The following is a 41,107-nucleotide window of genomic DNA, read 5'->3' on the forward strand; positions in this document are numbered from 1 at the left end:
GCCGGTCCCCCCGGGCCGTCAGCGCGCGTCCAGACGGCGTTCGAGCCGCTCGGCCCGTCAGTGTGCGCCGAGATGACGTTCCAGCCGCTCGGCCACCCCCGGGCACCGCTCCCGGGTGATGTCCAGGAAGGCCGCCAGCACGGGGGAGCGGTCGTGGGCGCGGAACGACATCACCAGCTCCGGCAGTTCCACTCGCGGACTCACCTCGCACACCCGGACGTCCGGCCGCGCCGCCACCCGCAGACACGCCGGGCCGAGCCCCACCCCGACCCCGCACGAGGCCAGCCCGATGATGGTGTGCGCGTCCCATGCCTCCGTGACCCCACCGGCCCGCGCGGGCACGTCGGCGCCCTCGCCCAGCAGCCCGGCCAGCCAGGCGGCGACCGTCGGCTCCTCCTCCGCGGGCGCGACGATCAGATGCTGCCCCTTGAGCTGCTCGAGGCTCACCTTGGCCTGCCCGGCGAAGGGATGGGCGGCCCCTACGACCGCCACCAGATGGTCCCGGCCGACCGTGACCGACACCAGATCCTCGGCACCGGCGCCCCGGGGCGCACCGCGCCCGATGGCGAGGTCCAGCTCGCCCGCGAGCAGTGCCGCCGCGGACCGGCGGGTGGACATCTCCTGCAGCCCCAGCCGCACCTCGGGGCGGTCGCGGATGAACGTGCCCAGCACGGACGGCAGCAGCTCCAGCAGCGCCGAGCCGATGAAGCCGAGCCGCAGCCGCCCCGTCTCGCCCCGGGCGGCCCGGCCCGCGTCGGACACGGCGGCCGACATCTCGGCCAGCGCCCGGCGCGCCCTGGCCAGGAACGCCTCGCCCGCGGCGGTCGGGAACACCCCGCGCGCCGTACGGTCGAAGAGCCGCGCGCCCAGCTCCCGCTCCAGCGCGGCGATCTGCTGGGACAGCGGGGGCTGGGCGATCCCGAGGGCGGCCGCCGCCCGTCCGAAGTGCTGATGCTCGGCCAGCGCCAGGGCGTAGCGCAGATGACGTGACTCCATCGGTCCGAGGATAACCGAGGCGATATCCAGGAAATATCGGCGGTGGGGTTGTCAGATATGAGGGTGGATAACGCCTGGCCGTGCCGGTGGACTGTCCCCATGAGTGCCACGAGCCCCAGAACCCCTCTCACCGATTCCCACCCCGGCCCGGATTCGCCAGGCACCGTGTTCGTGCTGGTCCACGGCGCCTGGCACGCCTCCTGGCAGTGGGCGTCCACCCAGCGCGCCCTGGCCCGGCTCGGCGCGGCGAGCCTCGCCGTCGATCTCCCGGGGCACGGCTTCGAGGCACCGCTGCCCTCGGGCCTCCTCCTCCCCGGCCAGCCGGGCCTGGCGACCGAGAAGTCGGCGCTGGCCGGGGTGACCCTGGAGGAGTGCGCGGAGGCCGTCGTCACCGCGCTGCGATCGGTCCGCCGGTATCCGAAGGTCGCCCTGGTCTCGCACAGCGCCGGTGGCGCCCCCGCGTCCCTGGCCGCGGAGCGGGCGCCTGAGCTCGTCGACGAGCTGATCCATCTGTCGTCCTTCGTCCCCGCCGGGCGCCCGCGCTTCGCCGACTATCTGACGTCCCCCGAGCAGACCGCGACCGCGCGGGGGCAGGGGCTGATGCTGGGCGATCCGGAGGCCATCGGCGCGTTCCGGATCAATCCGTGCTCCGCCGATCCGGCGTATGTGGAGGAGCTGCGGCTGGCCTTCTACGACGACGTCCCCGCCGAGTCCTTCGCCCGCTGGTACCAGGCCCTGAGCCCGGATCTGCCCTTCGCGGTGCCGACCACCCCGATCACCCTGACCCGGGAGCGGTGGGGCCGGATCCCGCGCACCTTCATCCGGTGCGCCGAGGACTGGGCGTGCACCCCCGCGATGCAGGATCTGATGATCGCGGAGGCCGACGCGGCCATGCCGGATCAACCCTTCACCGTGCGGCCGCTGCCGGGCAGTCACTCGCCGTTCGCGGCCCGCCCCGAGGAGCTCGCCACCGCGCTCACCGGCGGCCGCTGACCCACTCACCGGCGGTCGGCAACCACTCACCGGCGGCCGCTGACCAGTTCACTGGCGGCCGCTGACCAGCCGGTTCCCCCGGGGCCGCTGACCAGCCGGTTCCCCCGGGGCGGCCGCCGTCCCACCCCGGGCCCGCTCAGTCCGCGTCCTGCCCGTACCACGCTCGCAGTTCCTGCTTCATCGACCGCTGGAACGCGATCACCAGCGCCTCCACCACCAGCGGCTGCATATGGGCCGACAGCGACTTCTTCGCCTGCATCCGCTCCGGTCCGCTCCCGGACTCGTGATCGCGCTCGGGCCCCCACACCTCGTCCCGGAACAGCCGGCTGAGCTCCCGCGCCGCGGATCGGGTGTGCTCCAGGACGACCGCGTGGGCCGTGCGTATCGTCTCCAGCTCGATCGGCACCTCCAGCAGCCGCAGCCCCAGATGGAGCACCTTGGGGTCGATCCGGAACCGATCCGGATCGTCGGTGCGCTCCAGCGCGTCCAGCGCGTCCAGCCGGTCGATGTCCTCCTCGGTGAGCTCCCGCCCGGCCCGCCGGTCCAGCTGCTCGCGGGTCGCCTCCTCGGGAGCGTCCGGGCTCCAGGAGGCGACCAGGGCGCGGTGGATCGCCAGATCGTTCTCGCTCAGATTCGGTGGCAATTGGCTCAGATAGCGCTCGATGGCGGACAGGGTCATGCCGTGGCGCTGCAACTGTTCGATCAGCGCGAGCCGGGAGAGGTGCTCGGCGCCGTAGTGGCCGACCCGGCGCGGGCCGATCGCGGGCGGTGGAAGGAGCCCGCGGGTGCTGTAGAAGCGCACGGTGCGCACGGTCACCCCGGCGCGGGCCGCCAGCTCGTCGACGGTGAGGGTGGGTTCCTCGGTGCCGGGGGTGGTCATCGGTCGTGCCTCGCTTCCGCGTCGTCCTGCTCCGCTGTGCTGCTGCCCGATCGGGTTCATCAGTATTGCTGTCGCATCATCGCTGTGAAACCTCCCATCGCCACACGGTGAACACCGAGATTGGTAGGACCTGTTGACGCTCTCTTTACCGATGAATAGCGTGCGACGCCGTTCAGCTGTGTTGGTTTTCTTCCGAATCTGTGAGGCGGGGTCGGATTGAGCTCGGAACGCGGCAGGTATCGAATACGGCGATTGATCGGGGTGGTGCTGGCCATGACCACCGCCGTCGGCCTCGGTCTCACGGCCGCGGACACGGCCGTCGGGAGGTCGCCGGACGCGGGCAAGTTCCCCGCCGATGTGCACACCTACCTCGAGGACCCGGAGCGCACCGGCGAGGGCCAGGAGCCCCCGCACACCCGGCTGCGGCCGGACGGGCCCGACCGCGCGCAGTGGGAGCGCACCCTGGACGGATCCTGGCGGTTCGCCCTGGCCGACCGGCCTGAGGACGCCCCGGGCGGCTTCTGGAAGGACGGCTACGACGCCTCCGCGTGGCAGCGCGTCCAGGTCCCGCACACCTGGCAGACCGACGACCTCGACCATCCGGTGTTCCGCAACGTCCAGAGCGAGATGGCGCCCGACGATCCACCCAAGGTGCCCCGTGACACCAACCCGACCGGGGCGTACATCCGGGACATCACGGTGCCCCGGAACTGGGACGGGCGGCGGCAGGTGATCCGCTTCGACGGGGTCACCTCCGGCTGGTTCCTGTGGATCAACGGCCACTACGTCGGCTACGACCAGGGCGGCTATGTGCCCGCCGAGTTCGATGTGACCGACTATCTGCGTCCCGGCGCCACCAACCGGATCGCCGTCCAGGTGCACCGCTGGAGCGCGGGATCGTATCTGGAGGACTACGACCAGTGGCGCTACGCGGGCATCTTCCGCTCCGTATCGCTGTACTCCACGCCGACGACCCGAATGGAGGACGCGTACGTCACCACCGATCTCGACGCCTCCTACCGGGACGCCACCCTGCGCACCGAAGTGGACATCGCGCGTACCGGAGGCGACAAGAGCGGCCCCCATCAGGTCACCGGTGTGCTCTACGACCCCAAGGGACGTGAGGTACGGCGGCTGACGGCCGAGGAGAAGGCCGGGAAGGCGGAGCTGACCGGGCAGATAGCCAACCCCGCCAAGTGGTCCGACGAGACGCCGAACCTCTATGCGCTGGTGCTCACCCTGCGCGATCCGGAGGGCAACGCGATCCAGACCGTGCGCCAGAGCGTCGGATTCCGTGAGATCGAGGTCATGAACAAGCAGCTCACGCTCAACGGCAAGCGCATCCTGATCCGTGGCGTCAACCGCGCCGAGACCGCCCCGGCCACCGGACGCCATGCCACCCGCGCCCGGATGGAGCAGGACATCCGGCTGATGAAGCGGCTGAACGTCAACGCGATCCGCACCTCGCACTACCCCTCGGACCCGTACCTCTATGAGCTCGCCGACCGCGAGGGCATCCTGATCGACGACGAGATGGAGGTCGAGACCCACAGCCACGAGAACTGTCCGGACGACTGCCTGGCCGAGCGCCCCGAATGGCAGAAGGCGTTCCTCGAGCGCCACCAGGGCATGGTGGAGCGCGACAAGAACCACCCCAGCGTGATCATGTGGGACACCGGGAACGAGGCCGGGCTGGGCAAGGCGCACTACGCGATGGCGGAGTGGACTCGGGCGAACGAGCCCACCCGCCCGCTCTACCACCAGTCCAACAGCCCGGACGGCGACGCTCCCTACGCGGACATCGCCGGACCCCGCTATCCGACCCCGGCCTCCCTCGAAGCCAAGGCCAAGACCTTCACCAAGCCCATCGTGATGGGCGAGTACGCCCACGCCATGGGCAACAGCCTCGGCAACTTCCGCGAGTTCTGGGAGGTGATGCGCCCCTACCCCAGCGCCCAGGGCGGCTTCATCTGGGACTGGGCCGAGCAGAACATCCGCCGGCCGCTGATCACCACCCCCGACTCCTCCGGCCATGACATCGCCGCCTCCCTGTCCGGCAAGCCCAAGGTGGTCGACGGCTACGGCGGCAAGGGCAAGGCGCTGTATCTGTCCGGTCTTGACGACTTCGTCGAGACCTACCGCGATCCGAAGCTCGACCTCACCGGCACCGCCGTCACCCTCGACGCCCGCGTCAAACCGGCCAAGCCCTGGACCGGGGACTTCACCATCGTCAGCAAGGGCGACCAGTACGTCCTGCGGATGAAGGACGAGGACACCCTCGAATTCACCATCACCAGCGGCGGCAAGCCCCGTACCGTCACCGCTCCCGTGCCGGACGGCTGGACCGGCGCCTGGCACCGGGTCACCGGCACCTACGACGGCAGCGCGCTGCGCCTCTATGCCGACGGTAAGGAGCTCGCCAAGACCGAGTGGAGCGGGCACATCGACTACACCGGCTTCGACCTCGGCGTCGGCCGGAACAACGACACCATGGAGGACGGCTGGACCGGCCGGACCGCCAAGGGCACCATCGACCAGGTCCGGGTCTATGACACGGCACTCGGTGCGGAGCGGCTCGCCGCAGGCCAGGACCCCGAGCGCGACGCCCTGATCGCCCTGAACTTCGACGACTTCACCCGTAAGGGCAGCTATCTCTCCTACGGGCTCTATGAATCCGGTGTGGACGGTCTGGTCACCGCCGACCGCGACCCGGAGCCGGAGACCGCCCAGCTGGCCTGGGTGCAGGCCCCGATCCGCATCACCGACCCGGGCGGCGAGGGCGCCCGCACCGGCAAGGTGAAGGTCACCAATGAACGCGCCTTCACCGGCACCGACGACCTCCGGCTGCGCTGGACGGTGACCGAGGGCGCGCGGACCGTCGCGAGCGGCACCCGCGCCCTGGACGTCGGGCCCGGCGAGAGCGCGGTGGTCCAGCTCCCGGCCCCGCCCGCCAACCCCGGTGGCTTTGAGCGCCATCTGACCGTACGGGCCGTCACCGCGCACTCCACCGACTGGGCCAAGGCCGGGCATGTGGTCTCCTTCGGCCAGTTCGCGGTCGGCGGCGAAAAGGTGCCCGAGCCGGCCCCCGCCCCGGCCGCCGAAAGCCCCGCCAAGGCCGTCGAGAGCGGCGAGGCGGTGCGAGTCAGCGGCGAGGGTTTCCGCTACACCTTCGGCAAGAAGGAGGGCACGCTCACCTCGATGCGCGTGGCGGGCCGCGAACTGCTCCGCTCCGGCCCCGAACTGGACGCCTGGCGCGCCCCGATCAGCAATGAGCGCTCCGACTGGGGCACCGCCGAGGGCAAGCGCTGGCGCTCCCTGGGTCTTGACCGGCTGCGCACCACCGTCGACGGGGTCGAGGTGACCCCCGGCGACGACGGCACGGTCACCGTCACCGTCCGCTCCACGGCCGCCGCGCCCGATGTGACCGGCGCGTCCTTCGGCCAGACCGTGGCCTACCGGGTCGACGGCGCGGGCCAGGTCCGGATCCAGCACCAGGTCGAGGCGCGCGGTGACTTCCGCACCCTGCCCTATCTGCCCAGGATCGGCCTCAAGCTGAAGGTCCCCGAGCGGTACGGAACGTTCCGCTGGTACGGGCGCGGACCGGTGGAGAACCTCAACGACCGTAAGGACGGCACCCCCATGGGCGTCTGGTCCTCCTCGGTCGAGGACCAGTACGTGGAGTATCTGAAGCCCCAGGACCACGGCAATCACGACGATGTGCGCTGGGCGTCCCTCACCGACCGCGGCGGCGCCGGACTGCTGGTCTCCGGCGATCTGGAGGCGGGCGCCAGCGCGTACGACGAGCTCGACCGCGCCGCCTACCCGCACTTCCTGAAGCGCAACGAAGGCTGGAACACCCTGCACGCCGACCACGCGGCCACCGGCGTGGGCGACACCCCCAACCCGGTGCGCGACCAGTACCGGGTGAAGGCCGACGGCGCCTACGACTACACGCTCACCCTGCGCCCGCTCGACGGCGGCGCGAGCGCGCACACTGGAACAGGAGGGAAGTAACCGCACCACTGATGGACCCATGAGCACGCAGAGCCCCCGTCACACCGCCGAAGGCCACGATCCGCCCCCTGTGGGCGGCATCCTGTGGGCCGTGGCGGGGGAGCTGCGCAGTGTGCTCGCCCTGCCGGCCGCGACGACCATGCAGGTGGCGCATCCAGCCGTCGGGGCGGGCGTGGACCAGCACTCCGTCTTCCGCACCGACCCCTGGGGGCGCGGGGAGCGCTCGCTGCGGTCGGTGCAGCTGTGGGTGTACGGCGGCGCGGAGGCCGAGGCGGAGGGCCACCGGCTGCGCAGACTCCACGCGTCCATACAGGGCGTGGACGAGCACGGCCGCCCCTACCGGGCGCTGGACCCACCCGTCTACGCGTGGGTGCACGCCACCGGCTATCCGGTCTATCTGCGCGCCCAGCGCTATCTGGGCACCCGCCCCTTCACCGCGGCCGAGGAGCGGCAGCTGTACGGGGAATGGCTCCGGATCGGGCAGGTGCTGGGCATCGACGAGCGCGAGATGCCGGGATCCGTCGAGGAGTTCTGGCCCTACTACCGCGCGATGGTGCGGGAACGGCTGGAGCCGACCGTCGTCGCCCGTGAACTGGCCGCGCCCGACGCGGCCGTGCCTCCGCCGGACGCGCTGCCGCTCCATCTGCTGTGGCCGCTGCTGCGCCCGCTGTTCACCCGCCTCCGCGCGTTCCTCACCGTCGGGCTCATGCCGCCGGACGCGCGGGAGGCGATCGGGCTGGAGTGGACGCGGGGGCAGGAGCGGCGGCTGCGGTGGTTCGGGAGGGCCGCACGGGTGGTGGTCCCGCTGCTGCCCGAGCGGCTGCGCTATCTCCCCATGGCCCGCGTGGCCCGCCGCCGCGCCCGCGCCGGACGGCCGTGATCAATGGCTTTCCGTGGCGTGGCGCATGGCGTGGCACCTGGCCTGGTGCCGTCGTAATGAGGCTGTGACCAGGGAATATGTCACACATGGGGCCATGGTGGCGTCATCGATGGCGCACGTGATGCCATAAAGTCTCGACGTGGTGCCAAAGGTGTGCCATGATGATGCCATGGACCTCACCCGGTACGTCGACAATCTCCGCCATGAGCTCGCGGTGGCCGCGGACGCGGGCGGCGACGAAGCCCGCGCCCTGGCCGAGCGGCTCACCACGCCCCTGGAGTCGGCCGTCCGGCTCACCCTGCTCAACGCCCTGTCCGCCGCCATGGACGAGGTGACCCGTGAGCTCGCGCCCGGCTCGGTCGATGTGCGGCTGCGCGGGCTCGACCCCGAGTTCGTGGTGACACCCCCGCCGCTCGCGGTGGCGTACGAGGAGGCCGAGGAGCCGGAGGAGCTGCCGGGTGGTGCCGCCCAGGCGCCCATACCGCCGGTCCCCGCCGAGGCCGACGAGGGTGGCACGGCGCGCATCAACCTCCGCCTCCCCACCCATCTCAAGACCCGGGTCGAGGAGGCCGCCGGAGCCGAGGGGCTTTCGGTCAACGCCTGGCTGGTCCGGGCCGTCGCCGCCGCGCTCGAGCCCGCCGAGCGGGCCCGCCCGGCCGCGGCCGCTCATGGCCGCCCCAAGGGCCGGCAGAGCTACAAGGGCTGGGTCCGCTGACTCCGCAGCAGTAGCGCACCACATTCCATCTCACCCGCGCGACCAGCGGGAACGCGTACCACCGCCATGAGGACGGGACAGCCATGCCTGCTTTCGACACACCCGAACCGCTCTCCGTGAGCCTGGAATTCGACATGGGCGCCGCCCGGATCACCGCCGGAAAGCGCCTGGACACGGTCGTCGAGGTCCGGCCGCACGACGCCGCCGAGGAGGCCGACATCCGGGCCGCCGAGCAGACCAAGGTCAGCTGCTCGGGCGGCACCCTGTTGGTCAAGGGGCCCAAGAAGCGCGGCCTGTTCGGCAAGCCCGGCTCGATCGAGGTGACCATCGAGCTCCCGGCGGGCTCGGACCTCGAGGTCACTTCCCCGATGGCGGACCTCCTCTGCGAGGGCCGTCTCGGGGACTGCCGGGTCAAGACCTCGCTCGGCGACATCCAGGTCGACGAGGCGGCGACCGCCCATCTCAGGACCTCGCACGGCGATGTCCGCCTGTCCCGCGCCACGGGAGAAGCCGATGTCGTCGGCTCCGGCCGGGTCGAGATAGGCACGGTCGGGGGCGCGGCCACGGTCAAGAACGGCAACGGGGACACCGTCGTCGGCGAGGTCGCCGGCGAGCTGCGGGCCACCTCCTCCAATGGGCTCATCTCCGTCGGCGTCGCGCATGCGGGAGTGGACGCCAAGTCGGCCAACGGCAGCATCCGGATCGACGAGGCGGTGCGCGGGCAGATCGTGCTCCAGGCCGCCACGGGCGATGTCGAAGTCGGCGTCCGCGAGTCCACCGCCGCCTGGCTCGACGTCCACACCAGGTTCGGCACCGTGCACACCTCCCTCGGACCGGCCGAGGGCCCCGAAGCCTCCGAGGAGACGGTCGAGATCCGCGCCCGCACCGCGTTCGGCGACATCGTGATCCGCCGCGCCTGACGGCCCTCCCGCACCCGGTGACTCACAGCCCATGACAGCCCATGACAGCCCATGGAAGAGACAGGACCGCCATGACCGCGTCTTCCACCTCCACCCTTCCGGCGGCGATCACGGCCACCGGACTGACCAAGTCCTACGGTGACAAGCCGGTGCTCAAGGACATCGACCTGAGCATCCCAGAGGGCACCGTCTTCGCCATGCTCGGGCCCAACGGCGCGGGCAAGACCACCACCGTGCAGATCCTCTCCACGCTGATATCCGCCGACTCCGGCCAGGCGCGGGTCGCGGGGCACGATCTGGTCCGCGACGCCGATGCCGTGCGCGCCGCGATCGGCGTCACCGGGCAGTTCTCGGCCGTGGACAATCTGCTGACCGCCGAGGAGAACCTGCTCCTCATGGCGGATCTGCACCATCTGGACCGCCGTGAGGGACGGCGGCGCGCCGCCGAACTGCTGCGCCGCTTCGATCTCACCGAGGCCGCCCGCAAGCCCGTCGTCACCTTCTCGGGCGGTATGCGCCGCAAGCTCGACCTGGCGATGACCCTGGTCGGCGATCCGCGCATCATCTTCCTCGACGAGCCCACCACCGGGCTCGATCCGCGCAGCCGCCGCACCATGTGGGAGATCATCCGCGGCCTGGTCGCCGACGAGGGCGTCACCATCTTCCTGACCACGCAGTATCTGGAGGAGGCCGATCAACTCGCCGACCGCATCGCCGTCCTGGACCATGGCACGCTGGTCGCCGAGGGCACCGCGGAGGAGCTGAAGCGCCGGATCCCCGGTGGCCATATCCGCCTCCGATTCGCCGATGCGGCCGGACTCGACGCGGCCACCGATCTCTTCGGCGTCGCCGCACCCGACCGCGAAGCGCTCACCCTTCAGGTCCCCAGCGACGGCGGTATCCCCACCCTGCGGGCCGTCCTCGCCGTCCTGGACGACGCGTCGATCGAGCCCGAGGGGCTGACCGTGCACACCCCCGATCTCGACGACGTCTTCCTCACCCTCACCGGCCACTCCGGCTCCGGCCACCCCGGCTCCGGCGAGCGCGCCGGTGCCGCGAAGGAGAGCATCCGATGACCGCCCTGTCCTACGCCGCCCGCGACTCGCTGACGATGCTGCGCCGCAATCTGAAGCACGCACAGCGCTATCCCTCCATGACGGCCTCCGTCGTGGCGATGCCCGTGCTGATGCTGCTGCTGTTCAACTACGCCTTCGGCGGGGCACTCGGCGCCGGAATCGGCGGGATGTCCGGCGGCGGCACCGGCGGCGGGGGAAGCGATCGGTATATCGACTATGTCGCGCCCGGCATCATCCTGATGGCCGCGACCTCCGGGGCCCTGGTCACCGCGGTGGGCATCTGCGTCGATATGACCGAGGGCATCGTCAACCGCTTCCGCACCATGGCGATCTCCCGGGCGTCCTTCCTCACCGGGCATGTCGTGGGCAGTGTGATCCAGACGCTGATCAGCATCGCCTTCGTCATCGTCATCGCGCTGCTCATCGGCTTCCGGCCGGATGCCACCCCCGTGGAATGGCTCGCGGTCGCCGGTCTGCTCGCCCTGGTCACCCTGGCGCTCACCTGGGTCGCGGCGGCGATCGGCCTGATGGCCAAGACCCCCGAGTCCGCGAGCAACATACCCCTGCCCCTGCAGTTCCTCCCCTTCATGGGCAGCGCCATCGTGCCCACGGAGTCCATGCCCGACGGGCTGCGCTGGTTCGCCGAGTACCAGCCCTTCACCCCGGTGATCGAGACGCTGCGGGGTCTGCTGATGGGCACGGAGATCGGCAACAGCGCCCTCATCTCCCTCGTCTGGTGTGCCGCCCTTGCAGTCGGCGGCTATCTCTGGGCGCGGACGGCCTACCAGCGCTCCGCCAGGCGGTAGGCCGTACGGGACGCCACGGGATGCGGCGGGCCGTACGCGACAGCGCCGCCGCGTCGCGGAGGCGCCGGGCCCCGGCCGGGGTGGGGGAACCGGCCGGGGCCCGGGTGGCTCAGCGTCCGTGGGCGCTGTGGGTGTCCTGGATCCGCTGCCACGACTTCGGCCGCACCGGCGCCTTGGCCGGGCTCACCTCCGCGGCCCGCGCCTGCGCGGCGGCCGGCTTCGACGGGGTGAACAGCCAGGTGTCGAAGAGCGAGGCCAGCGGCTTGCCCGACACCTTCTCCGCATAGGTCACGAAGTCCTTGACGGAGGCGTTCCCGTACCGGTGCTCCGCCGTCCAGCCCTTCAGGATCGCGAAGAAGTCCTTGTCGCCGATGTGGTTCCGCAGCGCCTGGAGGGCCAGCGCGCCCCGGTCGTACACCGCGTCATGGAACTGGTTCTCCGCCCCCGGATTGCCCGGCTCGACCTTCCAGAAGGGGTCGTCGGCCGGGTAGGAGGCGTAGGTGTAGTCCGCCAGTTCCTGCGCGGTGCCCTCGCCCTCCTTCTCCGACCACAGCCACTGCGCATAGCTGGCGAAGCCCTCGTTGATCCAGATGTCGCGCCAGTCCTTCAGCGAGACGCTGTCGCCGAACCACTGATGGGCCAGCTCATGCACGATCAGCGAGGTGTTCGCGCCCTTGGCGAACCCCTTTGGGCTGTAGAACGGCCGGGTCTGGGTCTCCAGTGCGTAGCCCGTGGGCACATTGGGCACATAGCCGCCCAGCGCGTCGAAGGGGTACGGGCCGAAGACCGTGGACTCCCAGTCCACGATCTCCGCCGACCGCTCCACGCTGGCCCGCGCCGCCCCCGCGTTGCTCCCGAGATCCTTGCTGTAGGCGTTGATCACCGGCAGACCGTTGGCGGTGGTGTCCGTCGTGATGTCGAACTTGCCGACCGCCAGCGTGGCCAGATACGTGGCCTGCGGCTTGCTGGAGCGCCAGTTGTAGCGGGTCCAGCCCAGCTGTGAGCTGGTCGACTGCAGGGTGCCGTTGCTGATCGCCTGCGTTCCGTCCGGCACCGCCACCGACACGTCGTAGGTGGCCTTGTCCAGCGGATGGTCATTGCTCGGGAACCACCACCACGCCGACTCCGGTTCATTGGCCGCGATCCCGCCGTCCGGGGTGCGCAGCCAGGAGGTGAAACCGTTCGCCACGACCTTCGAGGGCGTACCGCTGTAGCGCACGACCACGGTGAAGGGGCGGCCGGAGGCCAGCGGCGCGGCCGGGGTGATCTCCAGCTCATGGTCGCCGGTCGCCTTGAAGGCGGCCTTCTTCCCGCCCACCAGCACCTCGCTCACATCGAGCGCGAAGTCCAGGTTGAACCGGGACAGATCCTGCCGGGCATCGGCCACGATCGTCGCCGTGCCCTCCAGCCGGTCCGTCTTCGGCTGGTACTTCAGCCGCAGGTCGTAATGGGAGACGTCGTACCCGCCGTTGCCGTAGGAGGGGTAGTAGGAGTCCCCGATGCCGGGGGCGCCCGGCGTGGCATCGGCCGCCGATGCCGGGATCGCCAGCAGCAGGCAGGCCGCGGCCGCGCCCGGGACGAGGAGTCTGTGGTGACGCACGAGTCCTCCAACTCGTAGGGGAGAACGATCACTCGTGACCCTATGTACTCCTCACACGCACCTCACGTCCATCACGCCGTCCGACATCCAATCGACATCCGGACGCAATGCGCATCGACTCGGACACGCTCACGACACGTATCGCCCTCTTCTGTACAGGAGTTGCCTCGCGCTACCGTCCGCCCGTGCTGCTACAGACGCGGAGATCCCGCATCCCCTGGACCACACTCGTGCTGTCGGCGGTCACCGCGCTGGTCGCCGTCGCCATATCGCTGCTGCCACCGCTCGGCGCCCCGGCCGCCCACGCCGCTTCCGCCGCGCAGAGCAGATCGGACAGCAAACCAGACAGCCCATCAGAGAGCAGACCGGTTTACTCCTACGAGAACGCCATCCGCGAATCCGTATGGGTGGACACCACGATCGACGGCGACGCGGACGGACGGACCGACCGGGTCGCCGTCGACATCGTGCGGCCACGCGAACCCGCCGCTCAGGGCCGCCGCGTCCCCGTCATCATGGACGCCAGCCCGTACTACTCCTGCTGCGGGCGCGGCAACGAGAGCCAGACCAAGACCTATGACGCGGCCGGGAATCCGGTCCAATTCCCGCTCTTCTACGACAACTACTTCGTACCGCGCGGTTACGCCACCGTCCTGGTCGACCTCGCCGGAACCAACCGCTCCGACGGCTGTGTGGACGTCGGAGGACGCTCCGACGTCCTCTCCGCCAAGGCCGTGGTCGACTGGCTGAACGGACGCGCGACCGCGTACCGCACCCGTACCGGCGGGGAGCGGATCAAGGCGAGCTGGACCAACGGCGCCACGGGCATGATCGGCAAGAGCTACGACGGCACCATCGCCAATGGGGTCGCCGCCACCGGCGTCAAGGGGCTCAAGACCATCGTGCCCATCGGCGCCATCTCCTCCTGGTACGACTACTACTTCGCCAAGGGCGCCGCGCTCTTCGACTCCGGCCCCGACGGGCTCTCGGACGCCGTCGAGAGCGATGACGCCCACGCCCGCTGCGCCGCCGTACAGAAACGTCTCGTCGAGGGCGCCCCGCGCAACGGCGACTGGACCGGTCTGTGGACCGACCGCGATTACGTACCGGACGTGGACAAGGTGCGGGCCAGCGTCTTCGCCGTCCACGGGGCGCAGGACCTCAACGTCCGCACCAAGCACCTCGGACAGTGGTGGAACGCCCTCGCCGACGCGGGCGTCGAGCGCAAGATCTGGCTCTCGCAGACCGGGCATGTCGACCCGTTCGACTACCGGCGCGGGGAGTGGGTGCGCACCCTGCACCGCTGGTTCGACCACTACCTCCTCGGTATCGGCAACGGCATCGAGCGCGAGCCGATGGCCGATGTCGAGCGCGCCCCCGACCAGTGGTCCACCGACCGGGTCTGGCCCCCCTCCGGCACCCGGCAGACCACCCTGCGCCCGCGTGGCGGCGCCACGGCGGGAGTGGGCGTGCTCGGCACGGAGCAAGCCGACCCCGGCGCCACGGAGACCTTCACCGACGACCCCGCGCTGAGCGAGGCCGACTGGTCCGCGGCGATCGACACCTCGACGCCTGGCAAGGCGGGCTTCACCACTAGTCCGCTCAAGAAGGACCTGCGGCTGTCCGGCTCCGGCACGGTCACCGTCACCGCCACGCCCTCGACCACCAGCGCCCATCTCTCCGCGGTCCTGGTCGACCTCGGCCCGGCCACCATCCGCGACTACACGGCGGCGGGCGAGGGGATCACCACCCTCGACCGGCGGACCTGCTGGGGCAGCAGCACGGAGGGCGACAGCGCCTGCTTCAAGGAGACCGCCGCCGACAAGGAGGACGTGGACTACACGGTCTTCAGCCGGGGCTGGGCCGACCTCGGTCACTTCGCGGACGACGGCGAGGGTCGCCCGCTGACCCCGGGCAAGGCGTACACCATCACCCTCGACCTCGCGGCGACCGACCATGTGGTCCCGGCCGGTCACCGCCTCGGTCTGATCATCGCCGGTACGGACGCGGGCCTCATCGAACCGCCGTCCACCACTCCGCGGCTGACCCTGGACCTGCCCCGCACCTCGGCCCGTCTGCCGCTGGTCGGCGGCGCCCCGAAGGCCGCGGCCGCCCCCTCGCGCACGGCGGCCACACCGCCCCTGAAGGGCGTACGGGCCCCGCATCACCGGACCCCGCTCCCGTCCATGCCGAACCACGACTGACCCGCGCCGGTGGGTCCCCGCCGCCGCGCGGGGGCCCACCGGCGTCGGGCCCGGCAGGACGCCATCACCGATATCGCCCCCATCCCCTCACCCCAGGAGGTCCTTCGTGTTCTCGCGGTCACCCCTCATCCGCAGCGCCGCTTGCGGCGCGATCGGTGCGCTGCTGACCGGGTCGTTCCTCAGCGCGCCCGCGCGGGCCGAACAGCGCCCGCCGCGTACGGGGTTCGAGATCAGCCATGGCGCACGGTGGACCACCCAGGCCGAGGAGGCGGACTTCCTCACGGCCGTCGACAAGGCCGCCCCGCGCGTCGCCGTCGACCGCATCGGCGCCACCGCGCAGGGGCGGCCGCTGCGGCTGGTGCGGATCGGCGCACCGGCCGCACCCGACGATCCGGCCCGGGCGGCGCGCGGCAACGTCCTGCTGCTGATCTGCTCCCAGCACGGCGATGAGCCGTCCGGCCGCGAGGCGTGTCTGTCCACCATCCGCGACCTCGCCTACGCCAAGGACAACCGGACGCGGCGCTTCCTGGAGCGCACCCAGGTGCTCGTCGTCCCGACCGCCAACCCCGACGGCCGCGCCGCCGACACCCGCGGCAACTCCGACGGCGTGGACATCAACCGCGACCACATCGCGCTCTCCACCGCCGAGTCCCGCGCGATGGCGGGCGTCATCCGCGACTGGCGCCCGGACACCGTCTACGACCTGCACGAGTACGGGGCGACCGCCCCGTACTACGTGAAGGACCTGCTGGCGCTGTGGCCGCGCAACCTCAACACCGAAGGCCCGGTGCACCGCGAGGCGCGGACCCTGTCGGACGCCTATGTGCGCCCGAGCGTCGAGACCGCGGGCCACACCACCGGCGTCTACGGCATCTGGACCGACCCCGAGACCGGCGAGCCGGTCAAGCAGGTGGCGGGCGACGGCCAGGAGCGGATCCTGCGCAACACCGCGGGCGTCAAGCACTCCGTCGGACTGCTGGTCGAGACTCGCGTCGATCCGCTCACCGACGCCGAGAAGGCCGACCCCGCCCTCAACAACCGCCGCCGGGTGGGCTCCCACCTGGCCGCCCTGAACGGCACCTTCGACTTCATCACCCAGCGGCGCGCCCGGATCGAGGCGGCCACGACGGCGGCGCGGCTGGCCGGCTACGCGGACCGGGGCCCGGTCTACCTCGGCGGCGCCGACAACGAACCGCCGGAGGAGGGCACGGTCCTCCAGGATCCGCCGTGCGGCTACAGGCTGGACGCCGAGCAGTACGGCGAGATGCGGGACGAGCTGGCCCTGCACGGGGTGACGGCGCGCCGCGTCAAGGGCGACGGAAGCGCCTTCGTACCGCTGCGCCAGTCGGCCCGCGCGCTGGTTCCGCTGCTGCTGGACGGCCGCGCCGCGTACCACCTCACCGCGGGGCAGCCGGTGGACGCATGCTGACCTGACGCCCTGACGCCCGCCCTGACGGTGCTGACCTGACGCCCGCCCTGACGGCACACGAAAACACCGGCCCCACGGCCGGTGGCATGCATCCCGGAGTCCTGGGTAGCCGAAAAGCCGTCAGATAAACCCTCAGTGAAAGGTCTCTTGCGTGCCGCAGACAGGTACAACCACGGGGGACGTCAGCGGCGATCCTCCGGTGACCGTGGATCTCCCCGGCTCCGACCCCGCCGGGCCCCATCGGACCCCCCAGACGGACCGCGTGGTCTTCGGCGTCTCCGCCGCGCTGACGGTCGCCTTTGTCATCTGGGGGTCCGTGGCCAGCGACACCCTGGAGAGCGTCTCGGACAGCATGCTCTCCGGGCTGATCCACAACGGTGGATGGGCCTTCGTCCTGGCCGCGTCGGGATTCGTGATCTTCGCCCTCTGGCTGGCCATGAGCCGCTACGGCAAGATCACCCTCGGAAAGGAGGGCGAGGAACCCGAATTCCGCACCGTCTCATGGGTCGCGATGATGTTCAGCGCGGGCATGGGCATCGGTTTGATGTTCTACGGCGTGAGCGAGCCGCTGTCGCACTTCGTTTCCCCGCCGCCCGGGACCGACCCCGGCACCGCGGCCGAGAAGATGCAGACCGCGATGTCCACCACGCTCTTCCACTGGACGCTGCACCCGTGGGCCATCTACGCGGTCGTCGGCCTGGCCATCGCGTACAGCACCTTCCGCCGCGGCCGCCGGCAGACGATCAGCGCGGTCTTCACACCGCTCATCGGCTCGAAGAACGCCAACGGCTGGGGCGGCCGGGTCATCGACATCCTGGCCATCTTCGCCACGCTCTTCGGCTCCGCCGCCTCGCTCGGCCTCGGCGCGCTGCAGATCGGCAGCGGTATCGAGGTGCTGGGCTGGAAGAGCGACGTGGGCACGGGGCTGCTGGTCGCCGTCATCGCGATCCTTACGGTCGCCTTCATCGCGTCCGCCGTCTCGGGCGTCGCCAAGGGCATCCAGTGGCTGTCCAACATCAATATGGTGCTGGCGCTCTTCCTCGCGGTCTTCGTCTTCGTGGCGGGTCCGACCATCATCATCCTCGATCTGCTGCCGACCTCGATCGGCTCCTACGTCGGCGATCTGCCGCAGCTGGTGGGCCGCACCGAGGCCACCGGCGGCAAGTCGGTCGCGGACTGGCTGAGCAGCTGGACGGTCTTCTACTGGGCCTGGTGGATCTCCTGGACGCCGTTCGTGGGCATGTTCATCGCCCGGATCAGCCGCGGCCGCACCATCCGGCAGTTCGTGGGCGGTGTGATCCTGGTTCCGAGCACCGTCAGCCTGATCTGGTTCGCCATCTTCGGCGGCTCGTCGATGAAGCTTCAGGCCGCGGGGCGGCTGGGGAAGGAATCCACCCAGGAGGGACAGCTGTTCGGGGTGCTGGACCAGTACCCGGTCGCCGGGGTGATGAGCGTCCTGGTGATGGTCCTCGTCGGCATCTTCTTCGTCTCCGGCGCCGACGCGGCGTCCATCGTGATGGGCACGCTCTCGCAGAAGGGCGCCTTCGAGCCGACCCGCTTCGTGGTCGTCTTCTGGGGCGTGGTCACGGGCGCGGTGGCGGCCGTCATGCTGCTGATCGGTGGCGGTGGGGGTGACGCCCTCACCGGGCTGCAGAACCTGACGATCCTGGTGGCGGCCCCCTTCACGCTGGTGATGGTGGGGCTGTGCTGGGCCCTGCTGAAGGATCTGCGCCGCGATCCGCTGATCGTCCGGGGCGAGAAGGGCGAGGAGGCCGTCGAGATGGCGGTCATCGCCGGTCATGAGAAGTACGCGGGCGAGTTCGAGATCCGCATCGGCCCGGCGACCCCCTCCGACGCCGACTCCCCGTCGCAGAACGAGGACGGCGCGGCCAGGTCGGACGATCGCACCACCGCGGCCGACGCCCGCTAAGCGGATCGGCGGAAGTCGGCCGCGGTTCGGACGCGCCCCGAAGGGGCGCGGGGAACCGCGCGACCAGCCACGACGGCGTCGCAGACGATCGACGGCACGTCGGGGCACTTCCTGCGGACCCCTTAGCGGCCCCGGCCGCCGCTTTCGGGCGCGGCCGGGCCTGCCGCCCGGACCCACCGGTCCGGGCGGCGCACCGCCGGTTACCCCCTGATACCGCCCCGAAGCGGGAATACTTGGGGCATGACCTCCGAGTACGTGACCTTCGGGCTGGCCCCGGCGATGCGCGCGGGCGGTGTGCTGGCCGACGGCGCGTACCAAACCCACCGCGACTTCCTGGACTTCGTAGTGGACGGCAGACCCCTGCTGGCGCGCCTCGCCGACCTCGACGCGATCTCACCGCTGGCCGCCGGCATCGGGCCCTCCGCCCTCGCCGAGCAGGTGCGGAGGCTGCTGCTGGAGACGGAGGCACCGCCGGAGGGGAGCCGGTTCGTCCTCTACGGCTGCCCGGAGTGCGAGGGGCTGGAATGCGGGGCCGTGACCGCCGTCATCGAGCGGGACGGTCCCGACGTCGTCTGGCGTGACTTCGTCTGGCAGACCGGCGAGACCCCGGACGTCGAGCGCGACGGCTACCACGACCTCGGCCCTTACCGCTTCCACGGCGATCAGTACCGGACCGCGCTGAAGGGGCTGCTGACCGCCGACGGCGCGCTCGCGCCCGAGATGCCGAACGGCCCGAGGGCGCTGCTGATCGGGCCGCGCGCCGCCGTCCTCGCCAAGCTGGCCGCCGCGTTGCGCCGCATCGGCATCGGCGCCGAGATCACCCTGGACGCGGCGGGCGCCCACGCGGATGAGTTGCGCAAGTACGGTGCGGTGGTCTTCGGCCGGACGGTGGGTCAGGGCGAGCGTGACGCGGTCCGTGACGCCTTCGCGGCGGCGCGCTCCGACGCGGTGTGCGTCACCGCGCTCGCCCCGATCGTTCCCCTGCTCGTCGCCCAGGTCGAACAGGCCCTGGACCGCGCCCCCCACGACCGCCGCCGCCTCCTCGGCCTGACGACGGTGGCGGGCGGGGCCGAGGCGGTGGTCGAGGTCGCGGCCACATGCCGGGTGGCGCTTGTGGCCCATCGCCTGGACCGGCTGTCCCGGCCCCATACGCGCGAACTCTTCGACGCCGTCCTGGACCCGGGCACCCACCACGTGCCCCTGGACCCCCGCGCGCTACGCGGCCGCTCCTACCTGGTGGCGCGCACCAACGAAGCGGTCCGGGTCACGCCCGTGGAACGGTAACGGCGGCAGTCGGCCCGCCCCCTGCGCGGCCTCGCCGTCATGGCGAGGCCGACCAGGGGCGGACCGTTCTCAGAGGGTCAGCGCTTCTTCGGGTCCAGCAGGCCCGCCCTCCGCAGGGCGTCGGCCATCGCGCCGTTCACCGGGGCCGCGTCGCGGCCGCCGCCACGCTGGCCGCGGCTGCCGCCCTGACGCTGCTGGGGCGCGCCGCGACGGCCCCCGCCGCGCTGGCCGCGGCCGTCGTCGGAGCGGTTGCGGTCACGGTCACGGCCGCCGCCGGACGGGGCGCCCGCCTCGTCGTCGAGCCGGAGCGTCAGCGAGATCCGCTTGCGCGGGATGTCGACGTCCAGGACCTTCACCCGCACGATGTCACCGGGCTTGACCACGTCCCGCGGGTCCTTGACGAACGTCTTGGACATCGCGGAGACATGGACCAGACCGTCCTGGTGCACACCGACGTCCACGAACGCGCCGAACGCCGCGACATTGGTGACGACGCCCTCCAGGATCATCCCGGCCGACAGGTCGCCGATCTTCTCGACGCCCTCCTTGAAGGTCGCGGTCTTGAAGGCAGGACGCGGGTCGCGGCCCGGCTTCTCGAGCTCCTTGAGGATGTCGGTGACGGTCGGCAGACCGAAGGCGTCGTCCACGAACTCGTCCGGCCGCAGACCGCGCAGCACCGAGGTGTTGCCGATGAGGGTGGTCACGTCGCCGCCCGCCGTGGTGGCCATCCGCCGCACCACCGGATACGCCTCGGGGTGCACGCTCGAACCGTCCAGCGGGTCGTCGCCGCCGCGGATGCGCAGGAAGCCCGCGCACTGCTCATACGCCTTGGGGCCGAGCCGGGCCACGTCCTTGAGCGCCTTACGGTTGCGGAACGGGCCGTTGGTGTCGCGGTGGGAGACGATGTTCTCCGCGAGGCCGGTGCCGATGCCCGAGACCCGGCTGAGCAGCGGGGCGGAGGCCGTGTTGACGTCCACCCCGACACCGTTCACACAGTCCTCGACGACCGCGTCGAGCGAGCGGGAGAGCTTCACCTCGGACAGGTCGTGCTGGTACTGACCGACGCCGATCGACTTGGGGTCGATCTTGACCAGCTCGGCCAGCGGATCCTGGAGCCGCCGCGCGATGGAGACGGCGCCGCGCAGCGAGACATCGAGCTCCGGCAGCTCCTGCGAGGCGAAGGCGGAGGCCGAGTACACGGAGGCGCCGGCCTCCGAGACCATCACCTTGGTGAGCTTCAGCTCGGGGTGCTTGCCGCACAGGTCGCCCGCCAGCTTGTCGGTCTCGCGGGACGCCGTGCCGTTGCCGATCGCGATGAGCTCCACCTTGTGCTCACGCGCCAGCGCGGCCAGCTTGGCGAGGGCCTCGTCCCACTGGTTGCGGGGGACGTGCGGGTAGATCGTGTCCGTGGCCGCCACCTTGCCGGTCGCGTCGACCACGGCCACCTTCACGCCCGTACGGAAGCCGGGGTCGAGGCCCATCGTGACGCGCGTACCGGCCGGGGCTGCGAGCAGCAGATCGCGGAGGTTGGCGGCGAAGACCCGGACGGCCTCGTCCTCGGCGGCCTGGCGCAGCCGCAGCCGCAGATCGATGCCGAGGTGGACCAGGACGCGGGTGCGCCAGGCCCAGCGCACCGTGTCGGCCAGCCACTTGTCGGCGGGGCGGCCGCGGTCCGCGATACCGAAGCGCTGGGCGATGGAGCGCTCGTAGGAGGTGGGGCCGGTCTCCTCGGAGGGCTCCTCCGGCTCCAGGGTGAGGTCGAGGACCTCCTCCTTCTCACCGCGGAACATCGCCAGCACCCGGTGCGAGGGGAGCTCGGTGAACGGCTCGGCGAAGTCGAAGTAGTCGGCGAACTTGGCGCCCGCCTCCTCCTTGCCCTCGCGCACCTTGGTGGCCACCCGGCCGCGCTCCCACATGCGCTCACGCAGCTCGCCGATCAGGTCAGCGTCCTCGCTGAACCGCTCCGTGAGGATGGCCCGCGCGCCCTCCAGCGCGGCGGCGGTGTCCGCGACGCCCTTCTCGGCGTCCACGAAGGCCGCCGCGGCGGCCGTAGGCTCCACGGTCGGGTCGCCCAGCAGCCCTTCGGCGAGCGGCTCGAGCCCGGCCTCGCGGGCGATCTGCGCCTTCGTACGCCGCTTGGGCTTGTAGGGGAGGTAGATGTCCTCCAGTCGGGCCTTGGAGTCCGCGGCGAGGATCTGCGCCTCCAGGGCCTCGTCCAGCTTGCCCTGGGAGCGGATCGAGTCGAGGACCGCGGTGCGCCGCTCCTCCAGCTCCCGCAAATAGCGCAGCCGCTCCTCCAGGGAGCGCAGCTGCGCGTCGTCGAGCATCTCCGTCGCTTCCTTGCGGTAGCGCGCGATGAACGGCACGGTGGAGCCGCCGTCGAGCAGCTCGACGGCGGCTTTGACCTGCCGTTCCCGTACGCCGAGTTCCTCGGCGATCCTGCCTTCGATGGACGTCGTCACGATCACGCTCCGCTTTCGGTCTGAACTGCTCCTGCATTGTGGCAGGTGGCACTGACGAAGCGGTCGCGGCCGACGCTTTCGGCGGGCCGGGAGGCCCGGGTACGGGGCCGGGCGGACACCGGTATCAGCCGGAAACGGTCATCACACCCGCCTGCGGCGCGGTCCGCTCGCCGCATCGGAGACACCGCCGAGGAGGCGGGCCACAGCGCGGAACGGAAGCGTCACCACGGTCGCGATGGCGGCACCGATGGCACGGAGCACATCGGCGATGGCGCGGAACACGGGATACCTCCTGTCGGTCGGTGGCGGCTCGGCGGCGGCCGCCGGGCACCGTTCGCTACGCGGCGCACGGGCTGTTGCCGGCGTACGCGGCGCGCGGTGTGGGCGCCCGGTTGTCAGACGGCCGATCGCGCACAACAAGCGGGTATCCCGATGTGCCCCTGCCAAACGCGGCCCCCCGGCGGGGCCGCCGACCAGGACCATGTGCCGGGCTCACGCCGGGGCCGAGCCTCGCCGGGAGGCTCGGCGTCCGACGGGCGGCCCAAGGGGCCGTCGGTCAGCTCTTGCCGCGAAGGTCGGTCGGGAAGGCGCCGTTCTCGCGGGCGGTTGTGGAGAATGCGGTGGCGAGTTCGGTGAGCCGGGACACTCCCTCGGCGCCCAGGTGCTCGTACGGTGCCGCGTCCAGGCGGTCGGTCTCGGCCTCCAGGTCCTGGCGCAGCCGCTCACCGGCCTCCGTCAGCTCGTTGTCCGCGGTGAGCAGGCCGCGGTCGCGCAGCCGCTGGCGGCCCGCCTCCCACTCCTCGGCGCTGTAGCCGCGCGTGCGCAGGATCCACTTGGTGGACATGCCCTGACCGGTCGCGGTGTGGGAGGCCAGCGCCTCGACCGCGTCCAGCCCGGCGCCGACCAGGGTCATCAGATGGGCGTCGCCGCGGTGTTCGCGCAGCAGCGTGGCGGCGTGCCACAGCGCCAGGTGCGGGGCGTCCGGGACGGGCAGGTCGGCGTGGGCGGCGTACAGCGGACGCGCCAGGCGCGAGCACGCCTCCGTGGCGCGCAGGGCCAGCTCCGCGGCCTCGGCCAGCTCCTTGGAGGCGATGACCTCCTCGCCCAGCACCCGCCGCAGCACCGAGTCGGCGGCCCGCAGCCGGGCCTCCAGGGCGACCTCGGGGGAGACCACGTCCCACGCGGCCGGAATGTGGCGGGCGACCAGGTCGTGGCTGAAGTTGAAGAAGGTCGCGGTGACGGTGCCCGCGCCCACCCGTCCCAGGGGCGCCGCGCGGCCGACGAAGTATGCGGCCGCGCCGTCCTTCAGCCCCAGCTCGGCGAGTTCCTCGCCGAAGTCGGGGGAGAAGTAGATGGCGGAGTGGAGGGGGTTGACGACGCTGTAACAGCGACGGGCGGCAAGCTCGGGAAGTGTGGTCATGGGCGCACGCTACCGACTGGTAGTCACCCCCGGTAGCCCGGGTCTCACCAGTCCTCGTCGGTCCCGCCGGATCCGGCCACAACCCCGGCCGCCGTGACGCCCTTACCGATCCCATGGACCCGTCCGGTTCGGCCACAACCCCGGCCGCCGTGACGCCCTTACCGATCCCATGGACCCGTCCGGTTCGGCCACACCCTGGCCGCCGTGACGTCCTTACGGATCCCATCAACCCGCCCGATCCGGCCGCGTCCGGCCGCGGTCATTCGGCCGGTGGGGTCCAGCGGAAGCTCGGAGGGCGGCGCTCGAAGAAGGCCGCGATGCCCTCGGCGGCCTCCTTGCTGTCCCCCGCCTGCTCCTGCCAGTACGCGACCCTGTCCGGTTCGACGGGCCCGGCCGCGAACTCCTTGACCGCGGCCTGGGTGAGCTGCGACCGGGAGACCAGCACCCGCGTGAACTCCGCCACCCGCTTGTCGAGTCCGCCCGCCGGCAGCACCTCGTCCACCAGACCGGTGCGCAGCGCCCGCTCGGTGTCGATCAGCTCGCCCGAGAACAGCAGGAACTTGGCGGTGGCCGGTCCCACCAGCTCGACCAGCCGGCGGGTCGAGCTGGGGGCGTAGACGATCCCCAGCTTGGCCGGGGTGATCCCGAACTGGGCGCCCTCCTCGGCGAACCGCAGATCGCAGGCGGCCGCGAGCTGGCAGCCGCCGCCCACGCAGTAGCCGCGCACCGCGGCCAGGGTCGGCTTGGGGAAGGCGGCCAGCGCCTCCTCGGCGGGCAGCGCGATTCCGGCGGTCTCCTCGTACGTGGTGCTCAGCGAGCCGATGTCGGCGCCCGCGCAGAAGGTGTCGCCGTCGCCGGTGAGGACCAGCGCGCGTACGGCGGAGTCGGCGGCGAGTTGTGCCAGCAGCGGGGGCAGCGCCCGCCACATCCCGGGGGTCATCGCGTTGCGCTTGGCGGGGTGGCGGATGACGACGGTCGCTATGCCGTCGGCGACCTCGTGCTCCAGGGAGGGCTCCATGTGGCGGATCGTATCCGGGCCGCTCATGTCCGGGCCGCGCGGCGGCGCCTCCGATGGCATCCTGGCCGGGGCCCAGCCGGGACCCGGCCGTTCAAGCCGGTCACGGCTGAGTCAAGGCTCGGCATCCACAGAGACAATGCACGGAATCCACGCGAGCAGGAACAGTCGAGCGCGTGACGCTGGCATACGCCAACGATCAAAAACGCTCGATAAGCGTCAAGTTGTGCGTAGTCCATCGGTCAGTACCAGAGCTTCCCAACACTCGGTACGAGAGGTCGGGCCGCGGCGAGGGGTGGGTATCACACATGGAGATCGTCGGGAGAGTCCCCTCCGAAGCGGGACACGCCCCGCCCGCGCCGCCGCCCCCGGCCGGCTACGAGGGGACCTGGCGGTTCACCGCACCGGCCCTGGACTCCTCCGTGCCACAGGCCCGGCACGCGGTGCGCGAGCTGCTGGCCCATCAGCGGGTGCCGGTGCACGACGAACTGGTGGAGAGTCTGCTCCTGATCGTCTCCGAGCTGGTCACCAACGCGGTACGGCACGCCGCGCTGCTCTCCCCCGAGATCGCCGTCGAGGTCTCCCTGGGCCGGGACTGGGTCCGGATCGCCGTCGAGGACAACCACCCCTACCGGCCCGTCGCGCTGATGGCGAACCAGGACGGGACCGGTGGGCGGGGACTGCTGCTGGTGACGGCGATCACGGAGGAGGCGGGCGGGGTCTACGACGTGGACCACACGGCGAGCGGCGGCAAGGTGGTCTGGGCCGCCCTTCCGCTGCCCGGCGCCGCTACCAGCCTGCCGCCGTCCCGGTGAGCTCACGGACCGCCGGGCGGGCCGCGTCCAGCACGGTCATGAACCACGCCGAGAACGGGCCCTCGTCGCGCAGCTTCTCCAGCTCGTCGGGGGTGACGAAGGCGATCTCGCCGATCTCCTCGGGGTCCGGGCGCGGGGTCGCCCGGACCAGCCCCGCGAAGAGGTGGTTGTACTCCTGCTCCACCAGGCCCGAGGCCGGGTCCGGGTGGTTGTAGCGGACCGTGCCCGCCTCCCGCAGCAGCGCGGGCGCCACGCCCAGCTCCTCGGCGGTGCGCCGGGCGGCGGCCACGAACGGCGGCTCACCGGGGTACGGGTGGCCGCAACAGGTGTTGGACCAGACCCCGGGGGAGTGGTACTTGCCCAGCGCGCGGCGCTGCAGCAGCAGCCGCCCCTCGTCGTCGAAGAGGAAGACGGAGAACGCCCGGTGCAGCTTGCCGGGTGCGAGATGTGCGGAGAGCTTCTCCGCGGTGCCGATCGTCGTACCGTCCTCGTCGACCAGCTCGAGCATGATCGGCTCTGCGGGACCGCTCGGCGCGGCGGTCTCGGCGGTCTCGGCGGAGCCGCCGTTGGCAGGTGTGATCGGCATGACCATCCTCTAGTTCCGACTCGTGAACGTCCAAGTCTGCCGCACATGTGCCCCTCGTCCATGTCAGTGGCACAGCTTGGCTTCGTGATCAGCATGCCCACCCGGTTCCAGCTGGAACGTGCAGTGCCCGACGTCGAAGTGCTCCCCGAGACATCCCTGGAGGGCGTGCAGCATCCGCTCGTGGCCCATCGCGTCCAGGGCCCCCGGAGCGACCACCACATGCGCGGAGAGCACCGGCATTCCCGAGGTGATGGTCCAGACATGGAGGTCGTGCAGCCCCTCGACCCCGGGCAGGGCCAGGATGTGGGCGCGTACGGCCGCCATGTCGACATTCCGCGGTGCCGCCTCCAGGAGCACGTTCAGCGTCTCGCGCAGCAGCTTGTACGTCCGCGGGACGATCATGAGGCCGATCACCAGGGACGCGATGGGATCGGCCGTCTGCCAGCCGGTCCCCAGGATGATCCCGGCGGACACCAGCACCGCGACCGAGCCCAGCGCGTCCGCCGCGACCTCCAGGAAGGCGCCCCGGACGTTCAGGCTGGTGCGCTGCCCGCCCCGGAGCAGGGCCAGCGACACCAGGTTCGCCGCCAGGCCGACGGCGCCGAAGACGATGGTCAGCCCGCCCTCGGTGGCGGCCGGGGTAAGGAACCGCAGCACCGCCTCATAGAGGATGTAGCCGCCGACGCCGAACAGCAGCAGACAGTTGCCCAGGGCCGCCAGGATCTCGGCACGGGCATAGCCGTAGGTGCGGTGCGGGCTCGGGGGACGGCCCGCGAAGTGGATCGCCAGCAGCGCCATCGCGAGCCCGAGCGCGTCCGTCGCCATATGACCGGCGTCCGCGAGCAGGGCGAGGGAGCCGGCCAGCAGACCGCCGATGATCTCCACGGCCATCACCGTGAGGGTGATGGCCAGGGCGATCCGCAGCCGCCACCGGTGGGCGGCGCCCGCGGTGGTGTGGCCGCGGGCGTGGTCATGACCTGCGCCCATGTGCGTAGGGCCCTCCTCCCGGCGCCGCGGTCCACTGCTGACCAGTGAACTACGGCACCGGGGCGGGGACGGGTCAGCCGCGCCGGGCCTCGGGGTGGTGCAGGCACCAGCCCGCCCAGGCCGATTCCACCATCGCGCGCACATCGTGCCGGGCGCTCCAGCCCAGCTCCTTGGCGATCAGTTCGGTGGATCCGACGACCCGGGCCGGATCGCCCGCCCGGCGCGGCCCGACCACGGGGGCGAGTTCCGGGCGGCCGGTGATCTCGCCGATCAGATCGGACATCTCCCGCACCGAGACGCCCCGGCCGGTGCCGATGTTCACCGTGAGATCGCCCGGCTCCGGCTGCGCGGCCAGGCGACGGGCCACGGCCAGATGGGCGGAGGCCAGATCCTCGACATGGATGTAGTCGCGGACACAGGTGCCGTCGGGGGTGTCGTAGTCATCGCCGAAGATCCGCGGCGGCTCTCCCTCGGTGATCCGCTCGAACATCATCGGGATGATGTTGAACACTCCGGTGTCGGCCAGATCGGGGCGCGTGGCACCCGCCACATTGAAGTAGCGCAGACAGGCCGTGGAGAGGGAGTGGGCCGCGCCCGCCGCCCTGACCAGCCATTCTCCGGCCAGCTTGGTCTCTCCGTACGGATTGATCGGCAGGCACGGGGTGTCCTCGGTGACGAGTTCCACATCGGGCATGCCGTAGACGGCGGCGGAGGAGGAGAAGAGGAAGCGGCTGACACCGGCCGCGACCGCCGCCTCCAGCAGCACCGTGAGCCCGTGCACATTCTCGCGGTAGTAGCGGAGCGGCTGCTCCACGGACTCCCCGACCTGCTTCTTCGCCGCGAGATGCACCACACCGGTCACTCCCAGCTCGGCGAACGTGCGGTCCAGCAGCGCACGGTCCAGGGTGGAGCCGCACACCAGCGGCACGTCCCCGGGCAGCCGCGCCCGGATGCCGCTGGTCAGGTCGTCGAGCACGGCCACGGACTCGCCCGCCTCGGCCATGGCCCGCACGACATGCGACCCGATATATCCGGCACCACCTGTGATCAGCCATGTCATGCCCCGCACCCTATCCGTGGCGGGGCGATCGCCGTTTGTGGAGGACAGCCGCCATCCACCATGATGATCGGCGGCGCGCGGAAGTGGTCGTTCCCCCGATCGTGTGGTGAATGTGCGGTGAACGGCGGCTTCCATCGATCCGATAGCCTCTGCCGGACGTGCCGCCGGCCCCACGGGGCAGGGCGTGCGACGTCCACGGCCCGGAGGGCCCCAGGCCAGTGCCATCAGCGGCGCGGCCACCATGTCAGCTGCCAAGGAGTGAGTTCGTCTGTCGACCGCGATCCTCACCGGTGCGCCGGTCGCCGGCTCGTCCCTCGAGGACGACCTGCGGTCGCTGGGCTTCGCCGTGCGCACGGCGACCGACGCCGCCGGGGTCACGGCGGAGCTCGCCGCCGTCCCGGCGCATGAGCGGGTGGCCCTCGTGGACCCCCGCTTCGTCGGCCATGTCCATGCCCTGCGGCTGGCCCTCACCGACCCCCGCTTCCCCGCCGCCACGGTGCGCGGTGCGCTGACGGCCCAGCCCGAGGCGCGACCGGCGCTGGCCCGCGCGGTGACGGCTACCGCCGCCACGGCGCGGGCCAGTGGGAACAGCGGCGGGGCGCCCACCGCCGCCCCCGCTCAGGCCCTCGGCTCCGCCGAGAGCCCGGCGCCCGCGGCCACGCCGGCAACGGCGCCCGCCATCGACGGCGGTGGCCCGGGCCAGGAGGCCCCTGCCGGTGCCAATGAGGCGGCCGAGCCGGATGCGGCCGCGCTCGGCGCGGCCGGGGCCGTCACCGCGGGTGCTGTCGGTCAGGCGACCCGCACCGGCGGGAGGGCCGCGTCCGACGCGGCGCACGCGTCGGGCGACGCGGGGAGCTGGAGCCGGACGCAGCCGTCCGGGCCCGCCACCGCCCTCGGCGCCACCGAGGCACCCACTGCCGCCGCGCCCGGCGAGGCCACGCGCGTGGCCTCCCCGGACCGCGCCGCCGACGCGGCCGCGGGCGGCGTGGCGCCTGCCGACGGCGGCTCCGCCGCGCAGTCGCCGGCCGTGGCCGCCACCGAGGCGCCGACCCCGGCCGGGACGGCCGACGCCCACTCCCGCGTGGACGACCTCGCCGCCGCCCTCGACGCCGAAGGCGTCCCCGTGCACCGGCCCGAGCTCGGGGTGCTCGTGGCCGCCGTGCCCGCGGACGCCGCCGCGCGGACCGCGGCGCGGGACGCCGTGGACGCGGTGGACGACGAGCGGGTGCGGCTGCGGTCGGCCGTGAAGTCGCGGGACGGCTTCTTCACGACCTTCTGCATCAGCCCGTACTCCCGCTACATCGCCCGCTGGTGCGCCCGGCGCGGGCTGACCCCCAATCAGGTCACCACCGCCTCCCTCCTCACTGCGCTCATCGCCGCGGCCTGCGCCGCCACCGGCACCCGGCCCGGGTTCGTCTCGGCCGGTGTGCTGCTGATCGCCTCGTTCGTACTCGACTGCACCGACGGGCAGCTGGCCCGCTATTCGCTCCAGTACTCCACGCTCGGCGCCTGGCTGGACGCCACGTTCGACCGGGCCAAGGAGTACGCCTACTACGCGGGCCTCGCGCTCGGCGCCGCCCGCGCCGACGGCGACGACATCTGGGCGCTCGCGCTCGGCGCGATGGTGCTCCAGACCTGCCGCCATGTCGTGGACTTCGCCTTCAACGAGGCCAACCACGACGCCACCGGCAACTCCAGCCCCACCGCCGCCCTCTCCGGCCGCCTCGACAGCGTCGGCTGGACGGTCTGGATGCGCCGCATGATCGTGCTGCCGATCGGTGAGCGCTGGGCGATGATCGCCGTGCTGACGGCGCTCACCACGCCCCGTATCACCTTCTACGCACTGCTCATCGGCTGTGCGCTGGCCGCCTGCTACACCACCGCGGGCCGGGTGCTGCGCTCGCTGACCCGCCGGGCCGAGCGCACGGACCGGGCCGCCCGCGCCCTCGCCGAGCTGGCCGACTCCGGCCCACTGGCCGAGCTGGTCGCCAAGGCCGCCCCCCGCCGGATGAGTTCGTACCTCGCCCCGCTCTCGGCCGCCCTCGGCACGGCGGCCGTCCTGGCCGGCACCGCGGCCGCCGGTTTCGGCTCCTGGGTGCCCGTCGGCTGCGCCGTGCTCTACGCGGTCCTCGCGGGCGTCGCCGTCGCCGCGCCCCTCCAGGGCCCCCTCGACTGGCTGGTGCCGCCGCTCTTCCGCGCGGCCGAATACGGCACCATCCTGATTCTGGCGGCTTGCTCGGAGGTGAACGGCGCGTTGCCGTCGGCTTTCGGGCTCGTTGCGGCAGTCGCCTACCATCACTACGACACGGTGTACCGCATCCGTGGCGGCACGGGAGCGCCCCCGCACCGGCTGGTGCGGGCGATCGGCGGGCACGAGGGGCGGACGGTGGCGGTCACCGCCGCCGCTGCCCTGCTGCACCACCAGAACCAAGGTTTCACCATCGCGTTGACCGCTTTGGCGGCGGCCCTCGCGCTGGCGGTGCTCATCGAGAGCATCCGCTTCTGGGTGTCCTCAGGAGCACCCGCTGTACACGACGAATCAGGAGAACCCGCATGATCGGCCTTGTGCTCGCGGCCGGCGCCGGACGGCGTCTGCGCCCCTACACCGACACGCTTCCCAAGGCCCTGGTGCCCGTGGACGGTGAGACCACCGTCCTCGACCTGACCCTCGGCAACTTCGCGGAGGTCGGTCTGACCGAGGTCGCCATCGTCGTCGGCTACCGCAAGGAGGCCGTGTACGAGCGCAAGGAGGCCCTGGAGAAGCGTTACGGCGTCAAGCTCACGCTGATCGACAACGACAAGGCCGAGGAGTGGAACAACGCCTACTCCCTCTGGTGCGCCCGTGACGCGATCCAGCACACCGTGATCCTCGCCAACGGCGACACCGTGCACCCGGTCTCGGTCGAGAAGACCCTGCTGGCCGCGCGCGGCAACGGCCAGAAGATCATCCTCGCCCTGGACACGGTCAAGCAGCTCGCCGACGAGGAGATGAAGGTCGTCGCCGACCCCGACAAGGGCGTCCAGAAGATCACCAAGCTGATGGACCCGGCCGAGGCGACCGGTGAGTACATCGGCGTCACCCTCATCGAGGGGGAGGCCGCCGCCGACCTCGCGGACGCGCTGAAGGCCACCTTCGAGCGCGACCCCGACCTCTACTACGAGGACGGCTACCAGGAGCTGGTCAACCGCGGCTTCAAGATCGACGTGGCCCCCATCGGCGACATCAAGTGGGTCGAGATCGACAACCACGACGATCTGGCGAAGGGCCGTGAGATCGCGTGCCAGTACTGACGAGGCTCATCCCCTCGCCGCTCGTCGTCGACATCCGCGCGGGCGCCCTGGACGACCTCGCGGGGGTCCTCGCCGACCAGCGGATCTCCTCCTCCGGCAAGCTGGCCATCGCCATCAGCGGCGGCTCCGGCGCCCTGCTGCGCGAGCGGCTGGCGCCGGCGCTGCCGGGCGCGAGCTGGTACGAGGTCGACGGCGGCACCCTGGATGACGCGATCAAGCTCGCCGACCGCATGAAGTCGGGGCACTACGACGCGGTCGTGGGGCTGGGCGGCGGAAAGATCATCGACTGTGCGAAGTTCGCCGCGGCGCGCATCGGCCTTCCGCTGGTCGCCGTCGCCACCAACCTCTCGCACGACGGTCTGTGCTCCCCGGTCGCGACCCTCGACAACGACGCGGGCCGCGGCTCGTACGGGGTGCCCAACCCGATCGCCGTGGTCATCGACCTCGATGTGATCCGGGAGGCGCCGGTCCGCTTCGTCCGCTCCGGTATCGGCGACGCCCTGTCCAACATCTCCGCGGTCGCCGACTGGGAGCTGTCCAACCGGGAGACCGGCGAGCAGATCGACGGCCTCGCGGCCGCGATGGCGCGCCAGGCCGGTGAGGCCGTGCTGCGCCACCCCGGCGGGGTCGGCGACGACGGCTTCCTCCAGGTGCTGGCCGAGGGACTGGTGCTCACCGGCATCTCGATGTCGGTCGCGGGGGACTCCCGCCCGGCCTCCGGTGCCTGCCACGAGATCAACCACGCCTTCGACCTCCTCTTCCCCAAGCGCGCCGCCAGCCACGGCGAGCAGTGCGGTCTGGCCGCCGCCTTCGCGATGCGTCTGCGCGGGGCGCACCAGGAGTCGGAGCACATGGCCGAGGTGCTGCACCGGCACGGGCTGCCCGTGCTGCCCGAGGAGATCGGCTTCACCGTGGACGAGTTCGTCCAGGTCGTGGAGTTCGCTCCGAAGACGCGCCCCGGCCGCTACACGATCCTCGAGCACCTCGACCTCTCATCCGACGCGATCAGGGACGCATACGCCGACTATGCCAAAGCAGTCAGTCAAGCCATCAGTGGCTGAACTCCGCCCGGTCGTCCACCCCGTTGGGGTGAAGGACCGGCGGAGCGGTGAGCACTGGGCCGGGCGCCTCTACATGCGCGAGATCTCGCTGCGCATCGACCGGCACCTGGTGAACACGCGGGTCACGCCCAATCAGCTGACGTATCTGATGACCGTCTGCGGCGCCCTCGCGGCCCCGGCCCTGCTGGTGCCGGGGATCGCGGGCGCCGTGCTCGGGGTGCTGATGGTCCAGCTCTACCTGCTGCTGGACTGCGTCGACGGCGAGATAGCCCGCTGGAAGAAGCAGTTCTCGCTGGGCGGTGTGTATCTGGACCGGGTCGGCGCCTATCTGTGCGACGCCGCGGTGCTCGTCGGCTTCGGTCTGCGCGCCGCCGACCTGTGGGGCTCCGGGCGGATCGACTGGCTGTGGGCGTTCCTCGGCACCCTCGCCGCGCTCGGTGCCATCCTGATCAAGGCCGAGACCGACCTCGTCGGGGTCGCCCGGCACCAGGGCGGTCTGCCGCCGGTCAAGGAGGCGGCCGCCGAGCCCCGCTCGTCCGGTGTGGCGCTGGCCCGCAGGGCGGCCGCGGCGCTGAAGTTCCACCGGCTGGTCCTCGGGGTCGAGGCCTCGCTGCTCATCCTCGTGGTGGCGGTCGTGGACCAGGTGCGCGGCGACCTGTTCTTCACCCGGCTGGGCGTTGCCGTACTGGCCGGTATCGCCCTGCTGCAAACCCTGCTTCACCTCGTGTCCATCCTCGCGTCGAGCAGGCTCAAGTGAGCATGAGCACAATGAAGCTCGGAGCGGTCGTCCTGACGATGGGCAATCGCCCCGAGGAGCTGCGCGCACTCCTCGACTCGGTCGCCAAGCAGGACGGCGGCCCGGTCGAGGTGGTCGTCGTGGGCAACGGCTCGCCGCTGCCCCCGCTCCCCGAGGGGGTCCGGACCATCGAGCTGCCCGAGAACGTGGGCATTCCGGCGGGCCGCAACGTGGGCATCGAAGCGTTCGGACCCGGCGGGTCGGACGTCGATGTGCTGCTGTTCCTCGACGACGACGGGCTGCTCCCGGGCACCGACACGGCCGAGCTGTGCCGCCAGGCGTTCGCCGCCGATCCGAAGCTGGGCATCATCTCGTTCCGCATCGCCGACCCCGACACCGGCGTCACCCAGCGTCGCCATGTGCCCCGGCTGCGCGCCTCCGACCCCCTGCGGTCCTCCCGGGTGACCACCTTCCTGGGCGGTGCCAACGCGGTCCGTACCACGGTGTTCCAGCAGGTCGGAGGGTTGCCGGACGACTTCTTCTACGCCCATGAGGAGACCGATCTGGCCTGGCGGGCGCTGGACGCCGGGTGGATGATCGATTACCGGTCGGACATGGTGCTGCACCATCCGACCACCGCCCCGAGCAGGCACGCGGTCTACCACCGCATGGTGGCGCGCAACCGGGTCTGGCTGGCCCGGCGTAACCTTCCTGCGCTGCTCGTCCCCGTCTATCTGGGCGTCTGGCTGCTGCTCACACTGGCCAGGCGTCCGTCGAAAACCGCACTTCGGGCCTGGTTCGGAGGGTTCCGGGAAGGCTGGAAGACACCGTGTGGTCCACGCCGCCCCATGAAGTGGCGTACGGTATGGCGCCTGACCCGACTGGGCCGACCTCCTGTCATCTGACAAGCTCGTAACGAAGAGCATCGGGCGCGACCCGGGGCGCGGCCCCGCTCAGCGCACCCTGAAGACGAAAGTGTCAACTGTGAGCGAGACTACGCACGACGGTGCGGTAGCCGTGAGTGGCCCGCCATCAGCCGACGACGGCCTGTCCCCGGCCGAGCTGGCGCGGAAGTACGAGCTGTCGGTGAGCGGCGCCCGGGTGAGCCTCGGCGAGTACATCCGCCAGATGTGGGGCCGGCGTCACTTCATCGTGGCCTTCTCGTCGGCCAAGCTCACCGCCCAGTACAGCCAGGCCAAGCTGGGTCAGCTGTGGCAGGTGGTGACCCCGCTGCTCAACGCCGCGGTGTACTTCTTCATCTTCGGCCTGCTGCTGGGCGGCAGGGGCGGAATGAAGAACGACATGTACATCCCGTTCCTGGTGACGGGCGTGTTCGTCTTCACTTTCTCGCAGAACTCCGCGATGGCCGGGGTGCGCGCCATCTCCGGGAACCTGGGGCTGGTGCGGGCCCTGCACTTCCCGCGGGCCTCGCTCCCCATCTCGTTCGCGCTCCAGCAGCTCCAGCAGCTGCTCTTCTCGATGATCGTGCTGGTCGTCGTGTTGCTGGGCTTCGGGCACTTCCCGGCCTTCGCGTGGATCCTGGTCATCCCGGCCCTGGCGCTGCAGTTCGTCTTCAACACCGGTCTGGCCCTGGTGCTGGCCCGGATGGGGGCCAAGACCCCCGACCTCGCGCAGCTGCTGCCGTTCATCCTGCGTACGTGGATGTACGCCTCCGGTGTGATGTACCCGCTGGAGCACATGCTGCAGAAGGCGGGGGCGCACTCCTGGGTCTCCGACCTTCTGCTGGCCAACCCGGCGGCGGTCTACATGGACCTGATGCGGTACGCCCTGATCAACGACTACCCCTCGTCGAGCCTGCCGCCGCATGCCTGGGCGCTGGCGCTGGGGTGGGCGGTGCTGCTGGGTGCCGGGGGATTCGTGTACTTCTGGAAGGCAGAGGAGCAGTACGGCCGTGGCTGAGCAAACCCTCGACAAAGGTGCCCAGGCGGAGCGGGCCGACCAGGCCGCTCCGGCGGCTTCCGCGCCGACGCGGGTGCCCACCGTCATCGCCGACGACGTCCACATCGTCTACCGGGTCAACGGCGGCCCCAAGGGGAAGGGCAGCGCCACCGCCGCCCTCAGCCGCTTGCTGGGCCGGAAGAACGCCCCGGGCATGCGTGAGGTGCACGCGGTGCGCGGGGTCACCTTCGTGGCGTACAAGGGCGAGTCGATCGGTCTGATCGGGTCCAATGGCTCGGGGAAGTCGACTCTGCTCAAGGCCGTCGCGGGGCTGCTGCCCACCGAGCGCGGCAAGGTCTACACCAACGGCCAGCCGTCGCTGCTGGGTGTGAACGCGGCGCTGATGAACGACCTGACCGGTGAGCGGAACGTGATCCTCGGTGGTCTGGCCATGGGCATGTCGCGTGAGCAGATCCGGGAGCGCTACCAGGGCATCGTGGACTTCTCGGGCATCAATGAGAAGGGTGACTTCATCACCCTGCCGATGCGCACGTACTCCTCCGGTATGGCGGCCCGGCTGCGGTTCTCCATCGCCGCGGCCAAGGATCACGATGTGCTGATGATCGACGAGGCGCTGGCCACCGGTGACAGGAAGTTCCAGAAGCGCTCCGAGGCCCGGATCCGCGAGCTCCGCCAGGAGGCCGGCACGGTCTTCCTCGTCAGCCACAACAACAAGTCCATCCGGGACACCTGTGACCGGGTGCTGTGGCTGGAGAAGGGCGAGTTGCTGATGGACGGCCCGACCGACGAGGTCATCAAGGCGTACGAGAAGGAGACCGGCAAGTAGCCGCTCGGCGAACGCCGCCCCATAAACCATCAGGCCCCGCCGGGCAACCCGGCGGGGCCTTGTTGTCCACAAGCGGACCATGCACCCCGGATGGGAATGGGTGTGGACCCGTGGCACGTTGGGCAGAGCGACGGGGGAGTCTGCACGGGGGGCTGACGGGGTGGCCAACAGTGGTGCCGTGGGCGGAAGCGGTCATGCCGAGAGGGTGTTCCGCGTGCAGCGGGCCTTCACACAGCTCGGCGGGCGGGCCCATGGGCCCGGGGCGCTGGCCAGAGCGGCGGATCTGGACGACTCGACCGTCTACCGGATCCTCCAGTCCGGGGTGCACCAGGGCATCTTCGTCCGCGAGGGCCGGGGGCTGTACCGGCTGGGCTCGGCGGCCCCGCAGCTCGGTCTCAAGGCCCTGGCCCACTCGCCCGCGCCGGAGGCCGCCCACGCCCTCCTGGAGGCGCTGCGCCGGGACACCGGGGGGCTGGCCTTCCTCTATCTGCTGGCGCCCTTCGGCGGCGCGCACCGGCAGTGTGCCGACATGGCCGTCGGCGACTCCGATCTGACGGAGCTGGGGATGACGCCGCGCGCGGTGCAGACCGTCGAGCACTCGCTGCGGGTGGGGGCCGCGGGGCGGGCGATCCTGGCGTATCTGCCGGAGACCATCCAGTCGGAGGTGCTGGACCGGCCGGTGCCCGCCGAGGCCGGCCCCGGGGCCTACCGGGACGATGTGCGGCTCCTGGCCTCGCTGGAGCGGATCAGGGCGCGGGGGTACGCCCTGGGCCACGAGGAGTGCGCGGCGGGGTGGAACGAGTGCGCGGCGCCGGTCACCTGGGACGGGCTGGTGATGGGCTCGGTGCTGGTGATGAAGCCCGAACAGGTCATGACGCGGTGTCCGGTGACCGTCATCGAGGCGGTGGAGCGGACGGCGGCGGACCTGGCCGACCTGGGGCGGGGCCGTCCCGCCGACTCGGACGGCAACGATGCGAGAATGAAGTAAATTTAAGGTAACAGGTGTAAACGTGAAGCGCATTCCCCGCGCTTCACCAGCCCTTTCTCGCGAGGCGAGAAAGGGTCGGAAATCCTTGACTCGTACGGGCGTGCGGCCGCAATAATCAAGAGGGCAATCAAGTCTGATTCTTGCATGATCGGCGGCTCGAAGGGCCGCCTAACTAGGGGGAAATGTCACCGTGTCCGACAGGGGCGGTCTTGCCGTCGTGCCCGATATTCCCGTGCCCAACTGGGCGCGGGAGCTGGAACGTGTGCCGTTGTTATCAGCCAGGGAGGGCCAGACGTTTGCGCTGCTCGGCGCGGGCTGGTCCAACCGCCGTATCGCGCTGCGGCTGCAAGTGACCGAGCGCACGGTGAAGGCGCATGTGGCGTCAATACTCGCGAAACTGCAGGTGGAATCGCGGCTACAGGCCGGTCTGGTCGCGCTCAGCTACCGCCACCTGTACCAAAGTACAGTTCCGGGGAGGGGTGTGGCCGGTTAGCGTGGCCCCCGTCTGCCCCGTTTATCCGTCGGCCGGATAACGACGTGAACCAACCTGTCGCACAGCAATCGCGCCATCATAGGAAAGGTATTCATGGCTGACCGTTCCGGCCCGAGCGGATTGAACCCCGTGTGGACGCTGGTGGTGTCCGGACTCACCGTCTTCATGGCCGCCTTGGACAACCTCGTCGTCATCACCGCGCTGCCCGCCATTCAGAAGGACCTGGGCACCAGCCTCCAGGACCTGGAGTGGACGGTGAACGGCTACACCCTCACCTTCTCGGTCTTCCTGATGGCCGGTGCGGCCGCCGGTGACCGGTTCGGCCGCCGCCGGGTGTTCCTGGCCGGCCTCGTCGTCTTCACCGGGGCCTCCGCCGCCGCGGCGCTGTCCGACAGCGCGGACGCCCTGATCGCCGCCCGGGCCGTACAGGGCCTCGGGGCGGCCGTGGTGATGCCGCTGACGCTCACCCTGCTGACCGTGGCCGTCCCCGAGCGCCGGCGCGGTGTCGCGCTGGGCGTCTGGGGCGCCCTCAGCGGGCTCGCGGTCGCGCTCGGCCCGCTGATCGGCGGGGCCGTGGTGGAGAAGATCTCCTGGGAGTGGATCTTCTGGGTCAATGTGCCGATCGGTGTGGTGGTGCTGGTGCTCGGCCTGTGGAAGCTGGCCGAGTCCACCCGCCCGGACACCTCGCTGGACCCGGTGGGCACCGTCCTGGTCAGCCTCGGGGTGTTCGGCGTGGTCTACGCGCTGGTGTCCACCACCGAACACGGCTGGACCAGCGGCCGGGTGCTCGCCTTCCTGGCCGGCGGCCTGGTGGTGCTCGCGCTCTTCGTCGGCTGGGAGCTGCGCACGGCCGAACCGATGCTGCCGATGCGGCTGTTCGGCAACCGCGCGTTCAGCGCGGTCAACGCGGCCAGCCTGCTGATGTTCGCGGCCATGTTCGGACTGGTCTTCCTGCTCACCCAGTTCATGCAGAACATCCAGGGCTTCTCGCCGCTGGAGGCGGGCGTGAAGATGCTGCCGTGGACGGCGATGCCGGTCGTCGTCGCCCCGCTGGCGGCGCTGCTGACCGCCCGGCTCGGCAACCGTCTGGTGGTCGCCGCGGGCCTGTTGTTCGAGGCCGCGGGTCTTGGCTGGCTGGCGTCCGTGGTGAGCGCGGACACCGCCTACGCCGACCAGGTGCCCGGCCTGGTGCTCGGCGGAATCGGCCTGGGGCTGTTCTTCTCGCCCGTCGCGGAAATGGCGATGAACGTCGTCGCGCCCCGCGACCAGGGAATCGCCTCGGGCGCCAACAACACCTTCCGGGAGCTCGGCGGCGCACTCGGCGTCGCGGTGCTCACCTCCGTATTCACCACGCTGGGCGGATACGGCTCGCCCCAGGAATTTGTGGACGGGCTGCGGCCCGCCGCCTGGATCGGCGCCGGAATCGCCGCCGCCGGCTGTCTGGCCATTCTCATGGCACCGCGCGGCCGCACCGCGCCGGCCGAAACGAAGGTGATTTCTTCGGGGGCCGTCGAGGATTCAAACCAGGGAAACCTCCCGAGCCGGTCGCGCAACTAAATTCGGCAGAGCGAAGTCAGAGCGAACAAGATGATCCACCGGTTCCCGGGTCCCGGGTGACCATTGGGTATGGGGGACGCTATGTACGACGTCATTGTGGTAGGAGCGCGTATCAGCGGGGCATCGACCGCGATGCTCCTGGCGGGAGCGGGGTACCGGGTCCTTCTCCTCGACCGGGCGAAATTCCCCGGCGGTAAGGGGGCCGCCACCAATCTGGTCCACCCTCCGGGAATTCTCCGGCTGAAGCGCTGGGGGCTGCTGGACGAGGTGGCGGCCACCGGCTGCCCGCCCATCCACTCCTACGGTCTGCAGAGCGGCCCGGTTCAGCTGATGGCCAAGCTGCCCGCCGTCGAGGGTGTGGCCGAGGCGTACTCCCCGGAGCGCCGCAAGCTGGACGAGATCCTGCTGGAGGCCGCCGTCAAGGCCGGGGCGGAACTGCGCGAACAGGTCGCGCTGCGGGAGCTGCTGACGGACGACCAGGGCACCGTTATCGGCGTCCGGGCCGAGACCGAGGACCGCACCCCCATCGTCGAGCACGCCCGGCTGGTCGTGGGCGCCGACGGCTCGAACTCCACCGTCGCCCGGCTGGTGGGGGCCGAGAAGTACGACTCCCACCCGGTGCTCAACAAGAGCCACTGGTCGTACTGGGCCGATCTGCCGCACGACGGCAAGGTGCGCACCTACCGCCACCGCCATCAGCACGCCTTCACCTGGCCCACCCACGACGGCCTGACCATCGTCGGACTCGCCCTGCCGGTCAAGGACTTCAAGGCGTCCGCCGACGGGGAGCGCGACGCCACGGTCGTCTCCGCCTTCGAGGAGGTCGACCCGGAGTTCGCGGCGCGGCTGCGGGAGACCCGGCGCGTCGACAAGTGGATGACCGGCGCGGTCCCCAACTTCCTGCGCCACTGCCACGGCCCCGGCTGGGCCCTGGTCGGCGACGCGGGCTACACCCGCGACCCCATCACCGCCGCCGGTATCACCGACTCGCTGCGCGGTGCCGAACTGCTGGTGGAGGCCGTGGAGCCGGCCCTGGCCGGGGACCGCGACCTCGCCCCCGCCCTCGCCGACTACGCCCGGCGCCGTGACGCCCTGGTGAGCGGCCACTTCCAGTACACCCGCGACCACGCCGCGATCGCCGACTACAACCGCGAGGAGCTGGAGTTCATCCGGGCGATGGCACGCAGCCCGCACCACGGCAGCGGCATGGTCGGGATGTTCGCCACCATCGTCCCGCCCGCCGAGTTCTACTCCCCGGCCAATATCCACGCCCTCTTCGACCACATCCCGCCGGGCTCCGAGCCGGGCTGGAAGATCCGGATGGTGCGCTGGCTCGTCCGCGGCGCCCCCCGGCATCTGCCCCCGGCGACCCGGCTCGCCGACCGGCTGATCGCCGCCAACCTCGGGAGCATGGGCACCTTCCTGCTCGACTCCCCGGTCGCCCGCCTGGCCTAGCCGGGCTCCCTCGCGGCCCGCCCACCGGGCACGGCCGCGACCTCACAACGGCCTTCGGCCGCCCACAGCGCCGCGCCACCCGCGCGGGTGGCGCACCTCACCCACCGTCACCACCACAGCCATGGAGGCATCGGCATGTCCAGCAATCCGTCCCCCGGCGTCACGACGGCGTTCCTCTTCCCCGGACAAGGCGGCTTCGACGGCGAGGCGCTCCGCCGGGCCAAGGAGCGCCATCCCCAGATCGGCCGGGTCTTCGAGCGGCTCGACACCGTGACCGAGGAGCTCTACGGCAGCCGCATCTCCGAGGTGCTCTTCGGCGAGCGCAAGGCCGATCTGCGCGATCTGCTCGACAACGACCCCTGGGCCTCCCAGGTCGCCATCTACGGCGCCGGTCTGGCCGCCTACGAGATCCTCGCGGCCCAGGGCGTCGTCCCCGACGTGCTGGCCGGGCACAGCCTCGGCGAGATCACCGCCCTGGTGGCGGCCGGGGCCTTCTCGGTCGAGGACGGGGTCCGGATCGTCGCCCAGCGCGTCGCCGTGATCGAGCGGCAGGGCGGGGTCGACGGGCGCATGGTGGCCCTGGCCGCGAGCGCCGAGCGCACCCGCAAGCTGCTGGAGTTGGTGGACGAGCCGCTGCTGGCCGTCGCCACCGAGAACCACGACGAGCAGACCGTGGTCAGCGGCCCCGCCGGAATCCTGGACCGGGTC

The 41,107-nt window shown here is 71.3% G+C and carries 34 protein-coding genes; 24 read left to right on the forward strand and 10 right to left on the reverse strand.

Features of this window, described 5'->3' with window-relative positions:
* Positions 1–57 precede the first annotated feature (57 nt).
* Positions 58–996 carry a LysR family transcriptional regulator gene (locus GWI24_RS07500; RefSeq protein WP_210945108.1) on the reverse strand — a complete coding sequence of 313 codons (939 nt, stop codon included), beginning with the start codon at positions 994–996 and terminating at the stop codon, positions 58–60.
* A gap of 99 nt (positions 997–1,095) precedes the next feature.
* Here GWI24_RS07500 and GWI24_RS07505 point away from each other — a divergent pair, with 99 nt between their 5' ends.
* A complete protein-coding gene (locus GWI24_RS07505) occupies positions 1,096–1,989 on the forward strand; it encodes an alpha/beta hydrolase (RefSeq protein WP_247616020.1) in 894 nt (297 codons plus the stop codon).
* A gap of 136 nt (positions 1,990–2,125) precedes the next feature.
* Here the strand turns inward: GWI24_RS07505 and GWI24_RS07510 are convergent, their stop codons facing one another.
* Positions 2,126–2,869 (reverse strand): MerR family transcriptional regulator, encoded by a 744-nt coding sequence (locus tag GWI24_RS07510; protein WP_210945109.1) that lies wholly within the window; start codon positions 2,867–2,869, stop codon positions 2,126–2,128.
* A gap of 273 nt (positions 2,870–3,142) precedes the next feature.
* Here GWI24_RS07510 and GWI24_RS07515 point away from each other — a divergent pair, with 273 nt between their 5' ends.
* From GWI24_RS07515 to GWI24_RS07540, 6 genes are all read left to right on the forward strand, one after another.
* A complete protein-coding gene (locus GWI24_RS07515; protein WP_210945110.1) occupies positions 3,143–6,883 on the forward strand; it encodes a glycoside hydrolase family 2 TIM barrel-domain containing protein in 3,741 nt (1,246 codons plus the stop codon).
* Positions 6,884–6,902: 19 nt separating this feature from the next.
* Positions 6,903–7,763 carry an oxygenase MpaB family protein gene (locus GWI24_RS07520; protein ID WP_210945111.1) on the forward strand — a complete coding sequence of 287 codons (861 nt, stop codon included), beginning with the start codon at positions 6,903–6,905 and terminating at the stop codon, positions 7,761–7,763.
* Positions 7,764–7,932: 169 nt separating this feature from the next.
* The gene (locus GWI24_RS07525; protein WP_210945112.1) at positions 7,933–8,478 is read left to right on the forward strand and encodes a hypothetical protein; all 546 of its coding nucleotides are present in this window, start codon (positions 7,933–7,935) and stop codon (positions 8,476–8,478) included.
* Positions 8,479–8,561: 83 nt separating this feature from the next.
* Positions 8,562–9,398: a DUF4097 family beta strand repeat-containing protein gene (locus GWI24_RS07530; RefSeq protein WP_210945113.1), complete on the forward strand. Its 837-nt coding sequence runs from the start codon at positions 8,562–8,564 to the stop codon at positions 9,396–9,398.
* Between the two features lie 71 nt (positions 9,399–9,469).
* Positions 9,470–10,474, forward strand: a complete 1,005-nt coding sequence (locus GWI24_RS07535; RefSeq protein WP_210945114.1) for an ATP-binding cassette domain-containing protein — start codon at positions 9,470–9,472, stop codon at positions 10,472–10,474.
* Positions 10,471–11,280 (forward strand): ABC transporter permease, encoded by an 810-nt coding sequence (locus GWI24_RS07540; RefSeq protein ID WP_210945115.1) that lies wholly within the window; start codon positions 10,471–10,473, stop codon positions 11,278–11,280. The genes GWI24_RS07535 and GWI24_RS07540 overlap by 4 nt, the downstream gene beginning before the upstream one ends.
* Before the next feature lie 109 nt (positions 11,281–11,389).
* Here GWI24_RS07540 and GWI24_RS07545 read toward each other — a convergent pair whose 3' ends face one another.
* Entirely contained in the window at positions 11,390–12,880 is a 1,491-nt protein-coding gene (locus GWI24_RS07545) for a M1 family metallopeptidase (protein WP_210945116.1), read from the reverse strand.
* A 185-nt stretch (positions 12,881–13,065) separates the two neighbouring features.
* Between GWI24_RS07545 and GWI24_RS07550 the strand changes: the two genes are divergently transcribed.
* The 4 genes from GWI24_RS07550 (at position 13,066) to GWI24_RS07565 (ending at position 19,727) form a co-directional block, all read left to right on the forward strand.
* Positions 13,066–15,084: a Xaa-Pro dipeptidyl-peptidase gene (locus GWI24_RS07550; RefSeq protein WP_308343546.1), complete on the forward strand. Its 2,019-nt coding sequence runs from the start codon at positions 13,066–13,068 to the stop codon at positions 15,082–15,084.
* Positions 15,085–15,190: 106 nt separating this feature from the next.
* Positions 15,191–16,513 (forward strand): M14 family metallocarboxypeptidase, encoded by a 1,323-nt coding sequence (locus tag GWI24_RS07555; protein ID WP_210945117.1) that lies wholly within the window; start codon positions 15,191–15,193, stop codon positions 16,511–16,513.
* 199 nt (positions 16,514–16,712) lie between these two features.
* The gene (locus GWI24_RS07560) at positions 16,713–18,443 is read left to right on the forward strand and encodes a BCCT family transporter (RefSeq protein ID WP_308343547.1); all 1,731 of its coding nucleotides are present in this window, start codon (positions 16,713–16,715) and stop codon (positions 18,441–18,443) included.
* A 240-nt stretch (positions 18,444–18,683) separates the two neighbouring features.
* The gene (locus GWI24_RS07565; protein ID WP_210945118.1) at positions 18,684–19,727 is read left to right on the forward strand and encodes an oxidoreductase; all 1,044 of its coding nucleotides are present in this window, start codon (positions 18,684–18,686) and stop codon (positions 19,725–19,727) included.
* A gap of 77 nt (positions 19,728–19,804) precedes the next feature.
* Here the strand turns inward: GWI24_RS07565 and GWI24_RS07570 are convergent, their stop codons facing one another.
* From GWI24_RS07570 to GWI24_RS07585, 4 genes are all read right to left on the reverse strand, one after another.
* Positions 19,805–22,189 (reverse strand): Tex family protein, encoded by a 2,385-nt coding sequence (locus GWI24_RS07570; RefSeq protein ID WP_210945119.1) that lies wholly within the window; start codon positions 22,187–22,189, stop codon positions 19,805–19,807.
* A gap of 141 nt (positions 22,190–22,330) precedes the next feature.
* Positions 22,331–22,471: an LPFR motif small protein gene (locus GWI24_RS07575; protein ID WP_201854464.1), complete on the reverse strand. Its 141-nt coding sequence runs from the start codon at positions 22,469–22,471 to the stop codon at positions 22,331–22,333.
* Between the two features lie 274 nt (positions 22,472–22,745).
* Entirely contained in the window at positions 22,746–23,609 is an 864-nt protein-coding gene (locus GWI24_RS07580; protein WP_210945120.1) for a hypothetical protein, read from the reverse strand.
* Positions 23,610–23,868: 259 nt separating this feature from the next.
* Positions 23,869–24,627 carry an enoyl-CoA hydratase/isomerase family protein gene (locus GWI24_RS07585; RefSeq protein WP_210945121.1) on the reverse strand — a complete coding sequence of 253 codons (759 nt, stop codon included), beginning with the start codon at positions 24,625–24,627 and terminating at the stop codon, positions 23,869–23,871.
* 305 nt (positions 24,628–24,932) lie between these two features.
* On the opposite strand from GWI24_RS07585, the gene GWI24_RS07590 reads away from it, so the two are divergent.
* Complete coding sequence (locus GWI24_RS07590) at positions 24,933–25,439, forward strand: ATP-binding protein (RefSeq protein ID WP_210945122.1); 507 nt, start codon at positions 24,933–24,935, stop codon at positions 25,437–25,439.
* Here the strand turns inward: GWI24_RS07590 and idi are convergent.
* The 3 genes from idi to galE all read right to left on the reverse strand — a co-directional run bounded on the left by idi (position 25,414) and on the right by galE (position 28,072).
* The gene (gene idi, locus GWI24_RS07595; protein ID WP_210945123.1) at positions 25,414–26,025 is read right to left on the reverse strand and encodes an isopentenyl-diphosphate Delta-isomerase; all 612 of its coding nucleotides are present in this window, start codon (positions 26,023–26,025) and stop codon (positions 25,414–25,416) included. The genes GWI24_RS07590 and idi overlap by 26 nt on opposite strands.
* Positions 26,026–26,088: 63 nt before the next feature.
* Complete coding sequence (locus tag GWI24_RS07600) at positions 26,089–27,012, reverse strand: cation diffusion facilitator family transporter (protein ID WP_210945124.1); 924 nt, start codon at positions 27,010–27,012, stop codon at positions 26,089–26,091.
* Positions 27,013–27,085: 73 nt separating this feature from the next.
* Positions 27,086–28,072 (reverse strand): UDP-glucose 4-epimerase GalE, encoded by a 987-nt coding sequence (galE, locus tag GWI24_RS07605; RefSeq protein WP_210945125.1) that lies wholly within the window; start codon positions 28,070–28,072, stop codon positions 27,086–27,088.
* A 679-nt stretch (positions 28,073–28,751) separates the two neighbouring features.
* Between galE and GWI24_RS07615 the strand changes: the two genes are divergently transcribed.
* The 12 genes from GWI24_RS07615 to GWI24_RS07670 all read left to right on the forward strand — a co-directional run.
* Positions 28,752–30,629, forward strand: coding sequence for a DUF5941 domain-containing protein (locus GWI24_RS07615; protein WP_210945139.1), 1,878 nt, complete (start codon positions 28,752–28,754; stop codon positions 30,627–30,629).
* On the forward strand, positions 30,626–31,363 hold the full coding sequence (locus GWI24_RS07620) for a sugar phosphate nucleotidyltransferase (protein WP_210945126.1): 738 nt from the start codon (positions 30,626–30,628) through the stop codon (positions 31,361–31,363). The genes GWI24_RS07615 and GWI24_RS07620 overlap by 4 nt, the downstream gene beginning before the upstream one ends.
* Positions 31,351–32,424: an iron-containing alcohol dehydrogenase family protein gene (locus GWI24_RS07625; RefSeq protein WP_210945127.1), complete on the forward strand. Its 1,074-nt coding sequence runs from the start codon at positions 31,351–31,353 to the stop codon at positions 32,422–32,424. Before GWI24_RS07620 ends, GWI24_RS07625 begins: the two co-directional genes overlap by 13 nt.
* A complete protein-coding gene (locus GWI24_RS07630) occupies positions 32,390–33,181 on the forward strand; it encodes a CDP-alcohol phosphatidyltransferase family protein (protein ID WP_210945128.1) in 792 nt (263 codons plus the stop codon). The genes GWI24_RS07625 and GWI24_RS07630 overlap by 35 nt, the downstream gene beginning before the upstream one ends.
* A gap of 11 nt (positions 33,182–33,192) precedes the next feature.
* Positions 33,193–34,065 (forward strand): glycosyltransferase family 2 protein, encoded by an 873-nt coding sequence (locus GWI24_RS07635; RefSeq protein ID WP_210945140.1) that lies wholly within the window; start codon positions 33,193–33,195, stop codon positions 34,063–34,065.
* A gap of 79 nt (positions 34,066–34,144) precedes the next feature.
* On the forward strand, positions 34,145–35,080 hold the full coding sequence (locus tag GWI24_RS07640; RefSeq protein ID WP_210945129.1) for an ABC transporter permease: 936 nt from the start codon (positions 34,145–34,147) through the stop codon (positions 35,078–35,080).
* Positions 35,073–35,906 (forward strand): ABC transporter ATP-binding protein, encoded by an 834-nt coding sequence (locus tag GWI24_RS07645; RefSeq protein WP_210945130.1) that lies wholly within the window; start codon positions 35,073–35,075, stop codon positions 35,904–35,906. Before GWI24_RS07640 ends, GWI24_RS07645 begins: the two co-directional genes overlap by 8 nt.
* 214 nt (positions 35,907–36,120) lie before the next feature.
* Entirely contained in the window at positions 36,121–36,894 is a 774-nt protein-coding gene (locus GWI24_RS07650; protein ID WP_308343552.1) for an IclR family transcriptional regulator C-terminal domain-containing protein, read from the forward strand.
* Positions 36,895–37,084: 190 nt separating this feature from the next.
* Positions 37,085–37,387, forward strand: a complete 303-nt coding sequence (locus GWI24_RS07655; protein ID WP_210945132.1) for a response regulator transcription factor — start codon at positions 37,085–37,087, stop codon at positions 37,385–37,387.
* A gap of 93 nt (positions 37,388–37,480) precedes the next feature.
* The gene (locus GWI24_RS07660; RefSeq protein ID WP_210945133.1) at positions 37,481–38,944 is read left to right on the forward strand and encodes an MFS transporter; all 1,464 of its coding nucleotides are present in this window, start codon (positions 37,481–37,483) and stop codon (positions 38,942–38,944) included.
* A gap of 81 nt (positions 38,945–39,025) precedes the next feature.
* Complete coding sequence (locus GWI24_RS07665; protein WP_210945134.1) at positions 39,026–40,399, forward strand: NAD(P)/FAD-dependent oxidoreductase; 1,374 nt, start codon at positions 39,026–39,028, stop codon at positions 40,397–40,399.
* A gap of 135 nt (positions 40,400–40,534) precedes the next feature.
* Positions 40,535–41,107: ACP S-malonyltransferase (locus GWI24_RS07670; RefSeq protein ID WP_210945135.1), on the forward strand; the 573-nt coding region annotated here is incomplete at its 3' end.

This window comes from Streptomyces sp. MK37H (assembly GCF_018035285.1).
GTDB lineage: Bacteria > Actinomycetota > Actinomycetes > Streptomycetales > Streptomycetaceae > Streptomyces > Streptomyces endocoffeicus.

What these genes read in the sequence shown, in the direction of transcription:
- GWI24_RS07510 (WP_210945109.1), bottom strand. Translation starts at nt 2,869, where the DNA reads ATGACCACCCCCGGCACCGAGGAACCCACCCTCACCGTCGACGAGCTG.
- GWI24_RS07590 (WP_210945122.1), top strand. Translation starts at nt 24,933, where the DNA reads ATGGAGATCGTCGGGAGAGTCCCCTCCGAAGCGGGACACGCCCCGCCC.
- GWI24_RS07635 (WP_210945140.1), top strand. Translation starts at nt 33,193, where the DNA reads ATGAAGCTCGGAGCGGTCGTCCTGACGATGGGCAATCGCCCCGAGGAG.
- GWI24_RS07505 (WP_247616020.1), top strand. Translation starts at nt 1,096, where the DNA reads ATGAGTGCCACGAGCCCCAGAACCCCTCTCACCGATTCCCACCCCGGC.
- GWI24_RS07600 (WP_210945124.1), bottom strand. Translation starts at nt 27,012, where the DNA reads ATGGGCGCAGGTCATGACCACGCCCGCGGCCACACCACCGCGGGCGCC.
- GWI24_RS07620 (WP_210945126.1), top strand. Translation starts at nt 30,626, where the DNA reads ATGATCGGCCTTGTGCTCGCGGCCGGCGCCGGACGGCGTCTGCGCCCC.
- GWI24_RS07500 (WP_210945108.1), bottom strand. Translation starts at nt 996, where the DNA reads ATGGAGTCACGTCATCTGCGCTACGCCCTGGCGCTGGCCGAGCATCAG.
- GWI24_RS07660 (WP_210945133.1), top strand. Translation starts at nt 37,481, where the DNA reads ATGGCTGACCGTTCCGGCCCGAGCGGATTGAACCCCGTGTGGACGCTG.
- GWI24_RS07580 (WP_210945120.1), bottom strand. Translation starts at nt 23,609, where the DNA reads ATGACCACACTTCCCGAGCTTGCCGCCCGTCGCTGTTACAGCGTCGTC.
- GWI24_RS07525 (WP_210945112.1), top strand. Translation starts at nt 7,933, where the DNA reads ATGGACCTCACCCGGTACGTCGACAATCTCCGCCATGAGCTCGCGGTG.
- idi (WP_210945123.1), bottom strand. Translation starts at nt 26,025, where the DNA reads ATGCCGATCACACCTGCCAACGGCGGCTCCGCCGAGACCGCCGAGACC.
- GWI24_RS07630 (WP_210945128.1), top strand. Translation starts at nt 32,390, where the DNA reads ATGCCAAAGCAGTCAGTCAAGCCATCAGTGGCTGAACTCCGCCCGGTC.
- GWI24_RS07665 (WP_210945134.1), top strand. Translation starts at nt 39,026, where the DNA reads ATGTACGACGTCATTGTGGTAGGAGCGCGTATCAGCGGGGCATCGACC.
- GWI24_RS07535 (WP_210945114.1), top strand. Translation starts at nt 9,470, where the DNA reads ATGACCGCGTCTTCCACCTCCACCCTTCCGGCGGCGATCACGGCCACC.
- GWI24_RS07540 (WP_210945115.1), top strand. Translation starts at nt 10,471, where the DNA reads ATGACCGCCCTGTCCTACGCCGCCCGCGACTCGCTGACGATGCTGCGC.
- GWI24_RS07520 (WP_210945111.1), top strand. Translation starts at nt 6,903, where the DNA reads ATGAGCACGCAGAGCCCCCGTCACACCGCCGAAGGCCACGATCCGCCC.
- GWI24_RS07565 (WP_210945118.1), top strand. Translation starts at nt 18,684, where the DNA reads ATGACCTCCGAGTACGTGACCTTCGGGCTGGCCCCGGCGATGCGCGCG.
- GWI24_RS07515 (WP_210945110.1), top strand. Translation starts at nt 3,143, where the DNA reads ATGACCACCGCCGTCGGCCTCGGTCTCACGGCCGCGGACACGGCCGTC.
- GWI24_RS07530 (WP_210945113.1), top strand. Translation starts at nt 8,562, where the DNA reads ATGCCTGCTTTCGACACACCCGAACCGCTCTCCGTGAGCCTGGAATTC.
- galE (WP_210945125.1), bottom strand. Translation starts at nt 28,072, where the DNA reads ATGACATGGCTGATCACAGGTGGTGCCGGATATATCGGGTCGCATGTC.
- GWI24_RS07585 (WP_210945121.1), bottom strand. Translation starts at nt 24,627, where the DNA reads ATGGAGCCCTCCCTGGAGCACGAGGTCGCCGACGGCATAGCGACCGTC.